The following is a 57,671-nucleotide window of genomic DNA, read 5'->3' on the forward strand; positions in this document are numbered from 1 at the left end:
ACTCCGAAACATATTGAATAAGCGTGATATCCTCGACATCTTTCAATTCAGAAAAAATACAATCCATAACCGGTTTCCCGCCTTTATGAAGGTTCTCTTTCCCCCAATTTTTAATCGCGAGTTCTCGTGTTTCAGGATTGTAACGGATCAACATATGGTGTTCCTCGAATCGCACCATTAATGAATGAACACTCTCAATCGAATAGCCCAAATCAAATGCCATTTGTTTTATCGTAATTCGATAAATTCCACTTTGAGTCGTATGTGGATTTGTAAGCAAATAAAGGTAAAAATATTTATCCTCCGGCGTCATTTCTTCTAAAACCATCGGACTTTTCCAAAAATCAGTATGCACAATTCTATACTTTGCCACCCTCATCACAGCCCTTTCTTCGTATAAAATTTCCCTTCATACTATAAATAGGTATCATTGCAGAAAAAAGGGGAAGGTTTTCTACTAAAATTTTGACTTTTTTTGAACAATTATAGAGATTGAAAAAACAAATCATTTGATCAACCTTTGTTTTATAAATTGTTGTAAAAATAAATAAAAAACTATTAAACAGTGAAATGCCCATTTTAAGCAATCCTAGTACAAGGAATTAATGTGGTAGAGAGGAACTCAAATTAAGGAAAAATCAACATGCTATGAAAAGGGGAAGGAAACGGTTTGCTGTGGAAGTAAAATTACAATAAACGTGTACATAAAATATAAAAACACTATTGGGAGTCAAAAAAAGTAATCGTTCAAGAAGATTTAGGTCTGTGGTCAATTGATAAAATTTATGCAGTGGATGAGACGAACAATGTACTAGAGGTCGCTTGCTGATAATGAATTATTAAAATTACTAGTTCGAGTCCTATTGACACCATTTGTAGCAATAAGTTATTTGATACTCCATCCAATCCTAATATATTTATTAAGTACATTTGCAATTTTATTTATTTGGAGAAAATACTATTTCAAATCTTATACACACTAAACAAAAAAGGCAGTCATTCACTAACACACTATTTATAATGTGCTAACGGATGACTGCCTTAATGTATATAAAAACTTGAAGAATCGAAGTTATTTCTAATTTATGAATTGTTTTGCAACTGTAATTATCTCTGATTCATACTTTTGTATTTCATTTATATTTTCAATCCTATAAGTTGTCTTATTTTTGTCGTTTAGCTGAATATATTTACTACTTGGACTATTTAATCCAAGTCTACAAATCCATTTACGAATACTATCGTCTAAAAGTACATTAAAGTACGATTTATTATCTCGATAATATACTCTTTCTGATTCAACATGACCTTTTAACATTAATTTAACTAAAACATAACCTTCAATTTCTTCTTCGGTGGTTATTATCTCTGATTCTTCTGCTACTTCAATTTTCTCTTCAGTATCTATAGTAGCAGCAGCCTCTTGATTTGGTTGAATTTCATCATTTGTATTAGTTGAATTAAGTGCTTTTTGTAACTTATCATTGACACGTTCATTCACAAACTGATTTAATGAATTTTTCACTATTTCTCTAAAATTATCAATCACTTTTTGAGTTTTAATTCCACTATAAACATCATTTAAGATGAATTTAATAAATTCGTCTGTTGGTTCATTCCATTGATTCTCTAAAAACTTCTTAATTTCACTAGTATATTTTAACTCTGATGCAGTATTTAACACATTTTCAACATCAAAATCATTTTTTCTGAATTTTGCCAACTCCTGAATCTTGTTATCTCTTAATTCAAGAATGTTAAATATAAAGAAAGGCTTTGTATCCATCTTATTTTGTTCATCTAAGTCTGTAAAAAATTTATATTCAATTCCGTTTGTAAGAATTGCAAATTTAGCTTTTGTCGTTCCAAAATATCTAAATAGCTGAGAATCATGTTTATCCAATTTTTCGCTAACACTCTTAGCTTCAATCAAAATAATCGGTTCTTCACCTTGCATTATTGCATAATCAATTTTTTCACCCTTTTTTATTCCAACATCAGCTACAAACTCTGGAATTACTTCAAGGGGATTAAATACATCATATCCCAAAGCCTGTATTAAAGGCATTATTAAACTAGTTTTAGTAGCTTCTTCAGTTTTAATATTTGTTATAACTCTTTCAAACCTATTTGATAATGACTTAATCTGCTGAACAAACTCCTCCATATCCCCAACTCCTTGACTATTATATAACCAACTTATAACATTTTAGTTCTTTTTATGCAGGAGATTTAGCATAAATTATAAAACATATTTAAGTTATTAGTTTAATAGGTGTATTTATGTATCAATCTTTAATCCCTTCTTATTTCACTAATAAATTTTAGTATCTAATATGAATGCAATGCAACTGCACTTTAAACTATTTATATAGTGCATTTATGTATCAATTTTATTATTTACATAATCTTTTAGCTAATTTACGATCATTAGGTAACTTATATTGCTTGCCCTTTAACTTACCATTAGGTAAATAGTATTTAGCCCTTTCAACCCACTCACGTTTACTATGATACCTCTGGATTGTATTCCAAATTGCTCTACCCTCAGATAAATACAATAATATTGATCAACTAACTTCCATGTTTCAGTCATTTAATTTCCCCACACACAAAAAAAAGCAACCTTCCAATTAAGAAAAGTTGCTTTCTTATCCAAATACCGCTGAAACTCCACCGGCTGCCTGACTTAAATCTATAGAACCTACAACTTTTAATGTGCCAATTACATATGAAACGAAAATTGTTTAGTGTAATAGATTTTAGCGATATCGTTGTATATGTAAAACGACAACGACAAAAACATGGAACAGATAAGGAAAATGTGAAACCAATTGAACCGCTGAACAGGCTATCTTGGAAACTGAAACCCATAAAAGAAAAATAGATTCTTATACCATGATATTGGAAGGAGAGTTCTAATAAGCGAGATTAAGCATTTACAGGAGATCATGAAGACTCTCCGACTCGTTGAAACTGCAAATAACATTCCAACGTTGATAAGAGATGCTGAACAGAATGACCTTTCTTTTACTCAATTTTCAAGCGGCCGGGAGGAATCGAATCTCCGACGCACGATTTAGGAATTGGTTAATTAGCTCTTTACCTTATTCGGTTTTGTTTGGAAGTTGATTTAATAAGGTTTTGTATGATTTCAGTTTGTCTTAGTTTGGTGTTTTTAGGTACTTTTTTGGAATTTTTGTTCCCAAATGGTTCCCAACTCTTCACATAAGATTCCTTAGCCCTTTCTTCGTCCTTGATATTGGTGCTGTTTGGTTTTATAGAATAAGGTTAAGTCAAAACTTTTATTATTCATAATTCCAAACCACAAGTTTCATTTCTGTCATTTCCTCAATAGTATATTTTAAACCCTCACGTGCATTTCCGCTTTCTTTTACACCACCGTAAGGCATTTGGTCAACTCTATATGTCGGAATATCATTAATCATAACTCCCCCAACTTCAAGACGCTTAGATGCCATTATTGCTGTATTAATATCTCTCGTGAAGATCCCTGCTTGTAGACCATACTTTGAATCATTTATTCGCTCAATGCCTTCCGCAACATTATTAATTGGATTAATTGTAACTATTGGTGCAAAGACTTCTTGGCAAGACACTTTAGATCTTGAGTTAGCGTCTAAAATGATTGTCGGTAGTAATATATTGCTCTTAATTTTCCCACCAGTAACAATGGTCGCCCCTTCTTCTACAGCCTCATCAATCCAATTTTTTGCTCGATCCAAATCGTTTGGAGAAATTAGAGTTGAAATATCTGTTTTTTCATCTAGAGGGTCACCTATTACAAGCTTTTCAGTAGCCTCTTTAAACTTAGAGATAAATGAATCCAATAAACTATCATGGATAAATATTCTTTGAAGAGAGATACACACTTGCCCTTGATTAGAAAAAGCGCCTACGACGCATTTGGGAATAATTTTATCTAAATCAACCCCTTCATCTATAATAAGTCCAGCGTTAGATCCTAGTTCTAAGGCAACCTTCTTAAAACCAGCCTTATTTCTGATTCCTAATCCAACTTCAGGGCTACCAGTGAATGTTACCATACTGACCTTATCACTATTTACAAGTTTATCCCCAACTAATCGGCCACTCCCAGTCACAACATTAAATGCACCCTCTGGTATCCCAGCTTCTTCTAAGAGTTCAGAAAGGAAAAGAGCCGATAAAGGAGTTTGAGAGGCTGGTTTTAACACAATTGTATTTCCTGCTGCAATAGCAGGACCAACCTTATGAGATACTAGATTCATCGGAAAATTAAATGGGGTAATGGCAGCAACAACACCTATCGGCTCTCTAAGCGTATAACCTAATCTATTCGCACCATTTTTTGCAGCATCTAAAGGAATCATTTCACCTTGTATACGCTTCGCCTCTTCTGCAGCAAATTTATAAGTCTCAATCGTTCTATCTACTTCTCCTAATGCGAATTTTATCGGCTTTGCTGACTCTAAAGCAATAATATGACCAACTTTTAATCTATTTTCTTTTAACAAGTTAACTAGTTTCTCTAGAATCTCAGCTCTTTGATACGCTGTTAATCGGGCCATGTTATCACGTGCATTGTATGCAGCATCTATTGCGGCATCTACTTGATCCTCTGATGCTTGCGGTATTTCTGCAATTTTTTCTTGTGAATAAGGGGAATACAAATCTACATACTTTTGAGATTCCACCCATTTACCATTTATGAATAGTTTTTTTCTCACTGTTTATCCTTCTTTCCATAATTCAAGTTATATAGGTGCCTCTATTTATAAGGATGATAAAATTGACACATACTCAAATCGAGGCAAAATATTATTCAAGGTGCCATTCTTATTTTCTAGTATAAATCCCTTATCTTTCATATCATCATAAAAAACACGTTTAATTAAGTAGTTGGATACTCCAATTTATTTTTATTTTTTTTCTTAAAATCTTTAACAAATTTACTAAAAATAGGAAATAGAATTAACGCAAATATAAAAATCATTATTATGATAGAACTAAATCTTTGAAAAAAAATCCCGTAGCTTCCTTCTGAGAGGATTAATGTTCTACGTAAGTTAGTTTCTATTATTGGACAAAGAACAAATGCTAGAATAAAACTTGGCATTGAAAATTTTAATTTATTTAAGATAAAACTTATGATTCCAATAAATAGGGCTAACCATAAATTAAAGAAAGACTGAGTAGAGGCATATAGTCCTAATATTGATAGAATAACAACACCTGGCACAAGGATAGTGGTAGGTATGGTTAATACTCTTGAAAATAATGGTGTAACTAACCTTCCCATAAAATACATTGCTATGGACGTAAATATAAATCCAATAATAATCGCATAAGCTAAATGACCTTGATCAGCAAAAAATTTAGGTCCCGGTTGTATACCATGGATAATAAATGCCCCCATTATTATAGCCATACCAGGTGACCCAGGAATCCCCAATGTTAAGAGGGGTACCATCGCTCCACCTACTGTTGCGTTGTTAGCCGCTTCCGGTGCTGCAATACCTTCCGGATTCCCATTTCCAAAATCTTCTGGATTTTTCGACCATTTTTTTGCTAATGAATAGGAAAACCAAGAGGAAGCTGCAGTACCTAGCCCTGGAAAAATTCCTACAATTGACCCAATTACCGAGCCTATTCCAATAGGTTTGCCCACACTCTTAATTTCACTAATAGTAATTTTCGTATGAAGACCTTTAGTATTACTGGAATACTTTTTGTTTAAGTCATTGCTTACCATCGAAAATACTTCAGAAAAAGCAAACATCCCAACCAATAACATAATAATGCTTAGACCTTCGATTAATTCCGTATGGCCAAAAGTATATCTAGAAGTTGCAGTAAACATATCCATTCCAACCGTCCCAGCCATCAACCCTAAAATAACTGAGATTGAACTTCTCATCTTATCTTTCGAACTTAAACTAGCAACAGCAACTAAACCCAAGATTCCTATTAGAAAGTATTCTGGGACTGATATAGCTAAAGCTAGTCTTGAAAACGTGCCCGATAAGGTCAGTAGCGCCAAACCACCGATAAGTCCTCCAATCGTAGAAGCGACCAAAGAATAAGCTAACGCCTTACCAGGAGAATTCTTTTTCGCTAAGGCATTCCCATCTAATACAGTTGCAGCGGCTGCAGGAGTTCCAGGAATTCCCAATACAATTGAAGAGATTGAGCCCCCATACTCGGCAGCCTGAAACGCTGATAGAAGAAGCAAAATAGCAGCTACTGGCGACATTGTATACGTTATAGGCAATAACAAAACTACAGCAATTGTTGCTCCAAGGCCGGGTAATGCTCCAATTAGCAACCCAACTAATGACCCTAATAATATAACACCTATACTTGTAAAACTTAATAATTCTGACAAACTACTTTCTATTATTCCCATTTTAGGATACCTACCTTAGTTATAAGTTTAATGCCAATATTAAATCAAAAAGTAAATAGATAAAAAGAGTAAATGATAATGAAATTACCGCATTTTTTAAATATTTATACTTAACTTTCTGCTTAAATTGATATAGAGATAATAGTAATAATAAGAACAAGAAGGTATTGATATAAAACAGACCCAACAAGGACCAGGATGTGATATACAAACAAATGGTTGCAATGGTTAAAACTATCATTTTTAAATTATTTAATTCGAATTTACTTTTACTTTCCTTTCTAATTTTAAAAAGATTAATAACACAAAATATTACTAATAAAATGGACAGCAGTTTAGGAAAATAATCAGGCCCCAATGTGCTAGAGTCCCTTTCTAATGAAAACTGGTCAGCACCGATATAATAAAAGACTCCAATGAATATAAGAAAGATCATTGTAGTGTATGAAACATATTTCCCTTCCATATTAAACCTCCCGATTGTATCTGTTTAAAGCTCCTCCGTCAGTTAACTTAGGTTAATCATAATCTGGTTTATAACCTAGAATATCAGATATCTCAGAAGAAGCATCTCTAATTTCGTTTTTTACCGCCTCAATAAGGGCTTGATTAACACGGGTATTTGGTATGACACATGCTAATGCTCCAATTGGTTGCTTGGAGTGATCTAAGAAAGGCGAGGCTACCCCCATTACCCCTTTAACTCGCTCACCTTCTGAAGTTGAATACCCATTCTCCCTTATAAGCTCGAGTTCACTTAGTATTTTATCTTTCTCTACTTGCGAGAAACCCTCTTCATTTAAAATTAGATTAACATCACCTATTGATAGGTAAGCAAGGATGCATTTGCCACCTGCAGCATAGGGCAAACTCAGTGATTCACCTAAATTAATAACATATTGCAGAGGATTAGTTCCATTTACTTTATCAACGAATGTTATTCTTTTTTTTAAGTTGTCATACAATATCAAGTAGACAGACTCGTTAAATTCTCCAGATATTTTTTCCATATACTTCCTAGTAACTTTAGATATTTGATTTTCAGAAGCAATAACTGAGCTGATTCTTATCATTTCTGTTCCGATTATATATTTATTAGTCACTGGGTTGTGCTCTAACACGCCTTCCTCTTTTAATTGAAGAACCAACCTATGCAAAGTAGTAACCGTCAATCCCAAATATTTAGCTAGGTCACGTACACCCCATTCAGATTTCTCCTCAACAAATGCCCTTAATATGGCAAATGTTTTAGGTATTACTCCTACCATTGATTTTTCTTTCTTTTCCATATGGCCTCCGATAATAACTATTTTCTATTAATCGCATTTAGTAATTCGTTCGCTATTATATTCATATCACTAACTTTTTCTAGTTGCATAATGATGTCAATGAATTTATCTATATACCTTTGATCCATGTAGCTTTCCATTATATCTTTAAACTTCGATATTACATTTTTTTTAATTCTACTTAAATTATTATTTTCATCGAAAGGGGTTGCAGTTTCAGTTATTTGGCTCCCGTTACTTCGTTCTATTATTATAGTTGAACTGCGGGTATCTGCATATTTTGGTTCTGAAATTAATTTCACTTTTGGTAATAAGTTTAATACCCTCTCATCATTCACAGCATCATCAGTAAATGCTTCTAGTCCAACTTTTCCATATATTAATGCTCTTGCAAAACAATAATGCAGGCTAAACTTCCCCTCTAGACCTGAATTTGGTTTTTCTATCGCAGCACATTGAAAAGCTCGAGGATAAACGATTAATGTTACAGTTTTAATTGAACTTGGATCAACCTTGTGCAGGTTTCTTATTTTTATAGCATTAATTATTGTAGGATGTGTAGCGGTTCCGCATGGGAATTGCTTAATTCTTAAGTCGTGTATGACAGGAGTTCGGTATAAATTTTTGCTAATTTCATCATAATTTACACTTGTACTAATCAGCTCTAAAAAGTTTTGCTCAAAGACAGACTCACTTCCTGTAAAATTTTCTTTAGCTAACATACCAGATAAAAGCCCGTTCATTGCCGCTTTCCCTGCATGTAATGATTTTGTCATACTTCCAAAACTAGCATGGATGCTCGAAACTTGAGAAGCAGCTATTCCTAAAGCATGACTTATTTGCTCATTATCCAATCCTAATAGAACACTAGAAGCCGCTGTTGAACCAAAGTGGCCAATAGTCCCTGTATTATGCCATCCCTTTTTATAGTGATCCGGCATAACTGATGCTTCGATGGCCCCCATTACCTGGGCACCGACAACAAATGAACGAATAAACTGCAGACCACTCAGATTGTATAATTCACATAATGCAAAAATAGAGGGAATTATAGGAGCAGTATAGTGTCCCGGATATACGGCATGAATGTCGTCAAAATCTAGAACATGAGAGGAAGTACCGTTAAGTAGTGCACTCCAAGGTGCAGAGGTTTTATCACTTGTACCAATAATAGTACATTGTTTGTTGCCCCCAAACTGTTCTACTAACTTCCTTAATTTTATAGTCGGTTCTTCATGACTGCCTGTAACAGTTACTCCAATCCAATCTAAGAAACAAAGTTTTGCTTGTTCAATTGTATCTCGATCTAATTCTAAATAACTCCCGCTACTTATATAATTAACAATTTCTTTCGTATTGCTCAATCTAACACTTCCTTTTACTTCTACTTTTTTTGTCTCTATAAAGTTGTATTCTTTAATGGTATACCAGATGATAGCGGTTTCTATTACCCTATCATCTGGTAAGTCTTATAAGCCTAACCTCATATTTCAATTAAGGTTTATTCAATCCATCAATGAGAGCTTGGTCTCTTTTCCCACACTTCTCTGACCTCACAGGAATACCCGATCTGTACTTTGTATTCCCAGAATCTTGAATTATGGGAATGACAACCATTTAAGAGTGGTATTTATCAATTAATCAAACCAAGTCTTTTTAGTGTTTCACCGTAATCTTCATACTCCGTTGAAATCTGGTTTTTGAAGTCTTCTGAACCAGCATAATCAACAGTTACTCCATTTTTTTCAATAATTTCAATTACTTCTGGATCGTCTAAAGATTGCTTAAATGCATCATGGAGTATAGCAATAATTTCTTTAGGAGTGCCTTTTGGCGCTACAATGCCAAAATATACATCTGTTGATTGCCCATAACCTAATTCTTTTAATGTAGGGATTTCTTTATAAAAATCATGTTTTATAGAACCTAAGTTAGCAAGTATTCGTAAATCTTCCTCTTGCCCCTTAAACTGCTGAGGTGATGATACCTCACCCTCTAGTGTACCGCTTAATAGTGCAGCATGGGCGTCACTTGACCCATCAAATGGAATATATTTGGCTTCAAATTCATTAGCAATTAAAAACTTTTCCATAGCAACCTGAGGTGTATTTCCAATTCCCCCAGAACCAAATGCAAACTTACCCGGATTTTCTTTTACGTACTGAACCCATTCATCAAAGGTTTGCCAAGGTGTATCCTTACCAACTGCAAATAAAACAGGATTTTGTGCTATTCTAATAACTCCTTCAAAGTCTTCGTGTGAATACGGAGCATTTCCAAAATGCGGTTGAATCGATATTGCCCCAGGCGCAATCAATCCGAGGGTGTATCCATCAGGTTCTGCATTTGCAACTGAAGCAGTACCAGTAACACTTGCACCGCCTGGAGTATTCTTGATAACGATAATTTGTTTGTTTGGCAAATATTTACTCATGGACTTTTCTATTGCTCTTGCTATTTGGTCTGTAGCACCACCAGCTGAGTATGGCACTACTAATTCAATTGGCTTTGTAGGAAAGTTCTGTTCCTCTGTTTTATTTGATTCCTCTTGATTCTCAGTATTGTTTGATACATTCTGATTCTGAGTATTGCTACAACCAGCAGCTATTAAAATAAACACTAATAAAAATATTAACTTTTTCATTTAAACACTCTCCTTCGTTAATTTTAGTACCCAGTAACAAATTTAGTTAGTTTTTTATCAAATTGTTATAAGACAGATCTAATATCGTCTACTAAACTCTTAAACATGTTTGAGATTAATTGTGTGCTTGTTGGTAATTTGATATATTTCACACCTTGTTCCAACAGAGAGGCTAATTGCTTACTGTCTTTGGCATATCCACCAATATTAAAACCTGCCTCTAATGAGGTTTTATTAATGTAATTAATCATTTCTTGTACTTTGGGGTGATTTACCTGTCCTGGGAAACCCATTGATTGTGACAGATCGTGTGGAGCTACATTAATTATATCCACATCTTTAACTGTTAATATATCTTCTAAATTATGAACAGCTTCCAAATTTTCAATGCTAATTGCAATCAGTATTTCTTCATTAGCAAACTTTACTTGCTCCTCCATTGTTTTTAATCCATACAAACCAGATCGTACGTTATACGACACACCTCTGCTACCTTGAGGATAATATTTAATCCAATTTACAACATTTTGTACTTCCTCTACTGTGCTGACTTGAGGAATATGAATACCATATGCACCAATATCTAAAGCTCTCTCAATAGACGATTGATCAATAGTATTTACCCTTATGAATGGTGTCGATCCTCCACTTTTAATTGCTCGAAAGATATGTTGAGCGCCCTCAAAATTCGTAGGACTATGTTCCATGTCAACAACTACAAAATCCAACCCTGACAAAGCAAGTATTTCCGCAATATCAGGCGAAGGCAATAATAAGAAATTTCCAATTACAGGTTGTCCTTGCTTTAATTTACTTTTAATTGGATTCAACCCAAAAACTCCTGTCTATAAAGTAATTTAAATCTCATTTATTATGGAAAATAACGCTTACATAATAGTGTGCCATTTCAGCTTATTCTATTTTTTTACTACTAATTTTGAAAAGAAAAACCAAGATGTACCATTAAAAGGAACGCCATTCCGATATAATACTACATCTATATTAGTAATAGTTTCTCTTTATAGTCAATAGTTTTAAAACACTTTAGTCAATAATTCTTAAATCATATGGCACCAAAACGTTGCCTGTTATGAGATCCGTTTAATATTTCTATTTGAAAACTAATATATGACAGACCTATAGATCTCTCGGGAAAATTACAAACTATCTTATAATAGTGCTACTCTGATTACTAAACAAGTTTTTATTTTTTCTTTAAAAGACGATAAATTAATACATTTTTATAAAATGATAGGATTAATCAAAGTTACATAATCTTATGTTTCATGCCGGGAATCTTCACTTGAGTACGGTATAGTGTAGTACCTGAAGCTAAAAATAGGCTACAAAAATCAGAACCACCCCAAGTAAAATTAGCTGTCTTTTCAGGAGTTTTTAATACTCCAAGGCAGTTTGCATCTTTATCAAATACATGAACACCACCCGGACCAGTACAATACACATTCCCCAAACTATCTACTTTCATGCCATCTGGCCTTCCTGGTTCCTCGCCCGTAGTTTCTGCCCATACTCTTCCATTCGCTATTGTTCCGTCATCCAAAACATCAAATACTCTAATATGCATACGAGGTGTATCATTAATATAAAGTAATCTCTCATCTAAAGAGAAACATAGGCCGTTGGGATTTTCAAAATCGGAAACTAACAAGGTTAACTCACCCGATTTAGGATCAAACCGGTATACGCCTTGAAAATCCAATTCCTTTTCTCTAGGAATACCAACCTTTGCCGCATTTGGTCCAGTTCTTGCAAATTGAGGATCAGTAAAATAAATACTTCCATCACTTTTTACCACAATATCATTAGGGCAATTTAATTCTTTACCATTGTATTTTGAAACGAGGACTTCCCGATTTGTACCGTCTACATTCCTGCGACTTACAAGGCTAGTTGAATGTTCACATGTAACTAACCGTCCCTCTAAATCATAATAGTTCCCATTTGCCTTATTAGTCGGATCTACTAAAACAGTTAATCCCTTCTTTGAAGACCACCGATAAATTTTACTAGCTGGAATATCGCTAAATGTTAAATGCTCCTCTTTAGGATGCCATACCGGACCTTCAATAAAATCAAATCCAGATTCAATAACCTCTATTTGTTCATTAGGATCAAATATATTTAGAAACTTTTCATCATAAATGTCTAGCTTTATTTGACTCAATTTACTCCACCTCTTTTTCTAATAATTCTTTAGTAGCCATAATCCCCTCTTTATATGCCGGGATTCCGCCAATCGTTATAGTTTGGGCTATTGTCATAAATACCTCTTCTTTAGTTGCTCCATGATTTAGCGCTAGACCTGCATGTGTATTTATTCCAGAAACATTTCTTAGTATACAAAACATAGAAAGATTCATAAGTTCCTTGTATTTTCTAGGGATTATTTCATTATTCGTTAAATAACTGCGCAATTCACCCAACTTTTGATATAACTCTGGGTCTGATTGCTCCATGATCTCCCAATGAGGGGCTACCTTTGTTGTCATATTTTTTCCACTCTCCTTGTCATTTTTTTCAGCAATTGCATGTTAATAAATAAAGAAAAAAATAATGCTCTATTAATAGTTAACATCAACTACAGTGACGTTTCATCAAAAGTACACCTCCACTTTTCATGATATAATAAAGTATCGTATGTACCATTTATCGGTACATCGTACTCATTATCGTTACATTGATTATACAACCTAATTCTTTTTAGAGTCAACTCTATATTCTAAATTTTTTAAAATCTTTCAGTTATTAAAATAATTAGCTAGGTGCTTGTATAGCAAAATAATTAAATTAATCCAAAAGAATAAGTGAGTTAAAATAAAAACTAAAAAGGAAATAAACAAAAAAGAGTTTTTTTAATATCAAAAAAACAGTTGGATAATAAGCAAGCTTAAAAAATATACCGATGTGAAGAGAGGGCCACGTTCTACGCTTGGAGGAAGGTCAAGGTAGAACGTGAAAGTGTCACATCACGGGAAATCTGCAGATTTTCACTACTGAGCCTAGACAAGGGGCATATGGAGTTCGAAATTGTGGCTATAGCCCACCACATCTTGAAGTAGCAAGCCTCCGCAAGTTACTTTCAAAAATAAATTCTTCAAAACAAAAGCAGGTGGAGGAAAATCAATGATTTTTCTCCACCTGCTTTATTTTGAGACCTATCGGATAGCACCTTTTTCAAGTAGTTCTTTTTAAGTAACGAAGTCTACCATAATAACCAATAAAAAAAGAACATGTAAAAGGTAAATTTGAATTAAATTACCCAAAATTCTATTTGATTAACAATAGCCGTTTATTGTGCACTACCTAAGTTTTAATCGGGATTCGTCAATAGGGGAAAAAAGGTGCCAGACCCCCGGCACACTAACGCTTTACTCTACTAGGCTTCTGGCACCTATTCTTAGATGGAAGGAAGGACACCTAGCAGATGATCGTTTTAATAATTTGAATGAAGGCATCCATAATATAATGACATTGTCGCATGATACGATTTATGCAAATAAAAGGTAAGAAAGGATTCCGAATGCCAAAAATCCATTTATTAATGCAAAAAGAGTTTATTGATCCAACTAAACTAAAAAATTGTAGTGTCATCGTATTTGATGTTCTGCTAGCTACGACGACGATTACTCCCCTTCTGCAGCATGGAGCTAAAAAGGTCATCCCTGTTCTAAATGGGGATGCGGCCCTTTAAGGTAAAAAATCACTAAATTTATCAAAAGATTCCTGCATTTTAGCTGGTGAAGTAAATGGCTACTCACTTAATTCTTTCAAGTATCCTTGTCCATTAGAATTGATTGAATTGAATGTACACAGGAAAACCGTTATTCTATCAACAACAAATGGAACCTTCGCTTTGAAAAAATCATTAGACGCACAAATTGTATATGCTTCAAGTTTGCTAAATGGGAAATTTGTTGCACAAAATCTGCTACGGGCATATAACGGGCAATCGATTCTCCTAGTCTGCTCTGGCAACCATGGGCTTTTTTCAATGAAGAATTTGATTGGAGCTGGACATTTTGTTCACCATTTACTAAGTTTATCTGAAATAGAATTCCAATTATCAGATTCAGCAAAATTGGCCCTGCAATTTTACAATAAATGTGATGACAGGGTTTTAGAAGAAAACTTTCTAAACTGTCACACTGGTAATTTGTTATCTTCATTAGACTACAAATGTTCAATTTATCATTCTGTTCAACGTGATATCTACCCTGTTGTGCCAATTTTAAAAAAGAACGATATTCCTTACTTGGAAATAGAAACCACTTTATCCATTCAAAATAATTTATAAGCAGGAACATGATTCGATCCAATTTACATCAATAAGCAACTTGCTGTACACAAGTGGACATTAGTGATCGTTCGAAGGAAGATCAGAAAATACCGAAAGAGGGAGTGGATATTAGCCTATCCACTCGAAAAATTAAATAAGACTGTAGAAAACTCGATTTCTAGAGTTTTTCTACAGTCTGAGATGACTATTCGCTTTAAATTATTAACCACCATAAATAGGGGTAAGAAGAAGGATATGGTCTCCATCAAGAAGGGAATAATTTGCATCAACTATTTCTTCGTTTACAGCGATTAAAGCTTCATGATTCCACTTTACATTTATTTCTTGCAAAAATTGTTCTAACGTTTTTGCTGCTGTCTGATAATTACCACTTAGGTCCGTTTTCCCAAAAATGTTTGAAGTAACTTTTACTTCCATTGATTTAGACACGGACCTTCTCAAGGCTTGCTACCCCAATGGAATCAAGCTCATCATCGGTTAAGTCGAATACCGTTTTACTCGCTTTATTTTCTTCCACATAGAAATGTTCCGGTAATCGATCATCTGCTGGTGAGAATCCACAAGCTCTGTTAAATTCAAGTTCTTTTTGAAGGGTATCCTTCGCTAATTGAACGATTTCTTCAGCTGTAAATTCAACTCCTAAATAAGAAGAAGAAAGCTCCGCTAACATCTCGAATTTTCCAGCTACTGCAGAAGCTGCGAAATAGCAAATACCCATCATGTCATAAATCATATTGTTAACCTGTGCATTTTTAGAAGATTCTACTTGGCCTTCTCTTTTCTTATGATCTACTTGCGTTCGAATTGTTTGTCCTGCAGTATGGTCAGCACCCATTGGGCTAGTTGCATAGGTTACACCTAATCCTTTAATAGCACGTGGATCATAGGCAGCCATTGTCTGTCCTTTGACCGCCGGGATATGAGTGACTCCGTAAATTTTACCAACCGTGGTTGCACCACTCCCGATAATTCGACCAGCAGGGCTACCTTTTCCAAGTTCTAGAAGAAGGTTATAAGCACCTTCGAAATCCCCAAACTCTAAAACACCAGCTTGCATCGCTACCCCAAGAGCACCACCGGTTTCAATGGTATCAATTCCAAACTCATTACATAATAAGTTTAATTTTACGATTTGGTCTAAATCACCAATACCAAGGTTAGAGCCTAATAGTCCGATATTTTCATATTCTATTGGGGATGTTACCATTTTTCCATCTTTATCTGCATAAATATTAGAGCAACGGATCATACATCCCGGCATACAGGCATGTGTAGTACTTCCTTCACCACCACGCTCTAAAATTGTTTCTCGCATTGTTTCGCCACTTATATTTTCATGCTTTTCAAAGCTGCCCTCCGAGAAGTTACGTGTAGGTAATGCGCCAAGTGCATTAGTCGTTTTTACAAGTGCCGCTGTACCTAATTCTGGGAAGGTTTGTCCTGTTCCAGGCGTTTCCCGTAATGCCATGATATATTCTTTATTAACTTTATTATAGCGTTGACGATCCATTGGTCTGTTTTTTTCCGCCCCTTTTGCATCAAAAACAACAGCTTTAATACCTTTTGAACCGGCTACAGCACCTAAGCCACCTCGACCATAGAAACGAGTAGGATTGTTATCCTTATCTGGATTTGTTACAGCGGCAGTTAACATTTTCATTTCACCGGATACCCCGATTAGATAAAAGCTAACGTCTTTCTTTCCATACTTCTCATAAAGGATATCAGAGGATTCACTAATCTTTTTCCCAACGATATCAGCAGCATTTTCAAATTTAACACCTTTTTCACTAATATGAATCGTTTGGAATTCATCATATTTCCCTTCAAAAATTATAGCTCGAAGTCCTAATTTACCCATATATAATCCCGCAGTACCACCGGCATTACTCTCTTTAATCCCACCAGTTAATGGACTTTTTCCACCTAATGAACTACGCTCAGCACTTGATGCCATAGAACCGGTTAGTATACCATTAGATAGAACCAACTTGTTATTTGGCCCTAATGGATGGGCGTTTGGTGGAACTTCTTTCGCTATGATGGAAGATGTCATAGCTCTACCACCTAAAAGTAATTGTTCTTTTGGGATTTCTTCATACTTATAAGATAATTCCGTCATATTTATTCGTAAAATTTTCACTTATACTCGCCCCTTTTCTTAGTAGAATATAATACTCTATTGAAGATTCTTCTTAATCATAGTATCTGTAGTCTACTTGATCTTAATTTTTCTGTCTAGTTCACTGTAGCCAAAATAATTTTTATAATGTCTAACTATACTTTCAATATATTTGAGTAGCTCATTTTTGTATAAAAATAAATTGTTTTAACTATGAGATGATTTGAAATAAAAGGGTTCATCAAATGTCGATAAAAATCAAGATATTAATTATCGTTTTAGAAGGTCATTGTATATTTCTTCTCTATTTTTATTACATTCTCACAGGTGCCTTTGTTGTAGTCTTTCAGAATGTTTAAAAGCGATAAACATCAAACATTTCTTCCAAAGTTAGACTAGTATCTGCCGGAGTTGTTTTCGTGGGAGGTTAGTAACTCTACCTAATCTTCTCAAAATAAAACCCCCACAATAAAATTATTGTAGAGGATGGTTTATTTACATTATGTAGTTAGTGAATTCCATTTTTGGCGGGACTGTGTGAGAATCGAACTCACCTAACCTGGCACGCAGGTCACAAGCGGTTTTGAAGTTTGTATCGGTTATCCATCGATAAATCATTCGATAAATCCCCGTTAAATCAACGTTCAATCGCCCGCTAAATCAGTTTTCGCTAACAGTCTATAACGGATTAACTCGTTACCTGTACGGTTTTATTATAGTCGAAAGTAGTCGAAGTTTGCAAACGTAATTTAAGTAAAAAAAAAAACAGCGCCCCTCGTTATGAAGGACGCCGTTAAATTTACAGTGAAATATAAAATATTAAATTCGTTCGCCACCAGCTCGTAAGCGTTGGGCCAATAAATCACGTTCATTCCAATAAGTCTTAACATCGATATCATCTTCGAGTTTAACGTCTCCATTATGTTCCACTAATGGCGCATTATAATTATAGTTATTAACCGTCTGTCCTCCATTAGCTGCCGATAATAATGAGTCTAACTGGCTCGGTTGAAATACGTATTCACGATCTTGTAAAATTGCAGCTATTTCGTTAGGCAATAACCGATCTGAGTTTGCAAAGTTTAACCCTGTTACGCCATCACGACCAGTATGATACTTCCCGGCTTTTCTATCCTTAGCTGCGTTAATAACTTCATCCGGTATATATTGATAGTTTTTCGCAGGAACAAAAACTCCGTTTTTATAGACATATCCATCCTTATCAACGCCATAACTATGTCCGTCTACCGTTTTGTGTATACCACCGTCGTTATGCATGGCCCAACCGCTAGGTACGTTAGAGTTTGAGTTACTACCATTGCTACTGCCGCTACTGCGTGAACCACTGCTGCTAGCGCTAGTCGATGTACCTTTCATTTCCGATATTGTTCGATTATAGTCGTCTACAAAATTCTCCATCTGATCGAGAATGGCGTCATTTGCCGATCGATTCAGTTCTACTCGACTATTAGCTAGTAATTGCTCTAGTCCTTCGACATTACCGGTATAGCTATCGACTGCATTAATTAAATTCGAGTAATGTTCCTGCGTTTCGCTATAAACATTATCGTAATGGCTACTTACTTCTCGTTCTCGACTGTCGTAATGATCTTCGATATTGCGTTCTCGCTCGTCTAACTGGCGTAACTCCGCGTCCTTCTGATCTTGCAAGTGATCGCGCTGCTCTCTACGTTCTATATCTTGTAGCTGTTCTTGCAATTCCTTATATTTTTCGATACCGTCTTTAGACGTTGCGTATTTGTATTTCTCTAACTCGGTGATGATTTCCGCCTTTTCCTCGGCTCGTTCTTGCTCGTCAATTACGTCTAGTTGATTATCATAAAAGTCGTTTATCTCCTGGCGTCTACGATCTAACGAATCTAACTCGGCTCGTTCTGTATCACGGATAGACTCGATTTCAGCGTCTTTACGTTTGCGAATCGACTCTAATTCGTCTCGCTCGCTATCTCGTACACTATCAACTAGTTTACGTTGGTATTCCTTGAAGTTACTTTCGTACTCTCTTTGCGCCTGTTCTAACTGCTGCATTAACGCGATCTTAGCGTTATATAACTCCTGATCTGCTCGTTTAAAGTACTCAGTATCAGACTCGTATCTATTACGGACACGTTGCCATGCATCTAATTTCATCTGCGTTATTTCTTCCTCGGTCTTACCGTTTAACTTCATGCGTTGTTCTTCTTTCGCTATCCATTCCGCCGAGTGTTCAAAAGACTCTTGCGTTTTAATCGACTTAGCACGGTATACCTGTTCTTCCATATCCATACGGATATCGTTATATTTTGAATAGCGATCTAGTAGGCGTTCGTATGCTAATATTTCATCGTCAACCGCAAGTTGATTTAAGTTCTTCTTGTACTGAATCCATCGTAAACTAGATTGGAATTGCTCACGGGCGATATCCTCGGCGGATTTTCGTATGGTTGTACCAATTGATCGCGACGAGCCACGTCCACTACTTGTAACTTTAGGTAACGAAGGTATTACGGTTTTAGGTGGTGTATATTTAGGCAAATTATTACGCAGACCGTTAATTTCCTCTTTTAACGCCTTTTCTTCTTCGATATTAGTAATATGCCTACGTAAACCGTCCATTTGTTTATCCGTTAATGGTATTTGCGGATCATTCGGGTTAGGTATTTTATTCGCTTTACTTGGGTCTACTGTGCTACCTGTCACCGCTGCTGCGTTACGTATTTTGGCTTGCGTATTTATTTCTAACGCTTGCGTCATACTCGATAGCGCTAACGTTTGGCTATTGTAACTGTCGACTACATTTGGAGCGATAGCTGCAATTTGATTCATTATCTCAGCCATTCGAGTTTTAGCTTTAGTTGATTCCTCAGTTGTGATGTTTTCGTTATTTAACGACGTTCTAAGCTTATCGTACTCGCCTGCAAGTTCTCGGGCCTTTTGTTCATTCGCACCTAGCGCCGTTGTCGATTCGTCAGCCGTTGTTTTCATATAGATAAAAGACGCTGCTAACGAGCCTAATGTCAGTAATAATCCTGCTGGACCGGCGGCAGCGGTTAATCCTACTGTTGCGGCTCTTATTGTATTAACTGCAAAAGTAGCTGTTGTTATAACTGAAATTAACCCTGTTAATCCGACTGCTACGCCGCCAATAGTTAACACTAACCTTTCGTTTTCTCCCGCCCATTTCGCTAGGTCGATGATGATAGGCGTTATTTTCTCTAATGTTTCCGTTAGTATCGGAAGGAACGCTTCACCGATCTCGGCGCGACTTTGTGCTAATGCGTTATTAAATTTACCTAGCGCTCCATCATATCCCTCTAGGCTCTTTTGCGCTGCACCGCTATAAATTTCAGTTTCTTTAAGTACCGCGTTAAAAATTGCCTGGTTTTTTTCTGCCTCACTTAATGCCTCGGACGACTTACCTACGCTACGACTATACTCTAATACCATAGCGCCAATGTTCTTAGAAATACCAACGTTATCAAGTAATTCCGACGACTGTAATCTAAGGGCTTGTACCCCTTGTTCGATTGCAGCACTAAGTGATAAATGTTGAGCGCGTCCATATGCTGCGCTATCTCCGAGCGCTCTTAATAACTGCTCAGTTTGTTTCAAGTCTAATCCCATCTGTAACGAGCCTTTAACCGCGTTAGCTGCGTCTGTCATTGTCATTAAACCTTCGTCTACAAACTTCTTAGCGAGTGCAGTCGTTTGGTCTACGCTCTGCCCTAACGCATTACTAACCTGGACTAACCCTTGTAGAGATCGCTCCATATTACTTGCTTCCTGTACAGTCGCTTTCATAGCTGTAATTAATCCGGCAAAAGCTACTGTACCTCCAATCGCACTTAACGCAGATTCTAGTCCCTGGAACGATCTTTGCGTGTTTTGTGCGTCACGTCCTGCTTGTTGCGTTTCACGTCTAACCCGATCAATTGACGTTTGAAACTCACGGGTATTTAACGTTATTCGCGCTCGAATATCTCCTACATCTGCCATTACTTCGATTCCTCACTTTCTTGTAAGCCCTTAATCATTTCGTAAATTTCATCCGATGCCATAGTCGTTAGTAAGTCGATACGTTGTTCATCATTTAAATTATCGTCTTTCTCTAACTGCGCCGCCGTTGTTAATACCTTTGCTAAAAGTCCGCTAAAATCTTCGATAAATTTGTATTCGTTACTCATTCCGACTCCTCCAATATAAAAGACGCGGTTTATTCCGCGCCTTCGCCTTTTTTCATATCGTTTAATTGTGAGAATCCTTCCGATAGTAATAATCTAGGATTCTTTAACGTTACCTCGTTTAAATCCTCACGTAACTTAGGTTGCTTAATTAGTACGTCGTATCTCGAGTGTATCTCTTTATAAGCGTCCTTTAATGTATCTATTGGCTTACGATCGCTCATTATTTACTCCCTCTTTTCGCTGCTCGATTACGCACCTCCGCACTCGATACTATTTCTCCCGATAACTGCCATTCAACAAACCAATCAGGCGCGATTCCCATATATGCCTGATAACATTCGCTTTCTAGCGGTAAAATCGGTTTATGATTCCCGTCGTTATTCGAATAGAACGAACGCGGCTCCGGTAATGTTAGCTTTAATATGCTATCAGACGAAAAAGTTCCGTCTACCATATTTGATAGGTATTTAAATTCGTGGACTAATGATGTATACTCCTGTTTTGTCTTAGCAATTTCGAGCAACTTACCGACTATTAGCGCTCGTAATTCTTTTAAATCTGCAAATTTAGCGTTAATTTCTTGTTGCCGATTATTCAATTCCTTTTGCATCGCCTTATAAGCGTCGTCTCGTATTTCTTCTAATTTCTTACCGCGAGCCGTTTCTAACGCTTGAATACGCTCGTTGATATCATTAATCGTTTGCTCGATCTTTTCAATTGGACGTTTTAATTTAGCGATTTCCTTTTCGATTTCATCTGCTCTATCTTCGTCCATCGCCTGGGTAACTCGTAAGTCCGCTATTAATCTTTGATTCTCTGAAACTTCCTTTAATTTAGCTTGTTTTTCCTGCTCTAACTCGTTAATTCTTGTACTGATCTTTTCCGCCGCTTGTCTAAATTGTTCTAATTGTTTCATTAATAAATCCCTCCTATTTTATACTTGCGCTATAACTGACGAACGCCTAGAAAGTGCGTCATTTGCCAGTAGCATTATGTTTTGATTAATCCATAATAACCTCGGTCGACGTACAAGTTTTATATTCATTCCTTTGTTTTGCGCTAAAATATTAAATCTCGGTTTTAAGGTAAAGCGCTTATATTCGAATTGTGGTAAATTTGAGTAGACTATAACTAACTCGCTATCAGTAACTTCATTTAATAACTGCGGTATAACATACTGAATGGCAACAGAAGTCGATCTAATTTCCGGCTCGTTTATAAATAGGCTCGCAGCCTTATAAACTTCTTTTTTATCATCCGGTAACAATCTATATAACTCCGCGCCTACCCCATAACTAGCGCCATTGTCTACTTTTGCTATCGTAATATCGATAAAGGTAATATTACTTCGATCGGTCATCGTTTTACCTCGTTAACCATTTGATCGATTACGTCGTCTATATCCTTGCTCCCGGTTATCCTGGCTACCTTTTTCAACACTTCTCCCGTCTCTTTGTCGATAGCCCATGCGAATATCTCCGTTGAGTGGCGGTTTATTATTTTGGTACTTATGACCACTTGTACTCGATCTATTATTACCACCTCTTTCTCGGTACTTCATACTGTACGGCGGTTTGTATTTTGGTCGTTTTAAATGCGGAAACTCATTTTCGATCAACCGTTTCATAAACGGAGTATACCAATCAAAATAAGCCGTTTCCGGCTCTTTTCGAGTTTGACTCGTCTCTAAAATTTGCTTTCTATTTTTCCGTCCCACTCCAATACATTCCCCTCTGATTTTTTAAGCATATATGGTACGCTTTTAACATTTCTCGTAAATATAAACGGTATATTTTTGTTAAGTAATGCTATTAGTCTAGCTATCTATAAGACACGTTAAAACGTATAAAATATACATAAAGCGTACACTTATTAACTTACGTCTACTTTTAGTAAATGACGAGCGCTCCGTTTCCTAGCACTAGGTACTCGATATTGTTTACCAATTAATTTCCCCTTTATAAAATATTCCGCCACTACTTCGAAATCTTTGTAGCTGCGCTTTATTTTACGCATAACCTCTCGATTTTCCGTATACGCGAATAAATAATCGGAGCTTATTCTTCATAACTCGTTATTCATTGCAAATTCACCGCCTTAGCTTGTTCCGTATCTCGGTTTTTGATTTCTCTCATATATTCATGTAACTGCATTAGCGCGCGTCTCATTCGTTCAACGTTCTGCTTACTATCGTCGCCAAAATTTAACGCAGCGTATTTGCGCAAAAATATTTCATATAACTTCTCAGTAAACTTGTCCGATCGTAAATAAAAGGAGTATAAGTCGTCGTTTCCTTTGCTTGTATTACATCCAGTGCAGCAATTAACGATGTTACCTCGATTATTTCCGTAACCTAATGCTAACGGTAATACATGGTCAATACTGCTTTTCCCTGCTGTATCTTCTCCACAATATGGACATACATAATCATGTAATATCTCGACAAATTCGTCGTATGTTAAATCATCCTCGACTTCGAATCTCTCGGCTCTTTTACGATTCATTCGAAAGCGGTCTTTAAAACGCGTTCCGTTGTACCACTCTAGCCGGCGTCTACATTCAGCACATATAGTACGATTACCTGTTATTACTTTTTCTAATCCACACTCACGACATACCTTTTTGTCGCTATCTTTTTCCATATTGACACACCTCTATGTTGGGTAGTATTATATATTTGGGTAAATATATAATTTTGTTACCAGTCTAAAAAAAATTATACTCGCGGGCGGTATTCATCTGAATACAACCGCGTTAAATCACCGTAACATTTTAACTTCATTACGTCCTCGTTAGTCAAATTAAATACCTCCCTTATTTTTCGTTCCTGGGCGTCAGTTAATGAACGTTCGCCGTTCTCAATATACGATATTAACATTTTGCTAACCCCTAATCGGCTTGCAAAGGTTTCTAAACTAATACCCATTAACGCGCGTAATATCTTTATATCGTTACTATTAATTCGCAATGTCCCTCCTCCTATTCATGTTTATTTTGTAAACATTTACCGAAAAATAAAACTAAGCGACCGCTCCGCCAGCTATCGCCTAGTCTGTTGATAATGCGCCCGCGCGTCGCGCACTATCTACCGTCTATTAATATATGGTGTTTTTTCTGCTCTAAATCCTGTATTTCCTTTATTTTTCTCTCCTTATATTTATTATTCTCTCTTTTTCTTTTTTGCTTATTTTGGCAATTTGATTTATTATTTTTATACGGTTGTATATTGCAAATTTTCTGACGCCGATCGTGAGCGTAGAAAGCGCCGCTACATTCCTCGCAACTTATTATTCGAGTTATATCGAGATTTATAATCGCTTTTCTCACGTTATCAGGCGTTCTTTTTTTATCTATCTCTTTATCGTTCCAGTTCTTTTCACTATTCGCATACTTTTTTACGTAATGCTCTACGTCAGACTTTACCTCCAATATTAACGCCGTTAATTCCTCGATCTTACTCGCTGTACCGTCCCCGAATAATATTGTTTCTACCGAGTTATATTCGTTGAAATCGTGTTCAAATACTGAATACGACGGTAGCTTATACTCATCTTCGACGATATCCTCATCGAATACGATCGACCGTTGTGTTTCTTCTCTTTCCTGCTCGTCTCTCCATTGTTTATCAGCGTTATCGATAGGATACTGATTAAAGCGCTCCGCGACTTGATCAGCAGCCAAAATAAAATCGGTAAGCACATCGAATACTAGGTAACTACGATAATAATTCTTTTTACGGAGCGCAGGATGCTTTATTTTTACAGCGCTATAGTCGTTATAATTCGTTGCTAAAGCAGAATATTCATCGACGCCTAAGTGATCTCTAAGAAACTCGTTAACTAGCTTAATTCGTTCCTCCTGCCCGATTTTAACACCGTCTACTTTCCGCGTGTAATGCTCGTCCCAAAACTGCTTAACTAACTTCTCGATTACGTTCGTATTAACATTCATCGGCTCCCTCCTAAGTGTTACGACGCCGGTCTCTCCCTTTGTCTTTTATTCTTTTATATAAAAACCTTATCGAAAATGTATCCTTATAGTAGTAAGTTATTTTCGAAGAAAATGACTTACCGGATATACGAACGTTAGTGAGTATATCTGTTCTAACGCAAATACCGCCGCTATCTTTTGTTGGTATGTTTCTAATTGGTATATTTAACATTGGTATGTTTACTAACGTATCTAATCGGTCTATCCTAACACGTATCTAATACGTTTACCGATACACCGTTCTAATACGTGTATCAGCTATAAAGCGATAAATCCGGCTCAACCTTTTCACCGTTTTCATTCACAATAAAACCGTCATCGCTAACCCGAGGACAAAACGAAACAAAGTACCATTTGTAACGGTTTGTCCCTTGCCATACGTCACGTGTTTCCAGTATCAATCCGTTGGTTCCGAGTATATCAACAAGCGGTTTTATCCGATCGACAGCGATACCTAAATCGTCGTTAATCTTCCTTTTAGCGGGGAAACTGGCGCCAAAACGTTCGCTAACAGTTCCGTCCTTTCGCATCTGATTACCGTCTACATACGAAAGTAAATAGAAATATAGCGGTATGATATCTCGAATCTGCGGCTTACGTTGATCGCGCTTGTAAATATCATTAAATTCACGAATAATTCTCGGGAATACTTTTCGCATTAAATCGAGATTATACATTTCATAATTCTTAGCGACTAATAAATCCGGTTTATCGTTCGGTAGCGGTTTATTTCCAATAACAACACTCATAAGATCATCCTTTCGTTAGATTAATAGATATAACGGAGCGCCCGACTCCTCTAATCGTGGAATAGTCGGGCTTGTCCGGTTTAGATTATTATTAATTTACAGTCGTAGGTAAGGACTTTACATCTCGCTGACCTTCCATTAATTCTCTAGTAACTTCGTCCACTAATTCCTTAACTCGCTCTGATTCATTTATAAAGTCATCAAAAGAACTGGAACGGTATAAATCAGCTTTCTCATATGACGTAGTAAGAACTAATATACCCGCGTAATCCCTTAAAAAGTCACCTGTATTAATGCGTGCGATCTCTTTTAATTCATTATGCAAAGTTACACCTCTGTAGCTATTCGCTTTGAATTCCTCATGATCTACTCCAATAACTAATGTTTTCATAACTCAATCTCTCCCTTTAATTTGTATTATTATTCGCCAGGCGTTACCCGACGTTATTCCCTTACCTACTTAATGCGGAGCGTTGTCCGATTTTGGGGCGCTCATAATGATATACCCCGATGAATTATGATTCGCGCACCCTCTATTACTAATTACGATTTTTTATTGCGAATTACACACCCGACAACACTAATTTCGAAATTTTAGGTACTTTCGCGCTCTATTAACTACATATAAAACGAAATTAATTTCGCGCATATAATCAGAAAATTTGTCCTATACTTCTATATACGAAATAACTTCGATCGACTGTGCGTCTCTATTACTAAATGCGTAATTAACTTTCGTTTTGGGGCGTCTCTATTTTATGAATAGGCGAACAAGTATCGTTTTTGGTACATTGATTAACTATTTCATAATAACTACCCAAAATTAACGACGTTATTGGTACATCGAAAATAAAAACCTCCTACCGCTGCCTAAACGGTAAGAGGCGGTACCTTATGTAATCGGCGTTACTGTTTGCCGCCAGTATTTACGCCGTCGAGTTTTACTTCAATCGCTTGTCCAAAACATACGCAAGTAGTTCCGTCTCTGTCATCGATTTGTAGTTTTCGCGTATGTACTCGCACGCATCTTTGGATATTTGAAATTCCATATAGTCACTGCCAAAATTCTCCCAGCAGCCTTCGAATTTTTCTGACGGGCGTATACGTTCTAATGTAGCGAAACGATCGTCAACAATCGTAATTGCTAAATCTTGAGAAATAATAAACGAATCAAATGCAAAGAAATATGGTTTTTGTGCAACTGTACAATAATCATAAATAGCAACTTGTACTTTTTTCATGTATAATAACCTCCGTCTATGTTTTTAGTAGTGGCGCGTAAGAGAATGGCGGTTCTCCTACGCGTCTTTCTTATTTAAAATCTAGCGTATCCTCTAACGTTATTAAGTAGTCGATAAATTCGTACATATCCATTTCTACTACTTTATTAAAATCAATAACATCTTCCGGTATCCGGATACGAGGTAAATTCATTTCAAATATGCAAGGCGTACCGTCTATGATTTCAAAACTACCTGGCTCTAGTTGCCATACGGATATTCCGTCGAAGTCAGCGACTAGAAAACGGTGATCGCCGTATAGTATGCCAGTACGCTTAATGCCAAATGGTTCACCCGTGTCCTCCCAGATTTGGTTGTTCATAACTTCGACTACACGCGGCTTATTAATCATTAAATCCATTACCTCCAATATAATGTGGTTAAATATTTCATAAAATCGACTGCAGATAACTCATTTACCATTTCAATCGATAAAGTTTCCTCAGGGTCGCCGATATTTTGAATATGGATACCTATACAAAATTTAGAATCAACGTCAATAATGATTTGATTATCAATCTGATATGAAATCTGATATATTACATATCCTTCGCTATCGATGGTAATGACGTACTTATCGCTAATTTTTAAACCTTGAAGATTAACCGATGATATCGAGCCGTCAGTTTCTTCGTATCTATATAAGCAATCCACTATCTCCTTTTTTGTCGATAACATAATATTTCCTCCATTCTTCTTGAGGTAAGCCAAAGATGTTAATTCCTAATTCTTGTAACGTGATTGGGTCGATTCTACATTGCGTTATAACAATGTCTTTCATTTCGAAAAATAAAGAGAAAGTTATTTCATCGATTTCTACCGATTGAAATGGGTAATTTTCGTCGATAACAGCTACCTGATATTTACCTCGATTTAATTTACCGATCTCCACTAATACGTAAGCATCCTCATAATTTAACAGTGTAAATTTCATACTATCGCTCCTTAACAAGTTGGTAACCTGCAAATTCCGCAAATGCTTTTACTTCAAAAACGCTTATTTTTAATAAACTGAAATCACCGCTTGAATATCGAAACATTAAACCGTCAGAGATAATGTAAACCAGTATGTTTTGCGGAGTCCCTGTTAACATCATTCGGAAATCATCAGTCTTAAATCCTGTTTCATACTCCCTTCTTAACGTAATAAAAGAAGTCTGATCGGTTAACCAACGGGAAAATTTTCGATCATGTTCTTCGATGTTATCGAGTAACTTATCAAAAATCGTTTTCACTCTACATCACCTCTCAAACGTTGAGTTGTGCGCTGATTATACGCCTTAATAATTGCGTTGATTAAATACTCTTTGCTGAAATCGTCTTTCGCTGAGTTTAGATAAATTTCGATTTGTAATTTCACGTCCATACCTAACAAGAATTTTCTAAAATCATCGTTGTTAAGGTGCCAGTTAATTTCATTCATTATTAATCCCCCCTTCCAAATAACGCTTATACGATATCTCGTTTCTTATAATAACGCATAAGCGATAATATCGTCAAGACGATATTGCGATATTTTTCCAAAAATTTTATAATGGACAATGAGAGGAGGTTGATTATATTTGAAAAAATTACCAAAAGAAGAAATAAATCAAATACTTATTGAATCTAACGAAGGTGATACCGACCGTTTAGTTTTAGTCATACGGTTAGGAGATTTATTAAAAGAAAAAGGAATTACTCAAAAGGAACTGGCTGAAATGACTGGAATGAGACCTAATGCAGTCTCAAATCTAGCACGGGGAGTAGTTGAGCGAATTACAATCGATCATATAGAAAGGATTGCGAACGCTTTAAAGGTAGAAGATATAAACGAATTAGTAACACTTGAATTAGAAAGCGAAGTATGGAATATGTCTACAATAAATAAACAGAAAGAATTTTTAGAACATAAAGCTGAATACGAAAGAAACAAAAATAGCGACGATGATTAAACCATCTCGCTTTTTTGTTGCAAAAAAAATAAGCCGTCAAAATAGAACGGCCATGATCGCTAGAAATCCAATTACTATTAAACTATCCTTTTCGCCAGGCGTTAACACGCGTCGCCTTTCATACGTAGTACTATCTCCTCTAACCGGCAGCCAATCGATTCTACTGTAATCATAAGCTGAATCGGATTCCTCCGGTACACTTAATGGGTTCGTTGTTGAAAACCGTCCCTTCTCGTCTCGGCTGCGGTTGGATACGTCGATCGACTTGATTTCCTTCTCTTTCAATACCGATAGAATCTCGTCTAGTTTCTGCCGCTCCTGATACGTTAACATTGACGTCATTCTCCCCCTCTAACGATTTATACGTCTGTTCCAACCAATATCCATGATCGAATACCTCCCATTTAGCGGAAGGAAGGGAGGAGTTATCTTTCAAATGAGTCTCGACTTGTGCGATAAATAATCGATTAAATGGAGCAGAGAATAATGCTAGTCGGATTAGTTGATTACGATCTAACGTCGTGACTTCTGTTAATTCTTCGAGATAATCTTTATAGACGTCATCCATTCTAACGGTTGGCCGGTACATTTGACGTCACTTCCTTTATAATTTCCTCTAGTAACTTACGTCCTTCCTCTGTTAAGTAAATACGTTCTGACGTCATTAATTGAATCGCTAATTCTTTCGTCATTTAACTTCACTCCTTTTCGTTGAATAGTAGAGTATATGACGTCCGTTATAAAACTTGCCTGTCCATCGTGTAAAAAATTAATTAAAGGATTACTGACGTCATTCATAGAATATAAAAACAACGAAAATAAGGCGGTGACGTCATGCTAGAAATGGAATGTCGATTGAAAGATATATTGAAAGACCGTGGAATAAAACAAACGTGGTTAGCTGAACGTATTGGAGTACGCCAGGGAACGATAAACGAGATTGTAAACGGTAAGAGATTACCGACGCTGCCAGTTGCTTATCGAATAGCAAAGGAACTTGGAGCACATATCGAGGATATATGGAGAATATAAGAAAAACAAAAAGGCTCCTTCTTATTTAAAGGAGCCGCTTTGACCTAGCCATATAAAATTTCCAAATAAACCTACTGCGGTTATATCTTCGTTCTCTCCCATAGCCGTTTTATAAACGCTAAATACTCCGTAATTATTTTGAGTAGTATAGTTATCAAATATTGCTCCACCGATAAAACCGACAATAATTCCACTTTCCTGATTAACTTGGGTTTTTGCCCAGTCTACATAATCAGCTTTAGACGGGTTAGTTATAGCGCCGAATAATGCCACAAACACTAATACCGCTATTAAAATATAGCCTTTCTTCATATATGACACCTCCTTTAATTTTCATTATTTACAGATAATTGCACGATATACATAAAAAACGCCTGATACCGAATAAACGGTAACAGACGTCTTGTTTTATTAACGTTAAATTTTAAGCACATAACTCGCCTAAGTAATTGGCGCTCTCTTACGCCAATTTATGCGGGAAGTCTCGGAAATATGCGTGTCTATTCAGAAAATTTCATTAAAAAATTACATATTATTTAACGATTGAACTATTTTTAACGCCTTTTGTACCTTTTGTGGCGTCCATCCTTCCGTCTGTAAATCGGTTATTAATTGCTCCCAGTCGTTAATAGTTTGATTCTGCGGTACTACACCGCCTTCTAAATCCCGTTGGATTAATCGTTTAATATACGACGAGAAGTTCGCCCGTTTACTAGCGTGTTCTAATAACGCCATCTGATCGGGGTCGTCGATATTAAATGCGACTGACTTCCTGGTAATTTGTATTTTATCCGCCATTACATAACTCCTTAATAATCGTTTATTAAAGTAATATGACGGTAACAACTAATTAATAACTGCTTGTACGAAAAAAGTGACGCCATCTTAGTAAGAGGATAAACGTTATAAACTCCATTAATCAAAAATCGAAAGTTATTTTTATTTTGCGCATTTTAAGAGAGTAAGATGTAGAAATAAAATGGGGTCGCCCCCCCTGTGGCGGGCCTAAGTATTCGAAGGTTACATTATTACACATAACAATTATTTTACGTAATAATCTAAAGTTAAGAATGGCGTTTCTATGCGGTTTCACGCTAGCGATCGTAATTATCTTCGTATTTTTACAGTAGTATCTTGACTTCTACGAAATAAAATAGTGCTTAATTTATACCTCTCGAAAGTTTTGAGAGACGCGTCCATCAGGACGTTGCAGCCGATGTAATTACGTATATTCGGGAAAAGTTACGTATTTGTAAAGTAATGTAAACGCTAATTCATCGAAAAATAGTCGGATTGAATCGTGTAAAACGTCCAATAGAATCCAACGATTTCGCACGTTAATACACCGTAAACACTCAGTAAAACTCTAGTAAACTAAAACGGGAAATAATTAATATTTCCGAGTTTTATCTTATATGTATATACTGGTAATTAACTCGGTTTAGTCGGACTGTGAATCATTCATTATTCGAATGTGTAATCGATTGGAACGGCTGTTATTTGTAATCCGACTCCCTATCGTTTTTACACGTTGGATTATCATTTTACATCGTCTGCCCATATAACTAATAAACGCCACCGATTAGGTGACGTTAGTTACTATTTAAATACGCTATTAAGCGGACTAAATGTATTATGTTGGTACTTAATATCCGCGTTAGACATCTGTATATATCGACGTACCATATTCATATGAGAATGGCCCAATATTTTCTGTAGCGAGAAAGGATCTCCGCCGTTCATAATATAAAATAAAGCGCCTGTATGTCGAAACGTGTGCGGTGATACACGTTTATTAGTAATGCCCGCTAGTTTACCGCAATCAGCAATATCACTTCTAACAGTAGACGTCGTTAACTTCTCCCCTTCGTATGAAACGAAGAGATACTCGCTACCAAATTCCATTGTTTCGTCTATATATTCTTTTAGTAATTTAATTGTTTTCGCTGAGATAGGTACGTATCTCGATACTTTCGTTTTAGTGCCATCACCTTCTAATAAAATACTACCGTTTTTTAAATCGATATTCTTTCGCTTAATATTAATTAATTCCGTACACCTAACGAGTGTATCTAGTAAAACAAATTGGATAACTTTTGTTCTGAAACCGGTGTAACTTGTCTCGTCGATTACCCCTATTAATCGCCGCACTTCCTCCGGAGTAAAGGACTCTACGTTATCAATCGGAGCCTTAACCGGCTTAAATCGTTTATGAATCGGTTCTGATATCCACGCCTTTTCCTCGTAACAATAACGGACGAACGCTCTCATCGTTCTAACACGAATATTAATAGTAGCTGGCGCTAAGTCTTGTTCTTCTCTCATATGCGTTATCCATCTTACAAAACGTTCAGTCGTCATTTGTTCGCCTGTTAAATCATCGCCAGTATAACGTAGGAAATAATCGAAGTTAATATAATATTCGTCGATCGTGCGTTTAGATAACCCTTCCGACTTTTTAATTATCATAAAATTTTCGAACATCTCCCGCATAGTTAACCCTTCCACCTTAGAAGAATCGACGAAAGTATTCCGTTTAAATTTACGTAATGGTTTTCTTTGCATAAAAAAAATTCCTCCTACAATAAAGTATCGTAGCAGGAACGAGTTATGTATATAACACGGATTTCGACTTAATACTAACACGGTTTAATCTTACGGTTTAATACGGTCTTATCAAAAATACCTAAAAATCCGATATAGAAAACCGTTTTATACACCGTTTTTAATCACCGGTTAAATCATCGATAAATGCCGTCATAGAGCGGTTTTTTGGCGGGACTGTGTGAGAATCGAACTCACCTAACCTGGCACGCAGGTCACAAGCGGTTTTGAAGACCGTGGAGGACACCAGTACCCCATCCAATCCCGTTAATTAACAACTATAATAGATTATACTTTAATAGAATTATGATTTCAACTATTATACTAAAAATATATACCGAATATATTTCCAGTAATCCATTATGTATGCTTATCATGGAATTTTGACTTCATCGAGTAGCATATAAATTAACACCATCTTAGCCCCACAAGTTAATTTGTTTCTTCAAAGAAACATTAACATTATAGGGCTAATATTATGCAGTATGATGTCTGGTCTATTACTTCAATTAATACACCCGAAGTTTTTAGCCATCACTCATTTTTTCACGTGTCGGATGAATGGCCTTTTCCATTTCCTCTGCAGACATCACATTATCAGCAGCACTCATTGCATCGCTAAACGGCTTGCCTTTTTGACTTCCGCTCTTCTCGTTATGTCTTTTCTTCCTATTTGTCAAATTTATCACTCCTTTCCATTTATCCCGCGATTAACTGGCTGTAAGCCCCCCACGTCAAGAATTCGAGAGCATACCAATGAATTGTTAGTGGGGATTAACAGCCAGTAAACGCCCGATTGGTTTAAGGGCCTTTAGGTCATACCTTTAGGTACTAACAATCAGCGTGGGATGAAGCCTTTCACTTTATTATCATCTCAAGTTCCGTCCTGTTTATGCGTTTTGTTTTTAGTTGGTTCCTAGCATCTTTACTGATAAAATAGTATCATATAATAATGATCTGTTTATTTATCGCGGAAGGTGGAACATAATGTTTGACAGTTGGATACAATGGTTAATCTTTTTTTGGACAATATTTATGATTTCGATGCTTTTTATTGGTGGGTATTTTATGTTTAGAAAGTTTTTGAAACGGCTACCAAAGGAAGACGGAAAATCAATTATGGATTGGGAAGAGCATTACTTAAAAGAGACAAGGCATCTTTGGCCACAAGAACAAAAGGATTTCTTAGAAGAGCTAGTTAAACCGGTACCTGAACTCTTTCGTGATGTTGCAAGACAAAAAATCGCGGCAAAAATCGGGGAAATCGCGCTTGAAAAGCAAGCAGCTGAAATTTCTCAAGAGCTCGTTATTCAAGGGTATATAAAAGCTACCCCAAAGAGAGATCATAAATTTTTGAGAAAAACACTAAAAGAAAAAGAAATTGATCTCTCCACATATGAGCATTACTTTTAAACTAATGCACTCTTCTTCAAAAGATAACAAGCTAGTAAAAAAGGGAGCCCATCGTCAATTCATGACAATGGCTCCCTTTATTCTTATCAACATTCTCTATTTATGCCTTTTGAACTTTATGAAAGGTTTTACTTTCAAGTGTGCTTTCTAGTTTTTTATAAGAAAAATACATCGCAATCCGCCACGGTAAAATCATTCCAAATGCTAGAATAAAAAACATCCCGCTTGTTTCTCCAAATGAAATATAATGCCCAAGCACTAATTTCATAGCAATTCTAATTACTAATAATCCAAACAATATGAAAACAAAAGCTTTTGAACGCTTTAAATAAATTTCATTGTTTTGAATTTCAAAATTCGAAGTTTTAATTAATAATAGTGAGAATAGTACTCCTACTAAAAACGCTTCAGCAGCTTGAGAAAAAGTAACCCTAAACATAGGAAAAACAAACATGAAAGCACCTGTGCTCATAAAAACAGGTGGCAAAATAATCTTTTTTATAGTTGCAGGTTTTTTGGCAGCGCGAATTCGAACAAAAATTGCCAATATAGCCATTATTACAGCACCCACTGAACTAGCGACAATTATCATAACAACCACTCTTTCTTTCCCTATATATCAAGTGCATTTGCAAATTTCTAGTTCCTTTTAATAACGAAGAACCACTAAAGATATTGGGTCTAGAGTGGTTCATACTTTTAAAATGTATGTTACATTTCTAGTACTCTCGAAATCGCTTCAAGTACTCGACTTTCATCAAATGGTTTAACAATAAAATCCTTAGCACCTGACTCAATCGATTCAACGACAAGCTTTTGTTGCCCCATTGCTGAACACATAATAATTTTGGCATTGGGATCATGCGCCTTTATTTCTTTTAACGCATCAATACCTGTCATCTCAGGCATTGTGATATCTAGCATTACAATATCTGGCTTAAGTCTATTATAAAGTTCTACTCCAATGCGCCCATTTTCCCCTTCTCCAACCACTTCATGCATACCTTTTTGCAATATATTTGTAAGAGTCATTCTCATAAATTTCGCATCGTCCACAATTAAAACTCTAGCCATTCTTTTCCCCCTTACGAAATGCCCTCTACGAATCATAGATTATTATTACCGGCACGAAAAGCATTTCAACTTACTATCGACAAACTTCAAATATATATTTACTATTAATAATTTTTACCTTTTAGACAGGTATGCAGCGCTAATAAAGCGCTGCACCACGTTTATTTACTAAGTAAGTATTAAAAATCTCAAACTATAGAAATCCCTTAATATTATAGTATATATGAAATTAGAATTCCAATTTAAAACCCTGTAAACCCACCAAAAAGATTAATTAAATATGCAGTGATTTTTGTCATCCAGTCAAAGAAAAGAAAGATCCCCATAACAATCATAAGATAGCCACCAATTTTAATGATTTTAACATTATATTTCTTAATCCATGACATTTTTCCAATAAAAAATGTCATAATAAAAAATGGAATTGCAAAGCCTAATGTATATGCAATCATATACATCATACCAGATCCTGGGTTCGATACACTTAATGCCAATACTGCCGCTAAAATCGGACCAGTACAAGGTGTCCAACCAGCAGCGAATCCCATTCCAATGATAATTGAGCCAATAAAACCGGATGGTCGATTTTTAAAAGTCAACTTATGATCTTTCATCAAAAATTCAGGCTTTAATACACCTACAATAACAAAACCAAAAAAGACAATTAAAATGGCACCAACCTGCCGGATTAAGTCATTATATTGCAAAAAGAAACGGCCGATAAACGAGGTCGACATACCTAACATAATAAATATGCTTGAAAAGCCAATTAGAAAGAACAGTGTATGCAGCATTGCTCTTCTTTGTAGTATTGCATTTTCTGCTTTTAGATCTGCAACTGATACACCAGTTATGTAAGATAGAAAAGCAGGATACAAAGGTAAGCAACAAGGTGAAATAAATGATAAAAACCCTGCACCAAAGGCTAAAAATATGTTCACATCTGCCATAAAAACAACTCCTAGATGGTAAAAAGTCTTCATTCCTTTCTTATTCTATCAAATCAGTTCCTAAAATCATAATAATTTAATCAACATTTTGTGACAATTTTCAGAACGATAAGACTAAATTAAAGCAGAAGTTGCATATTTCCCTTACCCCAAAAATACAATATCAAAAGTACTTATTTTCAGAAATTCGACTTTTCTAGCGTAACCGAATCCAACTTAAGAGACGCAGAATTGAACCTGCCATCGACTATATAGAAATCAAAAAAACTGCCAACTAAATAGTTAGCAGTCCATTGTATTTCACTAATTCATTTATTTTAGCTTTCACTACATTAATCCCATCATTCAAATCATCCGTATAAACATAATTTACAGGTGTATCAAGTTTATTTGCTGCGTAGGAATACCTTGGATCGTAATATTCTTCCAATAGTATCCTAACAAACTCGGAAAAATTCTTTTTTTCCAATTCCGAATATAAATACTCAACTATAGTAGGCGGTATACGTTTTTTAAGAACGGCCATCGCTTCTAATGTTTCAGCAAAGTTTTTCTCGAATTGATAAGTCTCACAAATAGCTTTTGCTCTACTTTCAATTGATGCATTAATGTGAATTCTAACTCCACGATCTTTTCCCTTTAAAATAAAGTCGGGCAAAATGACTTTCCCAATCCTTTTACTTTCAGCCTCAATAATATAATAAGGAAATTCTTTTAGCTCAGATAGTCTTTCCCACAGTCCTTTTTCAAATTCCTTTTGTGAACGAGGTTTCAATCCAATTGCTCCAAATGTGGAACCACGATGTCCTGCAAGCCTTTCTAGATCAATAACTGGATAACCTTCTGATTCAAGTGCCTGTAAGATATCAGTCTTTCTTGTTCCTGTAAGACCTTCTAGCACAATGTAAGGCTTCTCCTCAGATCCCAATCTTTCTAGATCAGCAGCAATTAGCTGGCGGTAGCTTCTAATACCATTTAACAATTGAAATAACGGTATTCCGATAGCTGCCATAATCGAGACTATACTTCTGCTTCTCATTCCACCTCTCCAACAATACACTACAATCGTTTTTTCTTTATTCATCTCCGCACATTCTTTATATTTATGATAAAAATCAGGAAGTTTCTTTGAAAGAATCTCAACACCTAATTCGATTGCTTTTTCCTGACTTATTTGCTTGTAGGTTGTACCGATTTTTGCTCTTTCCTCATTTGTAAATAGAGGAATATTTATTGCCCCAGTAATATGAAACTCATCAAATTCTTTTGGTGAGCGAACATCAATATAAAAAGTATTTTCATTTAGAGCATCTTCTATTGAAATAGTTGGTATGCTTAACAACATAATCGTCATCCCTTATCTTTCTTCTTATTCCTAACTATATATTATATGCCCCTCGCGCACGTTAAGCAAATGATCAAAAAATGGCATAATGCACCAATCTAGATAATAGCCTTAATATGAAAAGGACACTCAATAATGAGCGCCCTTTTCGTTAATGCTTTTATTACTTTTTTTGTAGTTTATTCATCTGTGACATCATTTGATTTATTTTCTTTTGAGAAGGTTTCTGACCCATTTGCATCATCATTACCTTTAACATTTGTTCATTAATAGGTGGATTATTTTTTAAATAATTTTCCATATATTTTCTAGCAACAAAAAAGCCAATTGCTACACCTGCGAGTAATGCCACTAAACCAACTAAAATATAAGTCCACATAAAAACACTTTCCTCCTCATGGTTGTCCTAAACTACAGTTTACTAAAACCGATTCTAATATACAATAGTTTTAGACACAATCCCACAATTAAACATATTGTCTTTGCTTGATCGGATTTAGCCAACCAAAACGTCCATGTTCAAAATCCATTGCTAAAAAGTAAGGACTATATTTTCGAAGTGTTTCAAAAAAAGCCGTTTCCGCTTCATAGCTACCTTCGGACGAAAGTAATAAATATTGGTCATATACTTCTAATTTAGCCATAGACTGTGAGCGTTTTGTTCGAATTTTATAAGTAAATTGGATCTTATCTTGTTCATATAAAGGCTTTATATTCAAACTTTTTTCAATAAACCGATTGATTTCTATGATCGAAATTGGATTGGTAATGTAGTTAATTTGATTCGTTAATATAGGAATAAGACATTCATTAGCTGTCTGTCTATTTTCTAAAAACAAATTAAAAATCAGCAATTCTTTGCCAAAATAGTCGTAAGCTACTTCCTCTGTAAGTAGATGAATATGATAGCTTCTCATCGTCATTCCTCCTACTCTACCTTTTCTAGTAAAGTATAGCCTAAATAGAAGGAAATGATTGTCATCTACTGGTGAAAGATTCCACTAGTTTTGTCGATTTACAGCTTTATTACATATTTAAAGTAGAAAGAAACTCCCCTTACATTAATATTAATAAGAGGAGCTACTACATTATCTAAATTATTTTTGAAGCACTGCTTTTACCTTAGCAACAACATTCTCAACAGTAAAACCATACTCCTGCATGATTTTTTCTCCAGGTGCAGACGCTCCAAATGTATCGATAGCAATTATTGTACCTTCATCCCCAGCATAACGATTCCAACCGAGTGATGAGCCCATTTCAACCGCTACTCTCTTTTTAACTGCTTTTGGAAGAACACTTTCTTTGTATTCTTGCGTTTGTTCTTCGAAACGATCCCATGCCGGCATACTTACTACAGATACAGCGATGCCTTCTTTTTGAAGAATAGCTTGCGCCTCTATTCCCAAATTGACCTCTGAACCTGAAGCAAGAATAATAGCATCTGGCGTATCCTTACTAGCTTTACTTACCACATACGCACCTTTTTTCACGCCTTCATACGCATGTTGGTCTGTTCCTTCAATTGTAGGAAGACCTTGACGAGAAAGAACTAAAGCTGTAGGTTTGTTTTCACTTTCTAACGCAACTCTCCATGCTGCCACTGTTTCATTTCCATCAGCTGGACGAATAACAGATAGATTCGGCATCGCACGCAATGCAGCTAACTGTTCAACCGGCTCATGCGTTGGACCATCTTCACCGACAGCAATACTGTCATGTGTAAATACATACGTAACTGGTAAGTTCATTAATGCTGCGAGACGGATTGCTGGTCGCAAGTAATCAGAGAATACAAAGAATGTAGCACCGAAAACTTTTAGCCCACCATGCAAAGCAAGTCCGTTTAAGGCTGCACCCATTGCAAATTCACGAACACCAAACCAGATATTGCGGCCGCTATAATTGCTAGAAGAAAAATCACCTTGATCTTTCATCATTGTTTTATTTGAACTTGCTAAGTCAGCTGAACCACCGAAAAAGCTTGGAACTGCTTGAGCAATTGCGTTAATAGCTTGGCCAGATGAATCTCTGCTAGCAGGCTTATCTTTTCCAACTTGATAAGTTGGTAAACTTTGCTCCCATCCTTCAGGTAATAGTCCATCAATTGCCGTTTGAAGTTCTGTTCCCAACTCAGGATGAGCTTGTTTATATTGAGTAAATAAGCTATTCCATTGTTCTTCAAGCTGTTGACCTTTTTGTTTCACTTCTTTTTCAAAGTGCTCATATACTTCTGCAGGAACATGGAAGTCTTCAGCGAAAGTCCATTTATAGGCTTCTTTTACTAATTTCGTTTCATCAGCCCCTAATGGCGCACCGTGTGAAGCAGATTTACCGCCTTTGTTTGGTGAGCCGAAACCAATAGTTGTTTTTACCTCAATTAATGTCGGGCGCTCTAAATCGTTTCGCGCTGCATCAAGTGCACTTGCTATTTCATCTAGATCATTCCCATCTTCTACTCGAAGTACTTGCCAACCATACGCTTCGTAGCGTTTAATGACATCTTCAGAAAACGAGCGATTTAAATCTCCGTCTAAAGATATGTCATTTGAATCATATAAAATAACTAAGCGACCTAATTTAAGATGACCTGCAAGTGAAGCTGATTCTGCTGATACACCTTCCATTAAATCTCCGTCTCCACAAATACTATATGTATAATGATTAATAAGTTCAAAATCATCTTTATTATATTTACCTGCTAAATGTCTTTCTGCCATCGCCATCCCGACTGCAGTTGCAACACCTTGACCTAGAGGACCCGTAGTTGCCTCCACCCCTGGAGTATGCCCATATTCAGGGTGACCTGGTGTTTTACTTCCCCACTGACGGAAACCTTTTAGATCCTCGATTGAAACATCATAACCAGTTAAATGTAATAGACTATATAATAACATTGAACCGTGTCCAGCTGATAACACAAATCGGTCCCGATTAAACCATTTTGGATTACTAGGATTGTGATTCATAAAATTAGTCCATAGTTTATACGCCATTGGTGCAGCGCCCATCGGCATACCAGGATGCCCTGAGTTAGCTTTTTCGATCGCATCTATTGATAATGTACGAATCGAGCTAATCGACAATTGTTCGATTGAAAGTGACATTCACTTCATCCTTTCTTTTTTTATATTCCTGTCCATAATAAGATGGAAAAACAATTTGTACAACTATTAAATAAAATTTGTCAAATTGGCTCAAACTTTCCCTACCTATTATACCTTTTTATTTTATAAATTACGCTAGTTAATAGGAAAATTAATGTACCAATGGATTATTTTTTCTATTTTTACTTTCTTTTAACTTTTTAGGTGTTACATCTTTTCCTTCTGGGTCTATTACTTTAACTGAATGTAAAGTATTTTCCATAGATTTACGAAACGTTTTAATATATTCCTCTCTTAATTCTTTTTGTTCCGCTGTTTCTTCAGCTGTTAACCCTTCCAGTTTTGCCTTTTTTGATAAAGTGTTAATTCTACTTATCTTATCCTTTGATAACAATTCAATGCCTCCCTTTCTTTAATCCTCCACTATTTTTACTATAATTTCTTAAATATGTCCAGAAAAGCTATTGTCTCAATCATTTCAAATAGATTTTCGAACTTATGTTTGCGAATACTTACCAATTTTGATATAATTCTATTAATATATGGAAAACAAAATTGAGGTGTAACTATGACAAAAATCTCCAAGCGGCAAAACGATATCCTAGAATTTATTAAACAACAAGTACAACTAAAGGGCTATCCACCTTCTGTTCGGGAAATTGGTGAAGCGGTTGGCTTAGCTTCAAGTTCGACTGTTCATGGTCATTTAGCTAGACTTGAAAAAAAAGGGCTGATTAGGAGAGACCCAACTAAACCTCGTGCAATCGAAATATTAACGAATGATGATACTGATAGTATTCCCAAAAGTGAAACTATAAATGTCCCGGTTATCGGAAAAGTAACAGCCGGAATTCCTATCACTGCAATAGAAAACGTTGAAGATTATATACCTCTGCCAGATCGATTAATACCCTCTGATGGAAATGTGTTTATCTTGATAATTGAAGGCGAAAGCATGATCGAAGCAGGTATTTTGGATGGGGATATGGTGATCGTACGTCAACAGCAAACAGCCACTAATGGCGATATTGTTGTAGCAATGACAGAGGACGATGAAGCAACAGTTAAGCGGTTCTTTAAAGAAAAGGACTACATTCGACTTCAGCCAGAGAACTCAAGCATGGAGCCAATTATTCTTCAAAACGTTACCATTTTAGGAAAAGTAATCGGATTATATAGAAATTTACTATAATATTTAACATAAACCGAGAGAGTTATTCACCTAATAGGTTTACTTCAGAGGTGCAAACATTGTAAAACACATAGGAAAGCGCACTTGAATTCACTTTATAATTCACAGTGCGTTTTTTATTGATTTATAAACATTTTGGCGAATTTTAATAACTTATCGTCTGTAAATCACAGGGTATGAAATAAATATTGGAGGGTGCTTGATTTTGAGATTTAGTATGTAGATTATAATTGAGTAACCAGAGTTAGTAATAATAAGCGGAGATTTTTCGGTTAAACAGCAGGATAGAGCTTGGTTTGGGGTATATAAGCGGAGATTTTCCGATTAAGCAAAGCAAAGGTACCCATTTTTACGTTTTTCGAGTAAATTGGCGGAATCTTTCCGTCTATTTAAGCTATTTTCAGTGCCATTTCCTAATTAAGCGAAATTTCTCCGCTTATATATCAAACTCGCTTTGGCATCTAATGAAATTGGACAACTTACGGGTGGTTTCGGGGAAAAATGAAAAGTAAAAAGGGATTAGAGATATTGCATCTCTAATCCCTTTTTACTGTGAGGTTCATGTGATTTGCTAATTTGATTCGGTCTACGATTTACCGTTTTGCACCTCACAAGTAAACCGTTAGTTATTCACCTCCCTCGGTTTTTATTTATGTCGCTTATTTTCATCAAATATTTGCAGTAAAACTACTATAAAGATTTGATTCCTTATCTAACATACCTTTTTTTGATAAGGCAGCACTGCTAAAATATTTTCTATTTTAAATATTCTTATTCGCTTTCTAAGATAGCAAAAAGATTTAATGTTGTTTTCAGTAATTGCCTTTACATATATTATCCTTTGGGAAATAACTCCATTTTTGGTCACATAGATTATTTCAACTAGCGTATGATCTTTTAAAGCGTTCTTTAAAATTTTTAACATTTTAATACGCCTCCTTTCTTTACATTATATGCGAACATGTGTTTTAATATCAATATAAACGAGAATATTTGTTCTTATAAATCATAACCACACTGCTCAGCAATTTTATATTTTTTATCATTTAAAGGAGGCTATATCATGATTAAAGATCGTGGTACAATGAAATGGACTGCTATGATGTTACCCGAACATACTCAAGTATTGAGAGACATATGGCAAAGCGATCAGAAGGTTACCAAACCACTCTTAGATGAACAAGAGCTTGAAGAGATTAATCTTCAGTTGATGGAAGCGCTGAATTTTAATTTGGAAGTGACTCTTTCTTATTATGCCAACGGCTATATAAATACATCTGTAGGAATTATTCAATCAGTCAATACAAATAGCCAAGAAATTAAAATAGAAGATACTGCTAAAAAAATTTCTCATATTAAATTTGATGCAGTTACAAACATTAAAGTCCACAAAAGCTCCCAATCTTTAGATTGATAGCTTTGACATAGTACTTAAAACATCAACCAAAAAAACCTTGATACTAAATGTATCAAGGTTTTTCCCTTATTAATAAACTGACATATATTGTTCTCTTTCCCAAGGATGTACAGTTGTACGGAACATATCCCACTCGATTTCTTTTGCTTCAATAAAATGTTCAGCAATATGTTCACCAAGAGCAGCCATTATTACCTCATTTGATTTAAGCTTATCCAGTGCAACAGCTAATGTTGCCGGTAGATCAGTTATACCATGCTCTAGTCGTTCTTGCTTGTTCATCACATAAATGTTACGATCTACAGCTTTTGGAGCAACTAGTTTATTTTCAATTCCATCTAAACCAGCAGCAAGGATTACTGATAATGCTAAGTATGGGTTTGCAGCAGGGTCTACACTACGAACCTCAACACGTGTACTTAATCCCCTAGCAGATGGAATACGAACTAACGGACTTCTATTTTTCGCAGACCATGCCACATAGCAAGGTGCCTCATAACCAGGAACAAGACGTTTATATGAGTTAACTGTTGGGTTGCAAATTGCAGTAAATGATTCTGCGTGTTTCATTATACCAGCAATAAATTGGTATGCTATTTCACTTAATTGCAGCGGTCCATCTGGATCAAAAAATGAATTTTCCGAACCTCTGAATAGTGAAACATTACAGTGCATACCAGAACCACTAATGCCAAATAAAGGTTTCGGCATAAATGTAGCATGCAAACCATGCTTACGAGCAATTGTTTTTACTACAAGCTTAAATGTTTGAATATCATCGGCAGCTTTAACTACGTCAGCATATTTGAAATCAATTTCGTGCTGACCGGGTGCTACCTCGTGGTGAGACGCTTCAATGTCAAAGCCCATTTCTTCGAGCTCTAACACGATATCACGACGACAGTTTTCACCAAGGTCAGTTGGCGCTAAATCAAAGTAACCACCTTTATCGTTTAATTCAAGTGATGGTTCGCCTTTTTCATCTACTTTGAACAAAAAGAACTCTGGTTCTGGCCCTAAGTTAAATGAAGTAAAGCCCAATTCTTCCATACGCTTAAGCTGACGCTTTAAGTTACCACGAGGGTCACCAGCAAATGGAGTTCCATCAGTATTGTAAATATCACAAATTAAACGAGCAACTTTACCCTTTTCAGCAGTCCAAGGGAAAACAACCCATGTATCTAAATCAGGATATAAATACATGTCTGATTCTTCGATACGTACAAATCCTTCGATAGAAGAACCATCGAACATCATTTGATTGTTTAGCGCTTTATCTAATTGACCGATTGGAATTTCTACGTTTTTAATAATTCCTAATAAATCGGTAAATTGCAAGCGAATGAATCTTACGTTTTGTTCTTTTGCCATTTGTTTAATATCTTCTTTTGAGTATTTTGCCATAGCTGTTAGTCCTCCCCAATTCTTTAAATGTTTTTTCTATTATAAATTAAAAGTAGAAACGAAAATTAATGGAAAAACCTTGATAAATCACCTTGACGCGCAGATGTTTTATTAAACCTTCCGGCATCGATTAATTCCTTCCGCAACAAACGTCGTAATTCAGCATCTGAAAGTTCTTGTTTGACGTCACTAACCGGTTCAGTTTGTTCGCGAAATACTTGTTCAGTTTGCACTGAAAAAATCTGTTTAATACCGGCTAAATTGACACCTTGTTCAATTAACTTCTTTATCTCTAGCAAACGATCAACATCGTTAAAAGAAAACATTCTGCGATTCCCTTCCGTTCTCGCCGGGTTAATTAATTCATTTTCTTCATAATAACGGATTTGTCGTGCTGACAACTCGGTAAGTTGTTTGACGATCCCAATCGGGAATAATGGCATAGTGCGACGAATATTGTCACCCAAAACCTTTCCCCCTTCCGTAAACTATTTAGATTTTTTATATTTGTCTATCTATTTATTATATTACTATTTGTTAAGTTTAGTGTCAATATGATGTTATGTAATTTAACATGGATTTCACTAAAAAGTTTTTAGTACGCTTTATTACTTAACTCGACAACAACTGACAGCTGATTTTACTGGTCTGATAATTGAACGAGCCCATTTTCATGCAAATGCTTGACAGCAGTTATGATTGCAATTTTTACATGTTCATAGGTAAGACCTCCCTGAACATAAACTTCATAAGGTGGGCGCATTGGTCCATCTGCAGTTAATTCAATACTAGCTCCTTGAATGAAGGTACCAGCAGCCATGATTACATCATCTTCATAACCTGGCATATAGCTTGGCATTGGTTTAACATGCGAGTTAACAGGTGAAGCATATTGAATCGCTTGACAGAAAGCAATCATCATTTCTCTATTATTAAATTGAACGGATTGTACAAGATCCGTCCTTGTTTGATTCCAGCCAGGGTATGTAACAAAACCTAGTTTACTTAAAAATGCAGATGTAAAAATAGCACCTTTTACAGCCTGTCCAACAATATGAGGAGCTAGAAAAAAACCTTGAAACATTTCATGTAAACTATATAATGATGCACCCGCTTCCCTGCCAATCCCCGGTGCAGTCAAGCGATATGCACATTGTTCAACTAAGTCTTCTTTTCCTACAATGTAGCCACCTGTCTTTACAAGGCCACCGCCAGGATTTTTAATTAGTGAACCAGCAACTAAATCAGCACCTACATGGCAAGGTTCCAATTCTTCAACAAATTCTCCGTAGCAATTATCTACAAACACTATAACGTCAGATTTACATTCTTTTACAAAAGTAATCATGTCTTTTATTTGTTGTATTGTAAACGACGGTCTAGAAGAATAGCCTTTTGATCTTTGAATACCAATTACCTTTGTATTTGGCTTTATAGCATTTTGAACACGGTTATAATCAACCGCTCCATCTTCAGTTAAGGGAATTGATTCATACCCTATATTAAACTCTCGAAGTGAACCATTTTTATTTCCACGTATTCCTACGATCTCTTCGAGAGTATCATAAGGTCGACCTGTTATGTATAGCAGTTCATCACCAGGGCGCAATACGCCAAAAAGTGATACCGAAATGGCATGGGTACCGGAAATAATTTGCGGTCTAACTAGACCTGCTTCCGCACCAAACACATATGCATAGACTTTTTCAAGTGTATCGCGACCAGTATCATCATAGCCATAGCCTGTTGATGGGGTAAAATGAAAATCGCTCACTTGGTGCTTGCGAAACCCCGCTAATACTCGAAATTGATTTTTTTCTGTAATTTCATCCACAGCTTGATGTAGAGGCTTAATCATGACCTCTACATCGTTTACAACTGTACTTATTTGTTTTCCATACCCAAATTCTCCGTACATGCGATAGCTCCTTTAATGAGTAAAAAATTCTTTTGCTTCATAATATAGAGGCAAATTTGGATTAATAAATCCTTTGCATTCATACATCTCTTTTTCTTCATTGTAATGTTGTTCAACTAAAATTGTTTCAGATTTCAACTGCGCTAATATCCTGCCATCTTGACCAGGAATAAAAAAATGGTAGTATTCCATTTGCTCAATGACCTTTTTTTCAATTCTATTTAATAAGTCGGCAAGATCATTTTTCTCATACGCACTGATTAATACCATTTCATTAGATGAGGGTACAAAATGATTTGAAACTAAATCACGTTTATTATATACAGTTAATATCGGTATTTCTTGGATATCCAAATCTTCTAGGATTCGGTAGACTGTTTTTTCATGGTTGAAATAATCGGGATTGGATGCGTCTACAACATGCAATATTAAATCTGCCTCTCTAACTTCTTCAAGTGTTGACCGAAAGGCAGCAATCAAAGAAGTTGGTAAATCTTCAATAAACCCAACTGTATCTGTTAGAAGAGTCGTTAATCCACAAGGCAATAACAATTTTCTGGTCATCGGATCAAGCGTTGCAAACAGTAAATTTTCTTCGAACGATGTTTCTTCTGTTAATCGATTAAAAATCGTTGATTTTCCAGCATTTGTATAACCTACAAGTGAAATTTGAAAAGTTTGATTTTTTTTCCGTCGTTCACGATAACGATTTCGGTGTTCTACAATCGTTTGCAATTGTGCCTTGATTTCATCAATACGACGGCGGATATGACGACGATCTGATTCAAGTTGGGTTTCACCAGGTCCCCTCGTACCAATCCCTCCACCTAGACGAGATAAAGCAATACCTTGACCCCCAATACGAGGTAGCAAATATTGGTATTGAGCTAATTCAACCTGTAATTTTCCTTCTTTTGATTTTGCTCTTGACGCAAATATATCAAGTATCAATTGTGTGCGGTCAATTACTCTTGCTTTAAACTTTGCGGATAAGTTTCGGTTCTGTGATGGAGAAAGTTCGTCATTAAAAATGATCACATCAATATCAAGCTCTTCTTCAAGCTTACTCATTTCTTCTAATTTCCCTTTTCCAATATAAGTAGCAGAATGGACTTGATTCCTTTTTTGCGACAACGTGAGCATCACTTCACCATTAGCCGTTTTAGTTAATGATGCTAATTCATCCATCGAATAAAGAAATCTCTCTTCGTCCATGTAAGGCAATTGACATCCTACTAATAATGCACGTTCTTCTGTATTTTGACTTGTTTCGATCAAGATTTGTCCCTACCTTTTATTAATTTCTTTTACTATAACAAAGTAAAGGAATTATTTCATTATTTCTTTTTCTTCTTGCTAAAAACATGGTGTACAATTAAAATTCTTTATATGTTAGTCATATTGTTTAACAGTTTTTAATATTTATGAATTTTTTTTGGGGTGGATGACAACATGATGTGGGACGTATTCAATGTTATTGGTACGATTGCCTTTGCCTTAAGTGGAGCGATGGTAGCATTGAGCGAAGAATGTGATTATGATTTATTTGGAGTTTATTTTTTAGGGTTTACCTGTGCTTTCGGGGGTGGGACCATTAGGAACCTTCTAATTGGGGTGCCTGTCGAAAAGATTTGGGAACAAAGTTCACTGTTTATTATTGCTTTTATTGCGATATCCTTATTGTTCTTTTTTCCTGCTCACTTGAGTAGGCATTTTAACAAATGGGGGAATTTGGTTGATGCTGTGGGTTTAGGCGCCTTTGCTATTCAAGGAGCATTGTATGCAAAAGAGATGGGGCATCCACTAAGTGCCATTATTGTCGCAGCCCTTTTGACCGGTTGCGGGGGTGGAATTATTAGAGATTTATTAGCAGGAAGGAAACCATTGGTCTTCCGCGATGAATTATATGCTAGTTGGACAATCGTAACCGCTGTTGCAATTAGCTATAATGTAGTGGTTACGGATATGGAATTATACGGACTATTTATGGTCGTTACTGTGCTTAGACTATTATCATTACGTTTTCAATGGAGGTTACCAAAAGCAAGAATCAATGTCCAGGCATAATTAGAGAAATCTTAACACCATATATAATAGTCTCTTCAACACATATGGGTCTAGCGCTTCAGGAAATCGCAGCTTAATAACCGACTTGTCGATTATTATGTTTGCTATTATTACCAGAAGTGCTGACCCTTAGTCATTATCATTAATTTAGTCATCTGTAAATACTAAATCTTGACTTTGAATCGTTTGTAATTGCTCCCGTTCAAAGGAATCATTTACCAGCAATCTCATTGCTTGCGCTCGAACAGATTTTTCAATAACATTGCGAATATATCTTCCATTACTAAAAACATGCGAAGACTTCGTATATTTTACTTTTTGAAGCTGATCTTTTAATTTCCATTCCGCTTCTTTAGATAAAACATATTGTTGCTCAGAAACCATTTTAGTAGCAATCTGCATAAGTTGGTCAACAGTATAATCAGGGAAATCAACAATAATCGGAAAACGTGACCGAAGACCTGGATTTAAAGAAAGGAAATGTTCCATTTCTTTGTCATATCCAGCTAAAATCAAAATAAATTCATTTCCTTTATCTTCCATTTGTTTTACCAATGTGTCAATCGCTTCTTTTCCAAAATCCTTTTCGCCACCACGAGCTAACGAATAGGCTTCATCTACAAATAAAATACCTCCCAATGCTTTCTTAACAAGATCTCTCGTCTTTTGTGCAGTATGACCTATATATTCTCCGACCAAATCTGCCCTCTCAGCTTCTATTAAATGACCTTTTGACAAAACATTCATTTCTTTAAAAAGATTGGCAAGCAAACGTGCAACCGTTGTTTTTCCGGTGCCTGGATTCCCTTTAAACATCATATGGAGTACTTGGCTACCGACTTTTAATCCTTGCTGTTCACGTATTTTATTGATATAAATCCATGCATAAACCTCTTTAATGATTTTCTTTAATTCACCCATTCCAACTAGGGTACTCATTTCTTCCTCGATTTTCTTTAACGGTTCATGTTTCGTATGAATTTCTTCTGACTCTTGTTCAACAGATTTATTGATTGTAGATACTTTGATTTTCTTTTGCTCGCCATTTAAAACAATATTAATTTGACCATTTTTCTTTAAGGTTACCGGTTGCTCCATTTGAGTCACCTCTCATTCATTGTTTAGTATACGTGAGAGGCCAAAATAATGTGACAAACGCCTATTTTATCCCTTGGATAAATGATTTAATTTCGAATGGAAATGAATTTTAATCAGAAAAATACTTCTTAGTCTAACTTTATGCGAGCTTTTAATTTTTATCCTAGAATATATATAAAATTTTGTTAGCTGTTTTTGTCGTAATTTGCGGTTTCCCAAGAAATATTATGATTTGTGGAACTCAGTAGTATGTTCGTAAAGTTGCTCGGCATTTTAAAAAATAAAAATAGGACCATCCTAGGGTCCCATTTTATGTTAGATTATTAAGAGTTATTACCTTCTAAGTCAATTTTGATTGTTTTTTGCGGCGCAAAAGTAGAAATTGCATGCTTATAAATCATTTGTTGCTTACCATCTGTATCTAACAATACTGTAAAATTATCGAAAGCTTTAATTAAACCACGTAATTGAAAACCGTTCAATAAATATACAGTTACAAAGACATTTTCTTTTCGGAGTTGATTTAAAAATTGATCTTGAATATTAATAGATTGTTTCATAAGACAGTCCTCCTCTTTTTCTCTATTATATCTATTTCGCCCTAAGCTGAAGCTTTCCTGCTATTTCTGATAAAATTTCTTGTATCTTTTCTTGAAATTTCTCCGAACTACTTACCGCGCTTGACATATCAAACCAGCTTACATTCATTTTGTTTCGAAACCAGGTAAGCTGCCTTTTTGCATATCTTCGTGAATTTCGTTTCAACAGCTCAATGGATTCCTCTAACGGTATTCGTCCATCAAAATAGTCATAAATCTCTTTATACCCTATTGCTTGAGTGGATTGACAATTTCTAAAGTTTGCATCGTATAATTTCTTTACTTCAGCGATTAATCCCTGATCTATCATTTGGTCTACTCTTTTATTAATACGATCATAGAGAAGTGTACGCTCCATTGTTAAGCCAATAATAATGTAATGATAAGGAGATTCTAGAAGTTGTTTATCCTGGTATTCGGTCAAAGTTAATCCCGTTTCATGGTATACCTCTAAAGCTCTAATCACCCGTCTCGTATTATTAGGATGAATCTTTCTTGCACTATCTGGGTCAACTTTTTCAAGTTCTTTATAAACAGCATCTATTCCTTCTTCACTTATGCGTTTTTCCATTTGCTCTCTATATTGCTTATTAGAGGCAGTATCTGAAAAATTATAATCAAAAAGAACAGATTGAATATAAAGACCAGTACCACCTACAATAATTGGTATTTTTCCTCGTTTAGTTATGTCCTCTATTAGATCTGTAACTAAAGCTTGAAATTCTGCTACTGAAAAAGTCTCATTAGGATCTTTGATATCAATTAAATGATGTGGAATTCCTTCCATTTCCTCTTTGGTAACTTTCGCTGTGCCTATATCCATGCCTCGATAAATTTGCATTGAATCTCCACTAATCACTTCCCCATCTAATACTTTTGCTAATTCAATACCTGTTTTTGTTTTTCCAACGGCCGTTGGACCAATAATCGTAATTACTTTTGTTTTTGTCTTCATATAAGGTCACCTTAATAAATGGATTCCTTTTCATAATAAACAATTGTTGACATATATACAAATTTTCATTCAACATTTGGAAGTAATCTTTTTTCATTTAATATTATTTTTCATAATAAAAAGGACACAAGCCGTGTGTCCTTTTTGATATAGGTTATTTATACGCTTTGTCTACATGACCCTTTTAAAAAGCTTTTCCATTTCATAGGTTGAGAAATGCACAATAATGGGTCTACCGTGCGGGCATGTAAACGGATCAGTAGTTGTTCTTAATGTCTCTAATAGCGTAAAAATCTCATCGTTTCGAAGATGGCGATTTGCTTTTATCGATGCCTTACATGACATCATGATCGCTGCTTCTTCCCGTAATTCTTTTATACTTATTTTTTTCTTATTTATCACTTGTTGGATGATTTCTTCAATAATTTCTTGCTCGCTGCCATTAGGAAACCACTGTGGATGCGAACGGACGATATAGCTTTGAGAACCAAAAGACTCTAAAAAGATTCCGACTTCTTCTAATACGTTCATATGCTCTTCAATAATTAGACATTCATTTTTCGTATATTCTAATGTAAGCGGCAGTAACATTTCTTGCACTTCAGGTTCTATTTCACCAACTTTTTCCCGAAAAAATTCATATTTAATTCGCTCTTGTGCAGCATGCTGGTCAACTATAAATAAACCTCTATCATTTTGTGCAAGTATATATGTTCCATGCATTTGACCAATTGGATATAGCGGCGGAATTCTTTCCTCAGCTTTTAGTGGTTGTTCAACACTCTCCACTATTTCATTATCATCAATAAATGCATTTTCTAAATGACTATCATTTTGTTTTTCAGGGGGATTGTCAATAACTTGAACAACGCTATGCTTTTCTATATATGGTTGTACCGTTTCAAACATATCAACATCAGTACTTTCTTCAACCTCATATTGTTTTTCATCAGTATCTAAAGCAAATAATGATTGTTTATTCTGTTTTGGTTGATCGGCTAGCTCTGTTAACCTATGCTCAAATACTAATTGTTGTTGGTCACTAATAGGTTTCTGCGTCTTTTCCTGTTTTTTCACTTCTGGAATTAATCTTTCTTGTCTAAATGTTTTACGTATGCCTTCTGTTATTAGTTCGCTTAATTCCATTTCTTTGCTCAAACGAACCTCAAGTTTCGATGGATGAACGTTTACATCTACTAGTAAAGGGTCCATCGTAATGTTTATATAAACAATCGGAAATCGTCCAATTGGCAATAATGTATGATAACCTGCTTGAATTGCCTTTGATAATGCATAATTTTTTATATATCTGCCATTAATAATTGTTGAAATATAATTCCTCGATGCGCGTGTTATCTCTGGACGTGCAATCCAACCATTTATTTCGTAATCAATCGTTTGAAATTTGATTGGAACCATCTGCTTAGCAATAGAAAGTCCATATATTGAAGCAATCACCTGTCGCACATCGCCATTTCCACTTGTGAAAAATAGGCGTTTTCCATTATGTGTTAATTGAAACGAAATTTCTGGATGTGCTAATGAAATTCGATTCAAATAATCCGTAATGTTACCTAATTCAGTATGAATTGTTTTCATATACTTTAGGCGAGCAGGCGTATTAAAAAATAAATTTTTAACGGTAATGTCAGTTCCTTTACGACTATTAGTTGCTTGATGACCTTCGAGTTTCCCGCCATTTAGATGAACAAACGTTCCTGCACCTTTCCCTGTACAAGTTTTTAATTCAAGCTCGGAAACAGAGGCAATACTAGGTAGCGCCTCACCTCTAAATCCTAACGTTCGGATCCGAAATAAATCATTCTCATTTTTTATTTTGCTAGTTGCATGTCTTTCAAAAGCTAATAAACAATCATCTATTTCGATGCCATCACCATTATCAACAATACGGATTTCAGATAAACCGGCTTCCTTTACATGCACTTCAATTCTTGTACTATTGGCATCAATTGAATTTTCCACTAACTCCTTGACTACGGACGCAGGGCGTTCAATAACTTCCCCCGCAGCAATCTTATTTGATAAATGATCTTCTAATTGAATAATTTTACCCACATGATCACCTTTGCTTTATGATTTAACAATCTTCTGTAATTTATATAATTCATTCATTGTGTCTAGTGGAGTCATTTCTAAAAGGTCTATAGATTTCAACTTTTCAATTACTTCTTTTTCAGCCTTATTTAAACTAGATGTATCACTGGGTGATTCACGTTTAGTTTTTTCTGCAACAAAAAATGTGAGTTGTTCATTCTCCACAACAGGAGCTACATTTTCTTGAGAAGAATTCTGTGTTGCTTGTTCTTCAAGCTTTTGTAAAATCTCTTTTGCTCGTTGAATTAATTGATCTGGCAACTCCGCAAGTTCTGCAACATGAATGCCATAGCTTTTATCCGCAGCACCTTCTTCAACCTTATGAAGAAATACTACTCTACCATTTTCTTCAATTGCACGAACATGCACATTTTTCAACTGATTTAATGAATTTTCTAATTGTGTCAGCTCATGATAATGAGTAGAAAATAACGTCTTTGCCCCAATCTCATTATGAATATATTCAATGATAGCGTGAGCTAAAGCCATGCCATCATATGTTGATGTACCACGGCCAATCTCATCTAATAAAATTAAGCTATTTTGCGTTGCCTTCGTAAGTGCATTTTTAGCTTCTAACATTTCCACCATAAACGTACTTTGACCAGAAACTAAATCATCAGCCGCACCTATTCTAGTAAACACCTGATCGAAAATTGGTATAATCGCTTCGGTGGCCGGTACATAACAGCCGATTTGAGCCAAAATTGCAGTAAGGGCAATCTGTCTCATATAAGTGCTTTTACCTGACATATTTGGTCCAGTAATTAATAACATTTCCCGTTCCTGGTTCATATAACAATCATTTGCAACGTAATCCTGAGAGTTTAGTACTTTCTCAACAACTGGATGTCGGCCATCTTTAATCCATATTTTTCGCTCATTTGAAAATGAAGGTTTTGTATATTGATACTGTTCACTAACTTGTGCAAAGCTTTGAAGTACATCTAATTCACTAATAATTTTTGCTAGCGATTGTAATCTAGGTATATACTCTTTTACTTTCTCGCGTATTTCAACAAATAAACTATACTCAAGATCCATTATTTTTTCTTCTGCTTCAAGAATAATAGATTCTGTTTCCTTCAATTCAGGCGTAATAAACCGCTCTGCATTCGCTAACGTTTGCTTTCTTTCATATCGCCCTTCTGGTAGTTGTTGTAAATTTGCTTTCGTAATCTCGATATAATAACCGAATATCCGGTTATAACCGATTTTAAGAGATTTAATACCGGTTTCTTGTTTTTCTTTTGCTTCTAACTGGGCGATCCACGTTTTACCGTTCGATACTGCATCACGATATGAATCTAGTGTCTGATGATATCCATCTCTTATGATATCCCCCTCTTTAATGGATAAAGGCGGGTCTTCTTTGAGTCCATTCTCTAATAAACTACAAAGAGTTTCACATAAATCAATGTCCTGGATGAGATTTGTACAGTCTGAAGACTCCAGCTTACTTATAATCTCAACGAGTGTAGGTATTTGTTGTAGTGATTTCTTTAACTGGATAAGATCACGCGCATTTACATTCCCATATGCAACCCGTCCAGATAAACGTTCTAAATCATACACTTGTTTTAAAGTCTCACGAAGTTCTTCACGTTCAATAAATTGGTTTAATAATGTTTCTACCATATTTAGCCGATATTCTATATGTGCTTGCTTTATTAATGGACGTTCAATCCATTGTTTTAATCTTCTTCCACCCATTGCTGTAACTGTTTGATCAAGCAACCATAAAAAAGACCCTTTTTTCCCTTTTGTACGGATTGTTTCAACTAGTTCAAGATTTCTCTTTGAATGTATATCTAACTTCATATATTCATCAATTTCATAAAATACTGCTGGCTGCAAATGATCTAGTGATCGTTTTTGTGTCTTAAGTAAATAGTGGAGCAAACGACCAAACGTTTGTCTCAACTTAGTTTGTTCGAGGTTTTGTACGGTATGCTCTAATCCATCAGGTATTACTGTATCGTCCTCAATCGAAATCGTTACATTTACACGATCCTTAAGTTCTTGGATTTGTTCATTTGTTATCTCTGCTGAGGACAGTACAATTTCTTTGGAACCAAGTGTATATACCTCTCCAATCACATCCAGCCAATCTCCTGTTATCAATGTAACTTGGCTTTCACCTGTTGTTAAATCGGTATAAGCTAGTCCGAAAGATCGATCTTTAAAATCAGCTATTGTTGCAATATAATTATTTTCTTTTTCCTCAAGGATTTTACCCTGCATGACTGTTCCTGGTGTAATTAGTTGGACAACTTCACGACGAACTACACCTTTAGCTTGCTTGGGGTCCTCTACTTGTTCACAAATCGCAACTTTATAGCCCTTTTCTACTAATTGATTAATATAATTTTCAGCAGAGTGGTGCGGTACTCCACACATTGGAATTCGTTCTGTAGACCCTCCATCTCTACTTGTTAATGTTATCTCTAATTCCTGCGATGCATTTATTGCATCATCAAAGAACAGTTCATAAAAATCACCTAAACGAAAAAATAAAAAGGCATCTTTGTATTGTGCCTTTACGGATAAGTATTGCTGTATCATTGGCGTATATTGTGCCATATATAAATCCTCCATCTATTATGCATATACAAAGTCTAAATTCCTCATGTTTCATATAGATAAATTATATCATTAGAAAAACAATCATTTCATTAATAAAACTAAATTGTTATATTTTTGTTATAGGTAAAAAGGAAGTTCTTCAAGCAAATCACTAATTTGGAAATTAAACACAATATGAGTATGTAAAATGGAGCACAAAAAAACTAGGAAGTTCTCAACTTCCTAGTTTACTCTTCTTCTCCAGCCACTAAAAAGTCTGGATTTAGGTCTTCAAATTCATCGTCACATATTTCCTCGATCTCTTCTTCACAAACACCTGGGTAAACTTTAACACACACTTTTGTTTCCCCAATAACCTCTGCGATGAATTCTCGCTCAACTTGGACGACTACTTTATTTCCATTTGGTGAAATGGAACATTCTAAGCAATTTGGTTGTTGCACTACGCGTGCAATAACTTCTAAATCATCACTCACGCAGTTTTCATCTCTTGATGATAAGCGAACAACATCTTTATAATGTACAGTTTCAGTTGCGACTTCTGTCTTTGTATTGTCACTAAAAGAATACCATACGTTAATGTCGTAGCACCCTTCAATTTCTACACAATCTCCTACCTTCTTAGCATCATATTCATGGTTAATAATCCAACAACCTAGAATACTAGTAGGTCTGTGAGAAGGTGAAATTGTGTGTGTACATTGAGTAAACTTTCGTCCTTTACCGATTACTGCTTTTGTGATTATCTCTCTAAATTGAAAATCATGCTCTTTATTTTTCATATGAGCACTACCTCCTCATTCTTATCTTCCATTTCATCCTATGCAGGGCGAATGACTAGTGTGCAAAAAAATCTTTTTACAATTCATGTTGGCCGTTACTTCATTCTATGCACAGGTACAGAGATATGTGCCCATTTTCAATTTATTTTTATTGAGACAACCTTTTTATTTAATAAAGTGATTTTCTTATGTGAGACACTGATCATCGATATAATATGCAACGCTATTCGATATAGAATGTCAAGATAAAATAAAAAACACCCCTTTGGGTGCTTTTTATTTTTACTCGTGATGACATTGAGGTTTTGAGCCTGTTTCTCCAGCTAATAGATCTCCACCAGTAGACAATATAATCTCATCAGTGACTGTTTTTGAGATCGTACTTGAAACTAATTGTAATAAATCATTCACTTCTGTTTGCGATTGTTTGAACTCTCCCACAACTGGGATACTATCTAATTCCGCCATTAATGCCTCTATCTTATCTTCGACCTTTTTTAGAGCTTCTGGCTTATTATAATGTTGAAAGTTAACTGCTTGTTTTTGGTAACTTTTAATGTCTTTCATGATGCGATCTACTTTTTCATTTTTATTAATTGCAGCCTCAGCACGCTTGAAAAATTCTACCTCTTCAGTTTCAGCAATTAATTTTGCTAGTTCTTCTGCCTTCTTAACAACTTCTGACTTTGTATACTTAGCCATTGTATGTTACCCCCATTACTTCTTCTACCATTTCTCCATCTAAACTCCATGTTTTTGCACTAGTTATTTTTACTTTTACAATTTGACCAATCACTGACTTTGGTGCCTTGAAATTCACAAGTTTATTTTTTCTTGTATAACCAGCTAAGACATCAGGATTATTTTTACTTTCACCTTCAACTAGAACTTCCACAATTTGGTCTTGATATTGCTTATTTTTCTTTGCTGAAATTTCATTTACAAGATCGTTTAATCGTTGTAGGCGTTCTTTTTTTACTTCTAGCGGAACATTATCTTCCATTTTAGCGGCAGGTGTTCCTTCACGTGGTGAATAAATAAAGGTATACGCACTGTCATATTCCACTTCTCGATATAATGACATCGTTTCTTCA

Annotated in this window: 63 protein-coding genes, 1 tRNA gene and 2 pseudogenes (1 of these 66 running past the window's edge); 7 read left to right on the forward strand and 59 right to left on the reverse strand. The window is 35.6% G+C overall.

Annotation, left to right across the window (positions count from 1 at the left end; translation table 11 throughout):
- From C1724_RS10880 to C1724_RS10935, 11 genes and pseudogenes are all read right to left on the reverse strand, one after another.
- Positions 1-379: pseudogene (locus C1724_RS10880) on the reverse strand (DNA replication protein DnaD); the annotation flags it as partial.
- Positions 380-1,078: 699 nt separating this feature from the next.
- Positions 1,079-2,167, reverse strand: a complete 1,089-nt coding sequence (locus C1724_RS10890; protein WP_102346808.1) for a type I restriction endonuclease — start codon at positions 2,165-2,167, stop codon at positions 1,079-1,081.
- A gap of 1,141 nt (positions 2,168-3,308) precedes the next feature.
- Positions 3,309-4,730, reverse strand: coding sequence for an aldehyde dehydrogenase family protein (locus C1724_RS10895; RefSeq protein ID WP_102346809.1), 1,422 nt, complete (start codon positions 4,728-4,730; stop codon positions 3,309-3,311).
- A 164-nt stretch (positions 4,731-4,894) separates the two neighbouring features.
- Complete coding sequence (locus C1724_RS10900) at positions 4,895-6,409, reverse strand: tripartite tricarboxylate transporter permease (RefSeq protein WP_102346810.1); 1,515 nt, start codon at positions 6,407-6,409, stop codon at positions 4,895-4,897.
- 19 nt (positions 6,410-6,428) lie between these two features.
- Complete coding sequence (locus tag C1724_RS26400) at positions 6,429-6,875, reverse strand: tripartite tricarboxylate transporter TctB family protein (RefSeq protein WP_102346811.1); 447 nt, start codon at positions 6,873-6,875, stop codon at positions 6,429-6,431.
- A gap of 52 nt (positions 6,876-6,927) precedes the next feature.
- Positions 6,928-7,698: an IclR family transcriptional regulator gene (locus tag C1724_RS10910; protein WP_102346812.1), complete on the reverse strand. Its 771-nt coding sequence runs from the start codon at positions 7,696-7,698 to the stop codon at positions 6,928-6,930.
- 17 nt (positions 7,699-7,715) lie between these two features.
- Entirely contained in the window at positions 7,716-9,062 is a 1,347-nt protein-coding gene (locus tag C1724_RS10915; protein WP_180994241.1) for an MmgE/PrpD family protein, read from the reverse strand.
- Between the two features lie 269 nt (positions 9,063-9,331).
- Positions 9,332-10,342, reverse strand: coding sequence for a tripartite tricarboxylate transporter substrate-binding protein (locus C1724_RS10920; protein WP_102346814.1), 1,011 nt, complete (start codon positions 10,340-10,342; stop codon positions 9,332-9,334).
- A 65-nt stretch (positions 10,343-10,407) separates the two neighbouring features.
- Positions 10,408-11,172, reverse strand: coding sequence for an HpcH/HpaI aldolase family protein (locus C1724_RS10925; protein ID WP_102346815.1), 765 nt, complete (start codon positions 11,170-11,172; stop codon positions 10,408-10,410).
- 437 nt (positions 11,173-11,609) lie between these two features.
- Positions 11,610-12,527 (reverse strand): SMP-30/gluconolactonase/LRE family protein, encoded by a 918-nt coding sequence (locus C1724_RS10930; RefSeq protein ID WP_219723264.1) that lies wholly within the window; start codon positions 12,525-12,527, stop codon positions 11,610-11,612.
- A 1-nt stretch (position 12,528) separates the two neighbouring features.
- The gene (locus C1724_RS10935; RefSeq protein WP_102346816.1) at positions 12,529-12,852 is read right to left on the reverse strand and encodes a carboxymuconolactone decarboxylase family protein; all 324 of its coding nucleotides are present in this window, start codon (positions 12,850-12,852) and stop codon (positions 12,529-12,531) included.
- A 1,052-nt stretch (positions 12,853-13,904) separates the two neighbouring features.
- Here C1724_RS10935 and C1724_RS10945 point away from each other — a divergent pair.
- Positions 13,905-14,657, forward strand: a pseudogene (locus tag C1724_RS10945) (2-phosphosulfolactate phosphatase).
- A 204-nt stretch (positions 14,658-14,861) separates the two neighbouring features.
- Here C1724_RS10945 and C1724_RS10950 read toward each other — a convergent pair.
- The 20 genes from C1724_RS10950 to C1724_RS11040 all read right to left on the reverse strand — a co-directional run bounded on the left by C1724_RS10950 (position 14,862) and on the right by C1724_RS11040 (position 28,408).
- Positions 14,862-15,101, reverse strand: coding sequence for a MoaD/ThiS family protein (locus C1724_RS10950; RefSeq protein ID WP_142386546.1), 240 nt, complete (start codon positions 15,099-15,101; stop codon positions 14,862-14,864).
- Positions 15,082-16,803: an aldehyde ferredoxin oxidoreductase C-terminal domain-containing protein gene (locus C1724_RS10955; protein WP_219723265.1), complete on the reverse strand. Its 1,722-nt coding sequence runs from the start codon at positions 16,801-16,803 to the stop codon at positions 15,082-15,084. The genes C1724_RS10950 and C1724_RS10955 overlap by 20 nt, the downstream gene beginning before the upstream one ends.
- A gap of 798 nt (positions 16,804-17,601) precedes the next feature.
- On the reverse strand, positions 17,602-20,778 hold the full coding sequence (locus C1724_RS10960; RefSeq protein WP_102346820.1) for a hypothetical protein: 3,177 nt from the start codon (positions 20,776-20,778) through the stop codon (positions 17,602-17,604).
- Positions 20,778-20,966, reverse strand: coding sequence for a hypothetical protein (locus tag C1724_RS10965; RefSeq protein WP_102346821.1), 189 nt, complete (start codon positions 20,964-20,966; stop codon positions 20,778-20,780). Before C1724_RS10965 ends, C1724_RS10960 begins: the two co-directional genes overlap by 1 nt.
- Before the next feature lie 29 nt (positions 20,967-20,995).
- On the reverse strand, positions 20,996-21,187 hold the full coding sequence (locus tag C1724_RS10970; RefSeq protein WP_102346822.1) for a hypothetical protein: 192 nt from the start codon (positions 21,185-21,187) through the stop codon (positions 20,996-20,998).
- The gene (locus C1724_RS10975) at positions 21,187-21,882 is read right to left on the reverse strand and encodes a hypothetical protein (protein ID WP_102346823.1); all 696 of its coding nucleotides are present in this window, start codon (positions 21,880-21,882) and stop codon (positions 21,187-21,189) included. The genes C1724_RS10970 and C1724_RS10975 overlap by 1 nt, the downstream gene beginning before the upstream one ends.
- An 18-nt stretch (positions 21,883-21,900) precedes the next feature.
- Positions 21,901-22,326 (reverse strand): hypothetical protein, encoded by a 426-nt coding sequence (locus C1724_RS10980; RefSeq protein ID WP_102346824.1) that lies wholly within the window; start codon positions 22,324-22,326, stop codon positions 21,901-21,903.
- A 12-nt stretch (positions 22,327-22,338) separates the two neighbouring features.
- Positions 22,339-22,683 carry a hypothetical protein gene (locus C1724_RS10985; RefSeq protein ID WP_102346825.1) on the reverse strand — a complete coding sequence of 115 codons (345 nt, stop codon included), beginning with the start codon at positions 22,681-22,683 and terminating at the stop codon, positions 22,339-22,341.
- Positions 22,684-22,838: 155 nt separating this feature from the next.
- The gene (locus tag C1724_RS25590; RefSeq protein ID WP_180994243.1) at positions 22,839-22,982 is read right to left on the reverse strand and encodes a hypothetical protein; all 144 of its coding nucleotides are present in this window, start codon (positions 22,980-22,982) and stop codon (positions 22,839-22,841) included.
- 62 nt (positions 22,983-23,044) lie between these two features.
- Positions 23,045-23,608, reverse strand: a complete 564-nt coding sequence (locus tag C1724_RS10990; RefSeq protein WP_102346826.1) for an HNH endonuclease — start codon at positions 23,606-23,608, stop codon at positions 23,045-23,047.
- Between the two features lie 74 nt (positions 23,609-23,682).
- Positions 23,683-23,934: a helix-turn-helix transcriptional regulator gene (locus C1724_RS10995; RefSeq protein WP_102346827.1), complete on the reverse strand. Its 252-nt coding sequence runs from the start codon at positions 23,932-23,934 to the stop codon at positions 23,683-23,685.
- A gap of 113 nt (positions 23,935-24,047) precedes the next feature.
- Positions 24,048-24,917: a hypothetical protein gene (locus C1724_RS11000; protein ID WP_102346828.1), complete on the reverse strand. Its 870-nt coding sequence runs from the start codon at positions 24,915-24,917 to the stop codon at positions 24,048-24,050.
- A gap of 293 nt (positions 24,918-25,210) precedes the next feature.
- Positions 25,211-25,705 (reverse strand): hypothetical protein, encoded by a 495-nt coding sequence (locus C1724_RS11005; protein WP_102346829.1) that lies wholly within the window; start codon positions 25,703-25,705, stop codon positions 25,211-25,213.
- A 91-nt stretch (positions 25,706-25,796) separates the two neighbouring features.
- A complete protein-coding gene (locus C1724_RS11010) occupies positions 25,797-26,096 on the reverse strand; it encodes a hypothetical protein (protein WP_102346830.1) in 300 nt (99 codons plus the stop codon).
- 550 nt (positions 26,097-26,646) lie between these two features.
- Complete coding sequence (locus tag C1724_RS11015) at positions 26,647-26,946, reverse strand: hypothetical protein (RefSeq protein WP_102346831.1); 300 nt, start codon at positions 26,944-26,946, stop codon at positions 26,647-26,649.
- 70 nt (positions 26,947-27,016) lie between these two features.
- Entirely contained in the window at positions 27,017-27,346 is a 330-nt protein-coding gene (locus tag C1724_RS11020) for a hypothetical protein (protein ID WP_102346832.1), read from the reverse strand.
- The gene (locus tag C1724_RS11025) at positions 27,346-27,663 is read right to left on the reverse strand and encodes a hypothetical protein (protein WP_102346833.1); all 318 of its coding nucleotides are present in this window, start codon (positions 27,661-27,663) and stop codon (positions 27,346-27,348) included. Before C1724_RS11025 ends, C1724_RS11020 begins: the two co-directional genes overlap by 1 nt.
- On the reverse strand, positions 27,623-27,919 hold the full coding sequence (locus tag C1724_RS11030; RefSeq protein ID WP_102346834.1) for a hypothetical protein: 297 nt from the start codon (positions 27,917-27,919) through the stop codon (positions 27,623-27,625). Before C1724_RS11030 ends, C1724_RS11025 begins: the two co-directional genes overlap by 41 nt.
- 1 nt (position 27,920) lies before the next feature.
- A complete protein-coding gene (locus C1724_RS11035) occupies positions 27,921-28,220 on the reverse strand; it encodes a hypothetical protein (protein WP_102346835.1) in 300 nt (99 codons plus the stop codon).
- Positions 28,217-28,408 carry a hypothetical protein gene (locus tag C1724_RS11040; protein ID WP_102346836.1) on the reverse strand — a complete coding sequence of 64 codons (192 nt, stop codon included), beginning with the start codon at positions 28,406-28,408 and terminating at the stop codon, positions 28,217-28,219. The genes C1724_RS11035 and C1724_RS11040 overlap by 4 nt, the downstream gene beginning before the upstream one ends.
- Before the next feature lie 139 nt (positions 28,409-28,547).
- Here C1724_RS11040 and C1724_RS11045 point away from each other — a divergent pair, with 139 nt between their 5' ends.
- A complete protein-coding gene (locus C1724_RS11045) occupies positions 28,548-28,919 on the forward strand; it encodes a helix-turn-helix domain-containing protein (protein ID WP_258000375.1) in 372 nt (123 codons plus the stop codon).
- 169 nt (positions 28,920-29,088) lie between these two features.
- Here the strand turns inward: C1724_RS11045 and C1724_RS11050 are convergent, their stop codons facing one another.
- Together C1724_RS11050 and C1724_RS26080 are read right to left on the reverse strand one after the other, a co-directional pair.
- On the reverse strand, positions 29,089-29,508 hold the full coding sequence (locus tag C1724_RS11050; protein WP_142386548.1) for a hypothetical protein: 420 nt from the start codon (positions 29,506-29,508) through the stop codon (positions 29,089-29,091).
- Entirely contained in the window at positions 29,489-29,611 is a 123-nt protein-coding gene (locus tag C1724_RS26080) for a hypothetical protein (RefSeq protein ID WP_258000376.1), read from the reverse strand. The genes C1724_RS11050 and C1724_RS26080 overlap by 20 nt, the downstream gene beginning before the upstream one ends.
- Positions 29,612-29,753: 142 nt before the next feature.
- Here C1724_RS26080 and C1724_RS11055 point away from each other — a divergent pair, with 142 nt between their 5' ends.
- Positions 29,754-29,951: a helix-turn-helix transcriptional regulator gene (locus tag C1724_RS11055; RefSeq protein WP_308410496.1), complete on the forward strand. Its 198-nt coding sequence runs from the start codon at positions 29,754-29,756 to the stop codon at positions 29,949-29,951.
- Positions 29,952-29,972: 21 nt separating this feature from the next.
- On the opposite strand, the gene C1724_RS11060 is transcribed toward C1724_RS11055, so the two are convergent.
- From C1724_RS11060 to C1724_RS25600, 5 genes are all read right to left on the reverse strand, one after another.
- Positions 29,973-30,263, reverse strand: coding sequence for a DUF4359 domain-containing protein (locus tag C1724_RS11060; protein ID WP_102346838.1), 291 nt, complete (start codon positions 30,261-30,263; stop codon positions 29,973-29,975).
- A 213-nt stretch (positions 30,264-30,476) separates the two neighbouring features.
- Entirely contained in the window at positions 30,477-30,749 is a 273-nt protein-coding gene (locus tag C1724_RS11065; RefSeq protein ID WP_102346839.1) for a hypothetical protein, read from the reverse strand.
- Between the two features lie 801 nt (positions 30,750-31,550).
- Entirely contained in the window at positions 31,551-32,516 is a 966-nt protein-coding gene (locus C1724_RS11070) for a tyrosine-type recombinase/integrase (RefSeq protein WP_102346840.1), read from the reverse strand.
- A 208-nt stretch (positions 32,517-32,724) separates the two neighbouring features.
- Positions 32,725-32,821 (reverse strand) — tRNA-Sec (locus tag C1724_RS25595).
- Between the two features lie 261 nt (positions 32,822-33,082).
- Positions 33,083-33,235 carry a hypothetical protein gene (locus tag C1724_RS25600; protein ID WP_180994244.1) on the reverse strand — a complete coding sequence of 51 codons (153 nt, stop codon included), beginning with the start codon at positions 33,233-33,235 and terminating at the stop codon, positions 33,083-33,085.
- Positions 33,236-33,542: 307 nt separating this feature from the next.
- On the opposite strand from C1724_RS25600, the gene C1724_RS11075 reads away from it, so the two are divergent.
- Positions 33,543-33,968: a DUF2621 family protein gene (locus tag C1724_RS11075; RefSeq protein WP_102346841.1), complete on the forward strand. Its 426-nt coding sequence runs from the start codon at positions 33,543-33,545 to the stop codon at positions 33,966-33,968.
- A gap of 100 nt (positions 33,969-34,068) precedes the next feature.
- On the opposite strand, the gene C1724_RS11080 is transcribed toward C1724_RS11075, so the two are convergent.
- From C1724_RS11080 to C1724_RS11115, 8 genes are all read right to left on the reverse strand, one after another.
- On the reverse strand, positions 34,069-34,560 hold the full coding sequence (locus tag C1724_RS11080; RefSeq protein ID WP_102346842.1) for a CcdC family protein: 492 nt from the start codon (positions 34,558-34,560) through the stop codon (positions 34,069-34,071).
- A gap of 119 nt (positions 34,561-34,679) precedes the next feature.
- Positions 34,680-35,042, reverse strand: a complete 363-nt coding sequence (locus C1724_RS11085; protein ID WP_102346843.1) for a response regulator — start codon at positions 35,040-35,042, stop codon at positions 34,680-34,682.
- 242 nt (positions 35,043-35,284) lie between these two features.
- Positions 35,285-35,992, reverse strand: a complete 708-nt coding sequence (locus C1724_RS11090) for a cytochrome c biogenesis CcdA family protein (RefSeq protein WP_102346844.1) — start codon at positions 35,990-35,992, stop codon at positions 35,285-35,287.
- A gap of 274 nt (positions 35,993-36,266) precedes the next feature.
- On the reverse strand, positions 36,267-37,337 hold the full coding sequence (gene mnmH, locus C1724_RS11095; protein ID WP_102346845.1) for a tRNA 2-selenouridine(34) synthase MnmH: 1,071 nt from the start codon (positions 37,335-37,337) through the stop codon (positions 36,267-36,269).
- A gap of 163 nt (positions 37,338-37,500) precedes the next feature.
- Positions 37,501-37,716: a YneF family protein gene (locus C1724_RS11100; RefSeq protein WP_102346846.1), complete on the reverse strand. Its 216-nt coding sequence runs from the start codon at positions 37,714-37,716 to the stop codon at positions 37,501-37,503.
- 88 nt (positions 37,717-37,804) lie between these two features.
- Complete coding sequence (gene sirA, locus C1724_RS11105) at positions 37,805-38,254, reverse strand: sporulation inhibitor of replication protein SirA (protein ID WP_102346847.1); 450 nt, start codon at positions 38,252-38,254, stop codon at positions 37,805-37,807.
- Between the two features lie 180 nt (positions 38,255-38,434).
- A complete protein-coding gene (gene tkt / locus C1724_RS11110) occupies positions 38,435-40,444 on the reverse strand; it encodes a transketolase (protein ID WP_102346848.1) in 2,010 nt (669 codons plus the stop codon).
- Between the two features lie 151 nt (positions 40,445-40,595).
- Positions 40,596-40,838, reverse strand: a complete 243-nt coding sequence (locus C1724_RS11115) for a DUF896 domain-containing protein (RefSeq protein ID WP_102346849.1) — start codon at positions 40,836-40,838, stop codon at positions 40,596-40,598.
- A 174-nt stretch (positions 40,839-41,012) separates the two neighbouring features.
- Between C1724_RS11115 and lexA the strand changes: the two genes are divergently transcribed.
- Positions 41,013-41,636 carry a transcriptional repressor LexA gene (gene lexA / locus C1724_RS11120; protein WP_102346850.1) on the forward strand — a complete coding sequence of 208 codons (624 nt, stop codon included), beginning with the start codon at positions 41,013-41,015 and terminating at the stop codon, positions 41,634-41,636.
- A gap of 712 nt (positions 41,637-42,348) precedes the next feature.
- Here lexA and C1724_RS11125 read toward each other — a convergent pair.
- Positions 42,349-42,561 (reverse strand): hypothetical protein, encoded by a 213-nt coding sequence (locus tag C1724_RS11125; protein ID WP_102346851.1) that lies wholly within the window; start codon positions 42,559-42,561, stop codon positions 42,349-42,351.
- Positions 42,562-42,699: 138 nt separating this feature from the next.
- Between C1724_RS11125 and C1724_RS11130 the strand changes: the two genes are divergently transcribed.
- Positions 42,700-43,050, forward strand: a complete 351-nt coding sequence (locus tag C1724_RS11130) for a YolD-like family protein (protein ID WP_102346852.1) — start codon at positions 42,700-42,702, stop codon at positions 43,048-43,050.
- A gap of 72 nt (positions 43,051-43,122) precedes the next feature.
- On the opposite strand, the gene glnA is transcribed toward C1724_RS11130, so the two are convergent.
- The 4 genes from glnA to hflX all read right to left on the reverse strand — a co-directional run bounded on the left by glnA (position 43,123) and on the right by hflX (position 47,653).
- Positions 43,123-44,457, reverse strand: coding sequence for a type I glutamate--ammonia ligase (gene glnA, locus C1724_RS11135; protein WP_102346853.1), 1,335 nt, complete (start codon positions 44,455-44,457; stop codon positions 43,123-43,125).
- Between the two features lie 65 nt (positions 44,458-44,522).
- Complete coding sequence (locus C1724_RS11140) at positions 44,523-44,924, reverse strand: MerR family transcriptional regulator (RefSeq protein WP_102346854.1); 402 nt, start codon at positions 44,922-44,924, stop codon at positions 44,523-44,525.
- A gap of 173 nt (positions 44,925-45,097) precedes the next feature.
- Complete coding sequence (locus C1724_RS11145; RefSeq protein WP_102346855.1) at positions 45,098-46,375, reverse strand: methionine gamma-lyase family protein; 1,278 nt, start codon at positions 46,373-46,375, stop codon at positions 45,098-45,100.
- A gap of 12 nt (positions 46,376-46,387) precedes the next feature.
- Positions 46,388-47,653: a GTPase HflX gene (hflX, locus tag C1724_RS11150; RefSeq protein WP_102346856.1), complete on the reverse strand. Its 1,266-nt coding sequence runs from the start codon at positions 47,651-47,653 to the stop codon at positions 46,388-46,390.
- A 174-nt stretch (positions 47,654-47,827) separates the two neighbouring features.
- Here hflX and C1724_RS11155 point away from each other — a divergent pair, with 174 nt between their 5' ends.
- Positions 47,828-48,442, forward strand: a complete 615-nt coding sequence (locus C1724_RS11155; RefSeq protein ID WP_102346857.1) for a trimeric intracellular cation channel family protein — start codon at positions 47,828-47,830, stop codon at positions 48,440-48,442.
- 147 nt (positions 48,443-48,589) lie between these two features.
- Here the strand turns inward: C1724_RS11155 and spoVK are convergent, their stop codons facing one another.
- From spoVK to miaB, 8 genes are all read right to left on the reverse strand, one after another.
- Positions 48,590-49,540: a stage V sporulation protein K gene (spoVK, locus tag C1724_RS11160; protein ID WP_102346858.1), complete on the reverse strand. Its 951-nt coding sequence runs from the start codon at positions 49,538-49,540 to the stop codon at positions 48,590-48,592.
- Between the two features lie 323 nt (positions 49,541-49,863).
- The gene (gene hfq, locus C1724_RS11165) at positions 49,864-50,100 is read right to left on the reverse strand and encodes an RNA chaperone Hfq (protein ID WP_102346859.1); all 237 of its coding nucleotides are present in this window, start codon (positions 50,098-50,100) and stop codon (positions 49,864-49,866) included.
- A 31-nt stretch (positions 50,101-50,131) separates the two neighbouring features.
- A complete protein-coding gene (miaA, locus tag C1724_RS11170; protein ID WP_102346860.1) occupies positions 50,132-51,094 on the reverse strand; it encodes a tRNA (adenosine(37)-N6)-dimethylallyltransferase MiaA in 963 nt (320 codons plus the stop codon).
- A 171-nt stretch (positions 51,095-51,265) separates the two neighbouring features.
- Positions 51,266-53,170: a DNA mismatch repair endonuclease MutL gene (mutL, locus tag C1724_RS11175; protein WP_102346861.1), complete on the reverse strand. Its 1,905-nt coding sequence runs from the start codon at positions 53,168-53,170 to the stop codon at positions 51,266-51,268.
- Between the two features lie 15 nt (positions 53,171-53,185).
- Entirely contained in the window at positions 53,186-55,792 is a 2,607-nt protein-coding gene (gene mutS / locus C1724_RS11180; protein WP_102346862.1) for a DNA mismatch repair protein MutS, read from the reverse strand.
- A gap of 230 nt (positions 55,793-56,022) precedes the next feature.
- Positions 56,023-56,577: an outer spore coat protein CotE gene (locus tag C1724_RS11185; protein ID WP_102346863.1), complete on the reverse strand. Its 555-nt coding sequence runs from the start codon at positions 56,575-56,577 to the stop codon at positions 56,023-56,025.
- Positions 56,578-56,859: 282 nt separating this feature from the next.
- Entirely contained in the window at positions 56,860-57,279 is a 420-nt protein-coding gene (locus tag C1724_RS11190; protein ID WP_102346864.1) for a RicAFT regulatory complex protein RicA family protein, read from the reverse strand.
- A protein-coding gene (gene miaB / locus C1724_RS11195; protein ID WP_102346865.1) for a tRNA (N6-isopentenyl adenosine(37)-C2)-methylthiotransferase MiaB crosses the window boundary here: on the reverse strand, positions 57,272-57,671 show its 3' end. It continues 1,148 nt past the right edge of the window; 400 of the gene's 1,548 nt are visible here — the last part of the coding sequence; its start codon lies off the right edge, out of view — the gene reads right to left on this strand; its stop codon occupies positions 57,272-57,274. Before miaB ends, C1724_RS11190 begins: the two co-directional genes overlap by 8 nt.

Origin of the sequence: Bacillus sp. Marseille-P3661, from assembly GCF_900240995.1 — a bacterium.
In the GTDB taxonomy this organism is placed as follows: Bacteria; Bacillota; Bacilli; order Bacillales; family Bacillaceae_J; genus OESV01.

Excerpts from the sequence above, each read along its gene's own strand:
- C1724_RS10890 (WP_102346808.1), bottom strand. The coding sequence starts at position 2,167 with ATGGAGGAGTTTGTTCAGCAGATTAAGTCATTATCAAATAGGTTTGAA.
- C1724_RS10900 (WP_102346810.1), bottom strand. The coding sequence starts at position 6,409 with ATGGGAATAATAGAAAGTAGTTTGTCAGAATTATTAAGTTTTACAAGT.
- C1724_RS26400 (WP_102346811.1), bottom strand. The coding sequence starts at position 6,875 with ATGGAAGGGAAATATGTTTCATACACTACAATGATCTTTCTTATATTC.
- C1724_RS10910 (WP_102346812.1), bottom strand. The coding sequence starts at position 7,698 with ATGGAAAAGAAAGAAAAATCAATGGTAGGAGTAATACCTAAAACATTT.
- C1724_RS10920 (WP_102346814.1), bottom strand. The coding sequence starts at position 10,342 with ATGAAAAAGTTAATATTTTTATTAGTGTTTATTTTAATAGCTGCTGGT.
- C1724_RS10935 (WP_102346816.1), bottom strand. The coding sequence starts at position 12,852 with ATGACAACAAAGGTAGCCCCTCATTGGGAGATCATGGAGCAATCAGAC.
- C1724_RS10960 (WP_102346820.1), bottom strand. The coding sequence starts at position 20,778 with ATGGCAGATGTAGGAGATATTCGAGCGCGAATAACGTTAAATACCCGT.
- C1724_RS10965 (WP_102346821.1), bottom strand. The coding sequence starts at position 20,966 with ATGAGTAACGAATACAAATTTATCGAAGATTTTAGCGGACTTTTAGCA.
- C1724_RS10970 (WP_102346822.1), bottom strand. The coding sequence starts at position 21,187 with ATGAGCGATCGTAAGCCAATAGATACATTAAAGGACGCTTATAAAGAG.
- C1724_RS10975 (WP_102346823.1), bottom strand. The coding sequence starts at position 21,882 with ATGAAACAATTAGAACAATTTAGACAAGCGGCGGAAAAGATCAGTACA.
- C1724_RS10980 (WP_102346824.1), bottom strand. The coding sequence starts at position 22,326 with ATGACCGATCGAAGTAATATTACCTTTATCGATATTACGATAGCAAAA.
- C1724_RS25590 (WP_180994243.1), bottom strand. The coding sequence starts at position 22,982 with ATGCGTAAAATAAAGCGCAGCTACAAAGATTTCGAAGTAGTGGCGGAA.
- C1724_RS10990 (WP_102346826.1), bottom strand. The coding sequence starts at position 23,608 with ATGGAAAAAGATAGCGACAAAAAGGTATGTCGTGAGTGTGGATTAGAA.
- C1724_RS11000 (WP_102346828.1), bottom strand. The coding sequence starts at position 24,917 with ATGAATGTTAATACGAACGTAATCGAGAAGTTAGTTAAGCAGTTTTGG.
- C1724_RS11005 (WP_102346829.1), bottom strand. The coding sequence starts at position 25,705 with ATGAGTGTTGTTATTGGAAATAAACCGCTACCGAACGATAAACCGGAT.
- C1724_RS11010 (WP_102346830.1), bottom strand. The coding sequence starts at position 26,096 with ATGAAAACATTAGTTATTGGAGTAGATCATGAGGAATTCAAAGCGAAT.
- C1724_RS11015 (WP_102346831.1), bottom strand. The coding sequence starts at position 26,946 with ATGAAAAAAGTACAAGTTGCTATTTATGATTATTGTACAGTTGCACAA.
- C1724_RS11020 (WP_102346832.1), bottom strand. The coding sequence starts at position 27,346 with ATGGATTTAATGATTAATAAGCCGCGTGTAGTCGAAGTTATGAACAAC.
- C1724_RS11025 (WP_102346833.1), bottom strand. The coding sequence starts at position 27,663 with ATGTTATCGACAAAAAAGGAGATAGTGGATTGCTTATATAGATACGAA.
- C1724_RS11030 (WP_102346834.1), bottom strand. The coding sequence starts at position 27,919 with ATGAAATTTACACTGTTAAATTATGAGGATGCTTACGTATTAGTGGAG.
- C1724_RS11040 (WP_102346836.1), bottom strand. The coding sequence starts at position 28,408 with ATGAATGAAATTAACTGGCACCTTAACAACGATGATTTTAGAAAATTC.
- C1724_RS11050 (WP_142386548.1), bottom strand. The coding sequence starts at position 29,508 with ATGTACCGGCCAACCGTTAGAATGGATGACGTCTATAAAGATTATCTC.
- C1724_RS26080 (WP_258000376.1), bottom strand. The coding sequence starts at position 29,611 with ATGACGAAAGAATTAGCGATTCAATTAATGACGTCAGAACGTATTTAC.
- C1724_RS11055 (WP_308410496.1), top strand. The coding sequence starts at position 29,754 with ATGCTAGAAATGGAATGTCGATTGAAAGATATATTGAAAGACCGTGGA.
- C1724_RS11060 (WP_102346838.1), bottom strand. The coding sequence starts at position 30,263 with ATGAAGAAAGGCTATATTTTAATAGCGGTATTAGTGTTTGTGGCATTA.
- C1724_RS11065 (WP_102346839.1), bottom strand. The coding sequence starts at position 30,749 with ATGGCGGATAAAATACAAATTACCAGGAAGTCAGTCGCATTTAATATC.
- C1724_RS11070 (WP_102346840.1), bottom strand. The coding sequence starts at position 32,516 with ATGCAAAGAAAACCATTACGTAAATTTAAACGGAATACTTTCGTCGAT.
- C1724_RS11075 (WP_102346841.1), top strand. The coding sequence starts at position 33,543 with ATGTTTGACAGTTGGATACAATGGTTAATCTTTTTTTGGACAATATTT.
- C1724_RS11080 (WP_102346842.1), bottom strand. The coding sequence starts at position 34,560 with ATGATAATTGTCGCTAGTTCAGTGGGTGCTGTAATAATGGCTATATTG.
- C1724_RS11085 (WP_102346843.1), bottom strand. The coding sequence starts at position 35,042 with ATGGCTAGAGTTTTAATTGTGGACGATGCGAAATTTATGAGAATGACT.
- C1724_RS11090 (WP_102346844.1), bottom strand. The coding sequence starts at position 35,992 with ATGGCAGATGTGAACATATTTTTAGCCTTTGGTGCAGGGTTTTTATCA.
- mnmH (WP_102346845.1), bottom strand. The coding sequence starts at position 37,337 with ATGTTGTTAAGCATACCAACTATTTCAATAGAAGATGCTCTAAATGAA.
- C1724_RS11100 (WP_102346846.1), bottom strand. The coding sequence starts at position 37,716 with ATGTGGACTTATATTTTAGTTGGTTTAGTGGCATTACTCGCAGGTGTA.
- sirA (WP_102346847.1), bottom strand. The coding sequence starts at position 38,254 with ATGAGAAGCTATCATATTCATCTACTTACAGAGGAAGTAGCTTACGAC.
- tkt (WP_102346848.1), bottom strand. The coding sequence starts at position 40,444 with ATGTCACTTTCAATCGAACAATTGTCGATTAGCTCGATTCGTACATTA.
- lexA (WP_102346850.1), top strand. The coding sequence starts at position 41,013 with ATGACAAAAATCTCCAAGCGGCAAAACGATATCCTAGAATTTATTAAA.
- C1724_RS11125 (WP_102346851.1), bottom strand. The coding sequence starts at position 42,561 with ATGTTAAAAATTTTAAAGAACGCTTTAAAAGATCATACGCTAGTTGAA.
- C1724_RS11130 (WP_102346852.1), top strand. The coding sequence starts at position 42,700 with ATGATTAAAGATCGTGGTACAATGAAATGGACTGCTATGATGTTACCC.
- glnA (WP_102346853.1), bottom strand. The coding sequence starts at position 44,457 with ATGGCAAAATACTCAAAAGAAGATATTAAACAAATGGCAAAAGAACAA.
- C1724_RS11145 (WP_102346855.1), bottom strand. The coding sequence starts at position 46,375 with ATGTACGGAGAATTTGGGTATGGAAAACAAATAAGTACAGTTGTAAAC.
- C1724_RS11155 (WP_102346857.1), top strand. The coding sequence starts at position 47,828 with ATGATGTGGGACGTATTCAATGTTATTGGTACGATTGCCTTTGCCTTA.
- spoVK (WP_102346858.1), bottom strand. The coding sequence starts at position 49,540 with ATGGAGCAACCGGTAACCTTAAAGAAAAATGGTCAAATTAATATTGTT.
- hfq (WP_102346859.1), bottom strand. The coding sequence starts at position 50,100 with ATGAAACAATCTATTAATATTCAAGATCAATTTTTAAATCAACTCCGA.
- miaA (WP_102346860.1), bottom strand. The coding sequence starts at position 51,094 with ATGAAGACAAAAACAAAAGTAATTACGATTATTGGTCCAACGGCCGTT.
- mutS (WP_102346862.1), bottom strand. The coding sequence starts at position 55,792 with ATGGCACAATATACGCCAATGATACAGCAATACTTATCCGTAAAGGCA.
- C1724_RS11185 (WP_102346863.1), bottom strand. The coding sequence starts at position 56,577 with ATGAAAAATAAAGAGCATGATTTTCAATTTAGAGAGATAATCACAAAA.
- C1724_RS11190 (WP_102346864.1), bottom strand. The coding sequence starts at position 57,279 with ATGGCTAAGTATACAAAGTCAGAAGTTGTTAAGAAGGCAGAAGAACTA.